Origin of the sequence: Haloarcula sp. CBA1115 (assembly GCF_000827835.1) — an archaeon.
Classification (GTDB): Archaea; Halobacteriota; Halobacteria; order Halobacteriales; family Haloarculaceae; genus Haloarcula; species Haloarcula hispanica.
In genome coordinates, this window is sequence record NZ_CP010529.1 from 1,400,063 (window position 1) to 1,456,246 (window position 56,184).

General features: G+C 65.3%; 55 protein-coding genes, 2 tRNA genes and 1 pseudogene (1 of these 58 running past the window's edge). 31 read left to right on the forward strand and 27 right to left on the reverse strand.

What is annotated here, in order from left to right:
- Window positions 1-262: 262 nt before the first annotated feature.
- The 10 genes from SG26_RS06950 (at window position 263) to SG26_RS06990 (ending at window position 8,291) form a co-directional block, all read left to right on the forward strand.
- Window positions 263-333 (forward strand) — tRNA-Gly (locus tag SG26_RS06950).
- 626 nt (window positions 334-959) lie between these two features.
- The gene (locus SG26_RS06955) at window positions 960-1,967 is read left to right on the forward strand and encodes an AAA family ATPase (RefSeq protein ID WP_050007485.1); all 1,008 of its coding nucleotides are present in this window, start codon (window positions 960-962) and stop codon (window positions 1,965-1,967) included.
- A gap of 195 nt (window positions 1,968-2,162) precedes the next feature.
- On the forward strand, window positions 2,163-2,471 hold the full coding sequence (locus tag SG26_RS06960; protein WP_004516108.1) for a 30S ribosomal protein S24e: 309 nt from the start codon (window positions 2,163-2,165) through the stop codon (window positions 2,469-2,471).
- A complete protein-coding gene (locus SG26_RS06965) occupies window positions 2,472-2,606 on the forward strand; it encodes a 30S ribosomal protein S27ae (protein WP_004590578.1) in 135 nt (44 codons plus the stop codon). It begins immediately after the preceding gene.
- Between the two features lie 9 nt (window positions 2,607-2,615).
- Window positions 2,616-4,277, forward strand: a complete 1,662-nt coding sequence (locus SG26_RS06970; RefSeq protein ID WP_050037186.1) for a bifunctional N(6)-L-threonylcarbamoyladenine synthase/serine/threonine protein kinase — start codon at window positions 2,616-2,618, stop codon at window positions 4,275-4,277.
- Between the two features lie 267 nt (window positions 4,278-4,544).
- Complete coding sequence (locus SG26_RS06975; RefSeq protein WP_004590574.1) at window positions 4,545-4,820, forward strand: DUF5808 domain-containing protein; 276 nt, start codon at window positions 4,545-4,547, stop codon at window positions 4,818-4,820.
- Window positions 4,821-4,885: 65 nt separating this feature from the next.
- The gene (locus SG26_RS06980; protein WP_014041541.1) at window positions 4,886-5,557 is read left to right on the forward strand and encodes a non-canonical purine NTP pyrophosphatase; all 672 of its coding nucleotides are present in this window, start codon (window positions 4,886-4,888) and stop codon (window positions 5,555-5,557) included.
- Complete coding sequence (locus SG26_RS21925) at window positions 5,547-5,669, forward strand: hypothetical protein (RefSeq protein ID WP_255355555.1); 123 nt, start codon at window positions 5,547-5,549, stop codon at window positions 5,667-5,669. The genes SG26_RS06980 and SG26_RS21925 overlap by 11 nt, the downstream gene beginning before the upstream one ends.
- The gene (locus SG26_RS06985; RefSeq protein ID WP_014041542.1) at window positions 5,659-6,456 is read left to right on the forward strand and encodes an SDR family oxidoreductase; all 798 of its coding nucleotides are present in this window, start codon (window positions 5,659-5,661) and stop codon (window positions 6,454-6,456) included. The genes SG26_RS21925 and SG26_RS06985 overlap by 11 nt, the downstream gene beginning before the upstream one ends.
- 131 nt (window positions 6,457-6,587) lie before the next feature.
- Window positions 6,588-8,291: a HAMP domain-containing methyl-accepting chemotaxis protein gene (locus SG26_RS06990; protein ID WP_044952059.1), complete on the forward strand. Its 1,704-nt coding sequence runs from the start codon at window positions 6,588-6,590 to the stop codon at window positions 8,289-8,291.
- Between the two features lie 16 nt (window positions 8,292-8,307).
- Here SG26_RS06990 and SG26_RS06995 read toward each other — a convergent pair whose 3' ends face one another.
- From SG26_RS06995 to SG26_RS07005, 3 genes are all read right to left on the reverse strand, one after another.
- The gene (locus SG26_RS06995; protein WP_014041544.1) at window positions 8,308-8,784 is read right to left on the reverse strand and encodes a hypothetical protein; all 477 of its coding nucleotides are present in this window, start codon (window positions 8,782-8,784) and stop codon (window positions 8,308-8,310) included.
- A gap of 379 nt (window positions 8,785-9,163) precedes the next feature.
- The gene (locus SG26_RS07000; RefSeq protein ID WP_014041546.1) at window positions 9,164-9,829 is read right to left on the reverse strand and encodes a TrkA family potassium uptake protein; all 666 of its coding nucleotides are present in this window, start codon (window positions 9,827-9,829) and stop codon (window positions 9,164-9,166) included.
- Between the two features lie 57 nt (window positions 9,830-9,886).
- Window positions 9,887-11,065, reverse strand: coding sequence for a hypothetical protein (locus SG26_RS07005; protein WP_050037187.1), 1,179 nt, complete (start codon window positions 11,063-11,065; stop codon window positions 9,887-9,889).
- A gap of 369 nt (window positions 11,066-11,434) precedes the next feature.
- On the opposite strand from SG26_RS07005, the gene rnz reads away from it, so the two are divergent.
- Window positions 11,435-12,370: a ribonuclease Z gene (gene rnz / locus SG26_RS07010; RefSeq protein ID WP_050037188.1), complete on the forward strand. Its 936-nt coding sequence runs from the start codon at window positions 11,435-11,437 to the stop codon at window positions 12,368-12,370.
- Window positions 12,371-12,412: 42 nt separating this feature from the next.
- Window positions 12,413-13,486 (forward strand): Gfo/Idh/MocA family protein, encoded by a 1,074-nt coding sequence (locus SG26_RS07015; protein WP_050037189.1) that lies wholly within the window; start codon window positions 12,413-12,415, stop codon window positions 13,484-13,486.
- A gap of 21 nt (window positions 13,487-13,507) precedes the next feature.
- Here SG26_RS07015 and SG26_RS07020 read toward each other — a convergent pair whose 3' ends face one another.
- Complete coding sequence (locus SG26_RS07020) at window positions 13,508-14,236, reverse strand: DJ-1/PfpI family protein (RefSeq protein ID WP_079980810.1); 729 nt, start codon at window positions 14,234-14,236, stop codon at window positions 13,508-13,510.
- Here SG26_RS07020 and SG26_RS07025 point away from each other — a divergent pair.
- The gene (locus tag SG26_RS07025) at window positions 14,228-15,106 is read left to right on the forward strand and encodes a PhzF family phenazine biosynthesis protein (RefSeq protein ID WP_050037191.1); all 879 of its coding nucleotides are present in this window, start codon (window positions 14,228-14,230) and stop codon (window positions 15,104-15,106) included. The two genes, SG26_RS07020 and SG26_RS07025, sit on opposite strands and share 9 nt — an antisense overlap.
- 59 nt (window positions 15,107-15,165) lie before the next feature.
- Window positions 15,166-15,537: a VOC family protein gene (locus SG26_RS07030; RefSeq protein ID WP_050037192.1), complete on the forward strand. Its 372-nt coding sequence runs from the start codon at window positions 15,166-15,168 to the stop codon at window positions 15,535-15,537.
- Between the two features lie 30 nt (window positions 15,538-15,567).
- On the opposite strand, the gene SG26_RS07035 is transcribed toward SG26_RS07030, so the two are convergent.
- The 4 genes from SG26_RS07035 to ilvA form a co-directional block, all read right to left on the reverse strand.
- A complete protein-coding gene (locus SG26_RS07035) occupies window positions 15,568-17,046 on the reverse strand; it encodes a transporter (RefSeq protein WP_050037193.1) in 1,479 nt (492 codons plus the stop codon).
- 343 nt (window positions 17,047-17,389) lie between these two features.
- Window positions 17,390-17,471: transfer RNA gene (locus SG26_RS07040), tRNA-Ser, on the reverse strand.
- Between the two features lie 29 nt (window positions 17,472-17,500).
- On the reverse strand, window positions 17,501-17,704 hold the full coding sequence (locus tag SG26_RS07045; RefSeq protein WP_014041554.1) for a hypothetical protein: 204 nt from the start codon (window positions 17,702-17,704) through the stop codon (window positions 17,501-17,503).
- A gap of 151 nt (window positions 17,705-17,855) precedes the next feature.
- On the reverse strand, window positions 17,856-19,067 hold the full coding sequence (ilvA, locus tag SG26_RS07050) for a threonine ammonia-lyase (protein ID WP_050037194.1): 1,212 nt from the start codon (window positions 19,065-19,067) through the stop codon (window positions 17,856-17,858).
- A 285-nt stretch (window positions 19,068-19,352) separates the two neighbouring features.
- Between ilvA and SG26_RS07055 the strand changes: the two genes are divergently transcribed.
- Window positions 19,353-20,987 carry a TrkA family potassium uptake protein gene (locus SG26_RS07055; protein ID WP_014041556.1) on the forward strand — a complete coding sequence of 545 codons (1,635 nt, stop codon included), beginning with the start codon at window positions 19,353-19,355 and terminating at the stop codon, window positions 20,985-20,987.
- Window positions 20,988-21,354: 367 nt separating this feature from the next.
- On the opposite strand, the gene citZ is transcribed toward SG26_RS07055, so the two are convergent.
- Window positions 21,355-22,500: a citrate synthase gene (citZ, locus tag SG26_RS07060; RefSeq protein ID WP_014041557.1), complete on the reverse strand. Its 1,146-nt coding sequence runs from the start codon at window positions 22,498-22,500 to the stop codon at window positions 21,355-21,357.
- 233 nt (window positions 22,501-22,733) lie between these two features.
- On the opposite strand from citZ, the gene SG26_RS07065 reads away from it, so the two are divergent.
- Window positions 22,734-23,957, forward strand: a complete 1,224-nt coding sequence (locus tag SG26_RS07065; RefSeq protein WP_044952068.1) for a potassium channel family protein — start codon at window positions 22,734-22,736, stop codon at window positions 23,955-23,957.
- 7 nt (window positions 23,958-23,964) lie between these two features.
- Here the strand turns inward: SG26_RS07065 and SG26_RS07070 are convergent, their stop codons facing one another.
- A complete protein-coding gene (locus SG26_RS07070) occupies window positions 23,965-24,180 on the reverse strand; it encodes a hypothetical protein (protein ID WP_044952071.1) in 216 nt (71 codons plus the stop codon).
- A 135-nt stretch (window positions 24,181-24,315) separates the two neighbouring features.
- Between SG26_RS07070 and SG26_RS07075 the strand changes: the two genes are divergently transcribed.
- Both SG26_RS07075 and SG26_RS07080 read left to right on the forward strand, forming a co-directional pair.
- Window positions 24,316-25,272: a succinylglutamate desuccinylase/aspartoacylase family protein gene (locus SG26_RS07075; RefSeq protein ID WP_050037195.1), complete on the forward strand. Its 957-nt coding sequence runs from the start codon at window positions 24,316-24,318 to the stop codon at window positions 25,270-25,272.
- A gap of 283 nt (window positions 25,273-25,555) precedes the next feature.
- Window positions 25,556-26,620, forward strand: a complete 1,065-nt coding sequence (locus SG26_RS07080) for a pyridoxal-phosphate dependent enzyme (protein WP_050037196.1) — start codon at window positions 25,556-25,558, stop codon at window positions 26,618-26,620.
- A 1-nt stretch (window position 26,621) separates the two neighbouring features.
- On the opposite strand, the gene SG26_RS07085 is transcribed toward SG26_RS07080, so the two are convergent.
- The 3 genes from SG26_RS07085 to SG26_RS07095 form a co-directional block, all read right to left on the reverse strand.
- Entirely contained in the window at window positions 26,622-26,849 is a 228-nt protein-coding gene (locus SG26_RS07085) for a hypothetical protein (protein WP_225306728.1), read from the reverse strand.
- Window positions 26,850-26,881: 32 nt separating this feature from the next.
- Window positions 26,882-27,088 carry a hypothetical protein gene (locus tag SG26_RS07090; protein WP_050037197.1) on the reverse strand — a complete coding sequence of 69 codons (207 nt, stop codon included), beginning with the start codon at window positions 27,086-27,088 and terminating at the stop codon, window positions 26,882-26,884.
- Between the two features lie 259 nt (window positions 27,089-27,347).
- Window positions 27,348-28,613, reverse strand: coding sequence for a tRNA(Ile)(2)-agmatinylcytidine synthase (locus tag SG26_RS07095; RefSeq protein WP_050037198.1), 1,266 nt, complete (start codon window positions 28,611-28,613; stop codon window positions 27,348-27,350).
- Window positions 28,614-28,741: 128 nt separating this feature from the next.
- Here SG26_RS07095 and SG26_RS07100 point away from each other — a divergent pair, with 128 nt between their 5' ends.
- Window positions 28,742-29,710: a transcriptional regulator gene (locus tag SG26_RS07100; protein ID WP_050037199.1), complete on the forward strand. Its 969-nt coding sequence runs from the start codon at window positions 28,742-28,744 to the stop codon at window positions 29,708-29,710.
- 58 nt (window positions 29,711-29,768) lie between these two features.
- Here SG26_RS07100 and SG26_RS07105 read toward each other — a convergent pair whose 3' ends face one another.
- Together SG26_RS07105 and pyrE are read right to left on the reverse strand one after the other, a co-directional pair.
- Window positions 29,769-30,017: a glutathione S-transferase N-terminal domain-containing protein gene (locus SG26_RS07105; RefSeq protein WP_014041566.1), complete on the reverse strand. Its 249-nt coding sequence runs from the start codon at window positions 30,015-30,017 to the stop codon at window positions 29,769-29,771.
- 86 nt (window positions 30,018-30,103) lie between these two features.
- Window positions 30,104-30,655 (reverse strand): orotate phosphoribosyltransferase, encoded by a 552-nt coding sequence (gene pyrE, locus SG26_RS07110; protein WP_014041567.1) that lies wholly within the window; start codon window positions 30,653-30,655, stop codon window positions 30,104-30,106.
- Between the two features lie 86 nt (window positions 30,656-30,741).
- Here pyrE and glmM point away from each other — a divergent pair, with 86 nt between their 5' ends.
- On the forward strand, window positions 30,742-32,121 hold the full coding sequence (gene glmM, locus SG26_RS07115) for a phosphoglucosamine mutase (protein ID WP_050037200.1): 1,380 nt from the start codon (window positions 30,742-30,744) through the stop codon (window positions 32,119-32,121).
- Here glmM and SG26_RS07120 read toward each other — a convergent pair.
- The 6 genes and pseudogenes from SG26_RS07120 to SG26_RS07145 all read right to left on the reverse strand — a co-directional run bounded on the left by SG26_RS07120 (window position 32,106) and on the right by SG26_RS07145 (window position 37,507).
- On the reverse strand, window positions 32,106-33,257 hold the full coding sequence (locus SG26_RS07120) for a hypothetical protein (protein ID WP_050037201.1): 1,152 nt from the start codon (window positions 33,255-33,257) through the stop codon (window positions 32,106-32,108). The genes glmM and SG26_RS07120 overlap by 16 nt on opposite strands.
- The gene (hisI, locus tag SG26_RS07125; RefSeq protein WP_050037202.1) at window positions 33,257-33,619 is read right to left on the reverse strand and encodes a phosphoribosyl-AMP cyclohydrolase; all 363 of its coding nucleotides are present in this window, start codon (window positions 33,617-33,619) and stop codon (window positions 33,257-33,259) included. Before hisI ends, SG26_RS07120 begins: the two co-directional genes overlap by 1 nt.
- A 47-nt stretch (window positions 33,620-33,666) precedes the next feature.
- Window positions 33,667-34,692, reverse strand: a complete 1,026-nt coding sequence (locus tag SG26_RS07130) for an A24 family peptidase (RefSeq protein ID WP_050037203.1) — start codon at window positions 34,690-34,692, stop codon at window positions 33,667-33,669.
- 102 nt (window positions 34,693-34,794) lie between these two features.
- Complete coding sequence (gene fer1 / locus SG26_RS07135) at window positions 34,795-35,184, reverse strand: ferredoxin Fer1 (RefSeq protein WP_004590522.1); 390 nt, start codon at window positions 35,182-35,184, stop codon at window positions 34,795-34,797.
- Between the two features lie 125 nt (window positions 35,185-35,309).
- Window positions 35,310-36,517 (reverse strand): annotated as a pseudogene (locus SG26_RS07140) (inorganic phosphate transporter).
- 69 nt (window positions 36,518-36,586) lie between these two features.
- Window positions 36,587-37,507 carry a hypothetical protein gene (locus SG26_RS07145; protein ID WP_050037204.1) on the reverse strand — a complete coding sequence of 307 codons (921 nt, stop codon included), beginning with the start codon at window positions 37,505-37,507 and terminating at the stop codon, window positions 36,587-36,589.
- A 110-nt stretch (window positions 37,508-37,617) separates the two neighbouring features.
- Here SG26_RS07145 and hisA point away from each other — a divergent pair, with 110 nt between their 5' ends.
- The gene (gene hisA / locus SG26_RS07150; RefSeq protein ID WP_014041574.1) at window positions 37,618-38,352 is read left to right on the forward strand and encodes a 1-(5-phosphoribosyl)-5-[(5-phosphoribosylamino)methylideneamino]imidazole-4-carboxamide isomerase; all 735 of its coding nucleotides are present in this window, start codon (window positions 37,618-37,620) and stop codon (window positions 38,350-38,352) included.
- On the opposite strand, the gene SG26_RS07155 is transcribed toward hisA, so the two are convergent.
- Entirely contained in the window at window positions 38,349-42,059 is a 3,711-nt protein-coding gene (locus tag SG26_RS07155) for a glycoside hydrolase family 97 catalytic domain-containing protein (RefSeq protein WP_050037205.1), read from the reverse strand. The genes hisA and SG26_RS07155 overlap by 4 nt on opposite strands.
- Window positions 42,060-42,224: 165 nt before the next feature.
- Here SG26_RS07155 and SG26_RS07160 point away from each other — a divergent pair, with 165 nt between their 5' ends.
- A complete protein-coding gene (locus SG26_RS07160; protein WP_014041576.1) occupies window positions 42,225-42,827 on the forward strand; it encodes a class I SAM-dependent methyltransferase in 603 nt (200 codons plus the stop codon).
- 7 nt (window positions 42,828-42,834) lie between these two features.
- Here the strand turns inward: SG26_RS07160 and SG26_RS07165 are convergent, their stop codons facing one another.
- On the reverse strand, window positions 42,835-43,227 hold the full coding sequence (locus tag SG26_RS07165; RefSeq protein ID WP_014041577.1) for a nuclear transport factor 2 family protein: 393 nt from the start codon (window positions 43,225-43,227) through the stop codon (window positions 42,835-42,837).
- Between the two features lie 105 nt (window positions 43,228-43,332).
- Here SG26_RS07165 and mutS point away from each other — a divergent pair, with 105 nt between their 5' ends.
- The 9 genes from mutS to SG26_RS07210 all read left to right on the forward strand — a co-directional run bounded on the left by mutS (window position 43,333) and on the right by SG26_RS07210 (window position 53,856).
- Window positions 43,333-46,098 carry a DNA mismatch repair protein MutS gene (gene mutS, locus SG26_RS07170; protein WP_050037206.1) on the forward strand — a complete coding sequence of 922 codons (2,766 nt, stop codon included), beginning with the start codon at window positions 43,333-43,335 and terminating at the stop codon, window positions 46,096-46,098.
- A gap of 74 nt (window positions 46,099-46,172) precedes the next feature.
- On the forward strand, window positions 46,173-48,113 hold the full coding sequence (locus SG26_RS07175; RefSeq protein WP_050037207.1) for an ATP-binding protein: 1,941 nt from the start codon (window positions 46,173-46,175) through the stop codon (window positions 48,111-48,113).
- A 99-nt stretch (window positions 48,114-48,212) separates the two neighbouring features.
- Window positions 48,213-49,229, forward strand: a complete 1,017-nt coding sequence (locus tag SG26_RS07180; protein ID WP_050037208.1) for an ABC transporter ATP-binding protein — start codon at window positions 48,213-48,215, stop codon at window positions 49,227-49,229.
- Between the two features lie 19 nt (window positions 49,230-49,248).
- Complete coding sequence (locus SG26_RS07185; RefSeq protein WP_014041581.1) at window positions 49,249-50,094, forward strand: ABC transporter permease; 846 nt, start codon at window positions 49,249-49,251, stop codon at window positions 50,092-50,094.
- 141 nt (window positions 50,095-50,235) lie between these two features.
- Complete coding sequence (locus SG26_RS07190) at window positions 50,236-51,042, forward strand: outer membrane lipoprotein carrier protein LolA (RefSeq protein ID WP_228841575.1); 807 nt, start codon at window positions 50,236-50,238, stop codon at window positions 51,040-51,042.
- A gap of 61 nt (window positions 51,043-51,103) precedes the next feature.
- Window positions 51,104-52,288, forward strand: coding sequence for an outer membrane lipoprotein carrier protein LolA (locus SG26_RS07195; RefSeq protein ID WP_050037210.1), 1,185 nt, complete (start codon window positions 51,104-51,106; stop codon window positions 52,286-52,288).
- Window positions 52,289-52,651: 363 nt separating this feature from the next.
- Window positions 52,652-53,023 carry a helix-turn-helix domain-containing protein gene (locus tag SG26_RS07200; protein WP_044952077.1) on the forward strand — a complete coding sequence of 124 codons (372 nt, stop codon included), beginning with the start codon at window positions 52,652-52,654 and terminating at the stop codon, window positions 53,021-53,023.
- A 1-nt stretch (window position 53,024) separates the two neighbouring features.
- Window positions 53,025-53,336, forward strand: a complete 312-nt coding sequence (locus tag SG26_RS07205; RefSeq protein WP_050037211.1) for a hypothetical protein — start codon at window positions 53,025-53,027, stop codon at window positions 53,334-53,336.
- Window positions 53,337-53,406: 70 nt separating this feature from the next.
- Window positions 53,407-53,856 carry a hypothetical protein gene (locus SG26_RS07210; protein ID WP_050037212.1) on the forward strand — a complete coding sequence of 150 codons (450 nt, stop codon included), beginning with the start codon at window positions 53,407-53,409 and terminating at the stop codon, window positions 53,854-53,856.
- Window positions 53,857-53,870: 14 nt separating this feature from the next.
- Here the strand turns inward: SG26_RS07210 and SG26_RS07215 are convergent, their stop codons facing one another.
- The 4 genes from SG26_RS07215 to SG26_RS21535 all read right to left on the reverse strand — a co-directional run.
- Window positions 53,871-54,071 (reverse strand): hypothetical protein, encoded by a 201-nt coding sequence (locus SG26_RS07215; protein ID WP_050037213.1) that lies wholly within the window; start codon window positions 54,069-54,071, stop codon window positions 53,871-53,873.
- A gap of 64 nt (window positions 54,072-54,135) precedes the next feature.
- Complete coding sequence (locus SG26_RS07220; protein ID WP_050037214.1) at window positions 54,136-54,642, reverse strand: hypothetical protein; 507 nt, start codon at window positions 54,640-54,642, stop codon at window positions 54,136-54,138.
- An 89-nt stretch (window positions 54,643-54,731) separates the two neighbouring features.
- Window positions 54,732-56,000 carry a haloacid dehalogenase gene (locus tag SG26_RS07225; protein ID WP_014041587.1) on the reverse strand — a complete coding sequence of 423 codons (1,269 nt, stop codon included), beginning with the start codon at window positions 55,998-56,000 and terminating at the stop codon, window positions 54,732-54,734.
- A gap of 108 nt (window positions 56,001-56,108) precedes the next feature.
- Window positions 56,109-56,184: the 3' portion of a hypothetical protein gene (locus tag SG26_RS21535; RefSeq protein ID WP_004590504.1), read on the reverse strand. It continues 68 nt past the right edge of the window; only the last 76 of its 144 coding nucleotides appear in the window; the start codon falls outside the window, past its right edge — the gene reads right to left on this strand; its stop codon occupies window positions 56,109-56,111.

The following is a 56,184-nucleotide window of genomic DNA, read 5'->3' on the forward strand; positions in this document are numbered from 1 at the left end:
GCCGGGCGGAACTAATACCCATCCATCGGCGCGATATTTTCGGACGACCGTCCAGTCGAAACGCTACGTTCAAGTGCGGTCGCTGTTGACAGTTCGATACGGGGTTCGCAGGTCCGACCGACCTGCAGTCTACCGAAGTGCGCCGGTGGTGAGCAAATCCGACGGATTTGCGAGCCTCGGCGCGCGAGTGACCGTAGTGAACGATGCGCGCCGGTGTAATGCGGTTCCAAGGGAACCGCAATGCTCGGCGCGAGTGCAACGAGCGCCGGTGGTCCAGTGGTAGGACATTGCCTTCCCAAGGCAATAGCCCGGGTTCAATTCCCGGCCGGCGCATTTTGCTGCGAGCAAGTCGCGAGCAGCAAATGCAGTCCACGGGAATTGAATCACGCGAGGCGAACGGAGTGAGTCTCGCAATCGGGTTCAATTCCCGGCCGGCGCACTCCCTGCGGTCGTTTGCCGCCCGATGTTCGCGAACGCGTCGCGTTCGCTCACTCCCGGCCGGCGGGTTTTGCTGCGAGCAATCCATGAACTCCAACCACAGCCGGAGATCGAGCCACGCAAAAAGCGTGCAGTTCGAACTCCGCAGGTAGTAGCGACACGATTCTAGGTACGTAGAATGAACGGTTATATGAGGATAATATGTAGTATGTTAACGTATGCCTCGACCAGCCACTCGGCCCCACAATCCCCTACTGGAATGTAAGAAATGCCACGAGCCGGTAATCAAAACAGCCGACGAGGAGTTCGAGTGCGTGGAATGCGGTTGGCGGCCAACTGCGGACAGTCTGCTCTCGTAAGCCAGATCGGGGGCGACCGGTGCTATTGGGCCAGTCACTGTTGTATTTCGGCCGAGAGAAGAGGCACCGACCGCGCCGTTACTCACTATTGGTACCAGCGGATAGCGTGAGCCCGCGGACCGCGGGATACTTGTCGGGGCCGGGCATACCCAGTGCCAACAGATGGACGCGCCGCTGTGGACGGAGACACACGCCCCGGAGTTGTCGGATATCCGCCAGCCGAAGGCCCGCGAACACCTGCAAGGAGCCATCGAGGAGCCGATGAACCTCCTAGTCCACGGGCCGAAAGGGAGCGGGAAGACGGCCGCTGTCCGAGCCTTTGCCCGGGAGGTCCACGAGAACCCCGACGCGGACTTCACGGAACTCAACATGGCGGACGTGTTCGACATGACGAAAAAGGAGGTCTCGAACGACCCGCGGTTCGCGTCGTTCATCGACAGCAAGCGCCGCCGCGAATCCTCGAAGGCCGACCTCATCAACCACGTCCTCAAGGAGTCCGCCAGCTACTCGCCGGTGTCGGGCAGCTACAAAACCATCCTGCTCGACAACGCTGAGGGGATGCGCGAGGACTTCCAGCAGGCGCTCCGTCGGGTGATGGAGCAGTACTACGAGGCGACGCAGTTCGTCATCGCGACGCGCCAGCCCTCGGCCGTTATCCCGCCGATCCGCTCGCGGTGTTTCCCGGTCGTGATGCGCGAACCGACTCACGAGGAGACGGCGTCCGTGCTGGAGGACATCGTCACCGCGGAGGGCGTCGACCACGACGACGACGGCATCGAGTACGTCGCCGGCTACGCTGAGGGGGACCTCCGAACAGCAGTGCTGGCCGCCCAGACGACCGCCGAAGCCGAAGGCGAGGTGACGATGGACGCCGCCTTCGAGACGCTGAACGCCGTCGAAGCCGACGACCAGGTCGAGCAGATGATCGACGCGGCCGAAGACGGGCGCTTTACCGACGCGCGGTCGACGCTCGACGACCTGCTCGTCGACGAGGGGTATGGCGCGTCCGACATCCTCGACGACATACTGGCGGTGGCCCGGTCACGCTACTCCGGCGATCGACTGGCCGAAATTCACACCATGGCCGGGGAGACGGATATGGCGCTCGTGGACGCGGCCAACGAGCGAATCCATCTCTCACACCTCCTCGCACAGCTGGGCGAGCGGTAGGGAACAGCTGCCGGCCGATAATGCTCTGGGGCGCTGTACGGGACACAGCCGGCCGCTACTGTACGTTCCCGCGCCTCTTGCCGAACCGCGATACGGCGCGGTGACATGGAATCGCGGACGCTCAGCCGCCGAGGCGGCGTCAACCGCTTCGAAATCCTTTTACGCGCTTCGGCGGGTAGATACGGACAACGAACCATGGATATCGACATCATCGAAGAAGACGAGAATCCCATGTTGCACCGCACGGACGTCCGGTTCGAGGTCGTCCACGACGAAGCCACCCCCTCCCGTCTCTCTGTCCGCGACTCTCTTGCGGCCACGCTGAACAAGGATGCCGAAGAAGTCGTCATCCACAAGCTCGACACCAAGTTCGGCATGCGGAAGACGGTCGGCTACGCGAAGGTCTACGACAACCCCGAGTACGCTCGCGACGTCGAGCAGGACCACATGCTCGAACGCAACAAGATCGTCGCCGACGGCGAAGAGGAAGCGGAGGAAGCATAGATGCCACACAACGAGTACTACAGCGACGACGGCGAACTCGACCGCGAGACCTGTCCCCGGTGCGGTGACACCGTCCTCGCCGAGCACGAGGACCGCCAGCACTGCGGCAAGTGCGGCTACACCGAGTGGAAGTAAGGCCGCCCGATGCGTATTCTGGGTATCGAAGGTACCGCCTGGGCAGCCAGTGCTTCGGTGTTCGAGACGCCGGACCCAGCGCAGGTAACTGACGACGACCACGTTTTCATCGAGACGGACGCATACGCGCCAGACAGCGGCGGCATCCACCCGCGCGAGGCCGCCGAGCACATGGGCGAAGCCATCCCGACCGTCGTCGAGACGGTCATCGGACATGCACACGAGCGGGCGGCCGCTGGCGGTACGAACGGGGACGGAGACGACAGCGCGCCGATTGACGCCGTCGCCTTCGCTCGTGGCCCGGGACTCGGCCCCTGTCTTCGCATCGTCGCCACAGCCGCTCGGGCGGTCGCCCAACGGTTCGACGTGCCGCTGGTGGGCGTGAACCACATGGTCGCCCACCTCGAAGTGGGCCGCCATCGCTCGGGCTTCGATTCGCCGGTGTGTCTGAACGCCTCCGGCGCGAACGCCCACATCCTGGGCTACCGCAACGGCCGGTACCGCGTGCTGGGCGAGACGATGGACACCGGCGTCGGTAACGCTATCGACAAGTTCACCCGCCACATCGGCTGGTCCCATCCCGGCGGACCGAAGGTCGAACAGCACGCCCGCGACGGCGAGTACCACGAACTGCCCTACGTCGTCAAGGGGATGGACTTCTCGTTCTCGGGCATCATGAGCGCCGCCAAGCAGGCCGTCGACGACGGCGTTCCGGTCGACGATGTCTGCTGCGGGATGGAGGAGACCATCTTCGCGATGCTGACGGAAGTCTCCGAGCGGGCGCTGTCGCTGACCGGCGCTGACGAGCTGGTGCTTGGCGGCGGCGTCGGCCAGAACGACCGTCTCCAGCGGATGCTCGGCGAGATGTGCGAGCAACGCGGCGCAACGTTTTACGCCCCCGAAAATCGCTTCCTGCGGGACAACGCGGGGATGATAGCCATACTCGGCGCGAAGATGTACGCGGCCGGCGACACCATCGCTATCGAAGACTCACAGATTGACTCGAACTTCCGGCCCGACGAGGTGGCCGTCACCTGGCGCGGGACCGAAGAGTCGGTGGACAGCTATCGGGCGGCAGACGACGAAGTCCAGGGCGCTGAGGCGACCGTCCGCTTCGACGGGGACCGCGTCGTCAAGGAGCGCGTGCCCCGGAGCTACCGCCATCCGACGCTCGACGAGCGCCTGCGAATCGAACGCACCAGACAGGAGGCCCGACTCACCAGCGAAGCCCGGCGCAACGGCGTCCCGACGCCGCTTGTCCGTGACGTGGACCCGCAGGAATCTCGTATCGTTTTCCAGCGCGTGGGCGATGCTGACCTGCGCGAGGGGCTGTCCGAGTCACGCGTTACAGACGTGGGCCGATGGCTCGCTCGCATCCACGACGCCGGCTTCGTCCACGGAGACCCGACGACGCGAAACGTCCGGGTCGGTGGTCGTGACGAACAGGCGGACCAGACGTTCCTGATCGACTTCGGCCTCGGCTACTACACGCAGGAGGCCGAGGACCACGCGATGGACCTCCACGTCCTCGCCCAGTCGCTCGCCGGGACCGCGGACGATCCCGAGACGCTGCTGTCGGCTGCCGAGGACGCCTACCGGACCGAGAGCGACCACGCCGACACGGTGTTCGCCAGCCTCGACGACATCGAGGGTCGGGGCCGGTATCAGTAGGATAGGAACCAAGGGCGGTGCTGAGTTGCGGTCGGCGGAGCAAGCATACCGCGGCCTTCGGCCGCGGTTTCACGCGAATCGCTCCGCGATTCGCGCCTTTTTCGCCCACGTTCACAAGAGCGAAGCTCTTGTGCAGCCCATCAGAAGTCTCCGACTTCTGAGGACGTTTTTGGACCGGGGTTGAGCGCTCGCCGGGAGCGAGCGCGATGCCCCCGTCGAAAAAGGTGGTGGACAAATGGTTTAACCTCGGCCCGAATAGGAATCGGTATGGCAGAAAAACCCCAGTCGGGAACGTTGTTCGGCGTGCCGTACAACTTCGAACGACCGAGCCTCAAGCGGTTGGTGTCGGCCTATTGGAAGCCGGGCGATGACATGCTGGTGGAGAAGCCGTTCGGCATCGGCTACACGCTGAACCTGGCGAACTGGCGCTCGTGGGTCGTGCTGGCGGTCGCCGGCGTGATGCTGTATCTCGAACGCGGCGGCAGCAGCGAGGAGTTCGAATCCGAGAGCGAGGACGAACCGGTCGAAGTCGTCGTCGACTGAGACGGATTGGTTGGGCGGTTGCGGAGTTTCGACGGCTCTTTTATCGCCGGTCGCTGTGTGCCGGTATGCTCAATTTTGTCACGACCAACCCCGGGAAGGTCCGGGAGGCGACCGAGTATCTCGACGACGAGGTCGAACAGTTCGACTTCGATTACCCGGAAGTCCAGGCAGACGACCTGAAAACGGTCGCGGCCGAGGGGGCGCGGGCGGCCTACCGAGCGGCTGACGGACCGGTCATCGTCGACGACGCAGGACTGTTCATCGACGCCTTCGACGGGTTCCCCGGGCCGTACTCCTCCTACGTCGAGGACACCGTCGGCGTAGAGCGCGTCTGGCGCATGACCGAGCCGGAGGACGACCGCGGCGCGGCGTTCAAGACGGTCATCGCCTACTGCGACGGCGAAGGGTTCGAGGCGACGCCTGATCCGGGCGGGATCGACCGCGAGGACCGGCGCGGACAGGACCTAGCGGCCGACGACCGCGGCGCGGCGACGACGGACGAACAGGTCCACGACGGGAGCGCGGGGAGGAGCAGCGAGACAGTCCCGGTAAAGCTGTTCGAGGGGCGCGTGAACGGTGAAATCGTCGCGCCGCGCGGCGAGGGCGGGTTCGGCTTCGACCCGATCTTCGAGCACGACGGAACGACGTTCGCGGAGATGAGCACCGAGCAGAAGAACGCGATCTCCCACCGCGGGCGGGCGTTGTCGAAGTTCGCGGAGTGGTACGGTGAGCGGTAGCGAACCGTCCGTCGAGGGATGGGGCCCATCCCTCGGAAGTTCCAGCGACGAGGGACCGACGGCGCTGGAACCCGAAGCGACACCGGTCGCGGAGTGGTACGGTGAGCGGTAGCGACGTGCCGGTCGTCGGGACCGGCGGCACCGCCCTGATAACCGGTGCGTCGGCGGGCATCGGCAAATCGCTGGCACAGGAGTTCGCCGCACGCGGGCACGACGTGGTGCTGGTCGCCCGGAGCGAGCGGAAACTGGAGCGGCTGGCCGCGGCCCTCGAAACGAGGGGCGTCACGGCGACACCGATTGTAATGGACCTCGACCACGCGGCGGCCGCCGAAGCCCTGTACGAGGAGGTGCTGGACCGCGAGCTGGACATCGGTGTCCTCGTCAACAACGTCGGCGTGGGGACCTACGGCCCGTTCGCGGAAAGCGATCTCGACGCCGAGCGGACGCAGTTGCGGCTGAACGTCATGCTCCCGGTCGAACTGACGCGGCTATTCCTCGACGAGTTCGACGACGGCGGCGCGGTTATCAACGTGGGTTCAGTCGCCGGGTTCCAGCCGGGACCGAATCTCGCTGGCTACTACGCGAGCAAAGCGTACATCAACAGCTTCAGCGAGGCGTTGGCCGAGGAACTCCGTGAGACTCCGGTCGATGTGACGGTCGTCTGTCCCGGCCCGGTCGACACAGAGTTTCAGGAACGAGCCGGGATGGCGGACTCGATGGTTGGGTCTGTCGCCTCGAATACGCCCGAAGCAGTCGCGACGGCGGCCTACGAAGGAGCCGCCGCTGGCGAGACTGTCGTCATTCCGCGGCGGTCGATGCGGCTTATCGACCGGCTGGTCAGGGTGACGCCGCGCTGTGTCGTCCGGCGCGTTGCAGCGCTGGTCAATCGAGGCCGGTAGAGAATCAAGTACGAGAACGCTATCGGCCCTGGGCTTGTGTCGCTTATTACCGGGCCTACGTCCACTGATTTCTTTTCAATATCCGAGAATTAGACTGGAACATTATTAAACACTGTAAGAAAAGGGTGCGTATGCTCACAGACCCCGTCGGACAGTACAAAGCGGTGATACGCGAATCACTGGACCTCTTCGGCGTCTCCGGCTCCGTCGAGCGGAAGGTGCTCGCGGCCGTCGGTCTACAGTTTGCCGCCTCGGTCGCGCTGGCAGTCGTCTCTCTCGTCGCCAGCGGGACCGTCCGGTTCGTCGTCACCGGTGTATTGCTCGCTGGCGCTATCGTCGCGTTCGCCAACACGGTGTTCATCACCCGCGAGGACTTCGTCGAGCCAATCACAGCCATGGCCGCGGGTGCGGACCACATCGCGTCCGGCGAGCTCGACGTGGAACTGCCCGAGAGCGAGCGGGACGACGAGGTCGCCGAACTGCTCTCGTCGTTTCGGTCGATGCAATCCTACCTTCTGACGGTGTCCCGACAGGCCGACGCGCTCTCCCGACAGGAGTTCGACGCCGACGTCCTCGACGAGGATGTCCCCGGAGCTTTCGGAGAGTCGCTGGAGAAGATGGCCGCCAGTATGGACGACTACACCACCGAACTCAAGACGATGACCAGCGACCTCGAACGGCGCTCCCAGGCGTTGAACGACCTCGTCGTCGCCTTCGGTGACGCCGCCGAACGGGCGAAAGACGGGGACCTGACGGCCACTATCGACGAGGACTTCGAGGCCGACGACGAACAGTTCGACGCCGTTGTCCAGAACTACAACGACCTCGTGACGACGCTGGGGGAGACGGTTGCCACCGTCGCCGCGTTCGCAGAGGACGTCGACGAGACGAGCGATCACGTCACCCGGAGCGTCGAAGAGATCGACGATGCGAGCGACGAGATTTCCCGGTCGGTTCAGGAGATCTCGGCGGGAGCCAGTCAGCAGGCGTCGCGCCACGACGACGTCGCCTCGGAGATGAACAGGCTGTCTGCCACCGTCGAAGAGATCGCCGCGACCGCCGAAAGCGCCGCCGGGACCGCCGAGCAGGCGACACAGCGAGGCCGAGAGGGGCGCGCGGACGCCGAGCAAGCTATCGATGAACTCGACGAAATGGAGGCCCGTATCGACGACATCGCCGTTGCGGTCGAGAGTCTGGTCGACCAGATCAGCGAGATTGACGACATCGTCGAGGTCATCACGGACATCGCCGAGCAGACCAATATGCTCGCGCTGAACGCCTCCATCGAGGCGGCCCGCGCGGACGGAAGCGGTGACGGGTTCGCCGTCGTCGCCGACGAGGTGAAGACGCTCGCCGAAGAGACCCGTGACGCTGCAACGGACGTATCGGACCGCATCGAGGCGGTCCAGCACGAGGCCAGCGAAACCGTCAGCGACGTGGAAGCGACGAACCAGCAGGTGACCGACAGCGCCGCAACCATCGAGTCGGCGCTCCGGGACTTCGAGGACATCGTCGACGTGCTCGGCGAGGTCAACGATTCGATTCAGGAGATATCAGGAGCTACCTCCGAACAGGCAGAGACCACGCAGGAGGTCGTCGATATGGTCGACGAAGTCGCGACAGTGAGCGAGCAGACCAACGAGGAGTCCGAGGCTGTCGCCGCCGCGACCGAGGAACAGACCGCGACGATTACCGAAGTGACCACCGAGGTACAGGAGATGGCGGCCCAGACCGACGAGTTGCGTGAGGTGCTTGCAGAATTCGACGTTGCCGAGGACGCAGCCGGGCCGTCGGGAGCAGGCGCCACAACCACCGTAACGACGGCTGACGACTAAGCAGCGAAATTACCGGCTACGCGCGTGGGTCACGGTCCGGACCGGGATACTCGCCGTCCTCGACGACTGGGTATAGTGACTCCGGGTCGAACAGGCGCGCGAAGGCGTCCGGTGGTCTGACACTCAGGGACAGATGACGGTTGAGCGACGCGCTGGTCCGGGCGCTCCGCAGGTCGTCATCGTAGGAGAGGAGGTGCTGTGCGCCGCCCCGATAGGCCGATGCCAGCGCGGGCTGGTCGCCGACCGGGTGCTCGACGATGTCACAGTCGGGTTCGATCCGCGCCCGCCAATCGGCCGCCAGGTCGTCGTCGGCGAGGTCGGCGATAACGGCAGCGGCATCGTCTAGCAGGTGGTCACTCGCGACGAGCGTGACCCACGAGTGCCGGCGGATGTGGTCGATAGCGGCACGGGCATCGCTGTCTGGTCCACACAGCAGATCGGCGGCGAGGACGTCGGCGTCGGCGACGACACGCGCCGGCGACGGCTCACGCATCGTCGTCCTCCGCCCGGTGCTCGTCGAGGGCCACACGGACAGCGTCGACCGTGGTCTGGTGGTCCGCCGCACGTTCGAACAACGTCGCCCAGGTCATAGCAGGAAGCAGTAGCTGAACGGGCAAAAAGCCGTGCCGTCTGTCGTCCGTCGGCCGCCTGTCTGACGGGCATTTATGTCTACCGGTAGCATTCCACCCGGTACGGGCGCGCTTCCACGGCTCCAGTGGATGTCGGTGCCACTGTGTGCCATCCTATCCTCCCCAGGCGCGCCCGGACACCGCGATCCTCCCTTTCATATTCTACTCCCCCCGGCTTTCGCCGAAGACGGCGATCACTATTGACCTGAAAAGATACGACAAAGCGGGATGGGGTCCGGAATCTCAGGCTGACGCGTCGCCCCGGAGCGTTGCTCGAATGTCGTCCAGCCCGCCGGGATCAGCCATGATCGCGACACTGTCGCCGGGTTCGATTTCCGTCTGTGGGAGCGGAATCGTCATCGGTTCGTGGTCTTTGCCGTGTGCGTAGATGTGTGCGTCTCCTGGTAGTTCCACCTCGACGACCCGTTTCCCGACGAACGGCGAGTCGTCGGGAATGCGGATACTCGCGACCGAGAGCTGTTCGGTCAGGTCTGCGAGGACGTTGAAGTCACCGCCCAGCAGTGCCGTCTTCGCGCCGGCCGCGCCCAGTCGCTCGGGGTAGATTATCTCATCCACGTCAGCAGCGTACTTTTCGTAGATCTCCTCGCGGTAGTCGGCGTCGATCCGCAGAACGGTCCGACAGCCGAACTCCTTGCCGATCATACAGGCGGTGAAGTTCGTGTTCAGGTCGCCCGTGAGGCCGCCGATAGCGTCCGCGGTTTCGATGCCGGCATCGATGAGGACGCTCTCCTCGTTGCCGTCACCCTGAATCGTCTCGAACCCGGTCTCCGAGGCCCGTTCGACTTTCACAGGGTCGTTGTCGACGATAACAACCTCGTGACCCTCGCTCTGCAGAATCCGTGCGGTCCGGATGCCGACGCGGCCATAGCCAACGATAACGAACTTCATGGACTACGGTACGACGGCCACCATTAAAAATGTGAACGGGTGACAGGGTGGCGCGCGTTAGCCTTCTGTCGTCGCGGCTTCTTCGGTCGCGTTGTCCGTTTCGTCGGTCTCAGTACCTTCGTCAGTTGCTTCAGTTTCGTCTTCGGTCTCGTCTGCTGGCGGCTCTTCAGTCTCGTCTACTGGCGGCTCTTCAGTCTCGTCTACTGGCGGCTCTTCCGTTTCGCCTTCGGTCGGCTCCTCAGTCTCGTTCGCGGGCGGCTCTTCCGTTTCGCCTTCGGTCGGTTCTTCAGTTTCGTCCGCTGGTGGTTCTTCGGTTTCGTTCGCGGGCGGCTCCTCGGTTTCGTCCGCTGGTGGTTCTTCGGTTTCGTTCTCAGCCGGTTCTTCAGTTTCGTTCGCTGGCGGCTCTTCAGTTTCGTTCGCGGGCGGCTCCTCGGTCTCGTTCACGGGCGGCTCTTCAGTTTCGTTCGCCGGCGGCTCTTCAGTCTCGTTCGCCGGCGGCTCTTCAGTCTCGTCTTCAGTCGGCTCTTCGGGCACATCGACGGCCGAGTCGATAGTGATCTCGGCGAACGCACCGTCGTCGCGCGTGAAGACGCTATGAGTGTACGTATCCGGCTCGACGCCGGTCGTGTCAACGGTGAACGTCACGTCAGTGGATTCGTTCGCGTCGAGGGTCACAGACTCGGAGGCCAGCGGCTGGCCACCCAGTCGGAACTCGACGGCCTGTGTCGTGTTGAAGTCGTTCGGGTTGGCGACGGACGCGTCGACAGTGATGTTGTCACCGGCGGTAGCGGTCGTCGGTGCGTCGAGGCTCTCCAGGGTGAACGATTCAGAGACGGTAACTGGAGCGACCTGCCCGTCGTCGCTGGTGAAGACACCGTGGCGGTAGTCACCGGGCGCGACGCCGGTTGTGTCCGCGGAGAACTGGACTGTGGTGGTCTCGTTGGGCTCAAGCGTGACGAGCGTCCGGTCGACGACAGCCCCGTCGAACCGGAACGCCACGGATTCAGTCACTGTAGTGTTCTCGTTGTTCGTGACCGTCGCGGCCACGTCAGCAGTCGAGTTCGGTGCGACGCTCTCCGGGGCAGTCAGGGAATCGACTGCGACACCTGTGTTCCCGGCTTGTTCTGACGGCGATGCCTGTTGCGCTGTCACGCCCGGTACAGCCCCGACCTGTGCGGTGAGGCCGCCGACGACGAGTAGCGCAGCGAAAACGGCGAGTGTGCGTGTGCGTATCATGATGCGGTTCTGCGGTGATCGGAAGGCAATGCGAACGATGCAACGGGTGAGGGACACATAAACTGGCGAGACAGTTCAATAGGACATAATAACCTGCTAAGCCGTCATCTGTTACTGCCGGCTCGGGAAAGTGAGACTGAGCGACACTTACTCAGTGTTAAATTGTTTTGCTGGTGGTTAAGGTCTCGACGGAGAAGCGCGCGAGACAGTGTGTGACGCCGGAAAGCAGCCGCCATTACCGGTCAGTAGAAACAGCCATGTCACATCCCGACACACAAACGAGCGGCGCAGTGACAAGACGAAGAGTGCTACCGCTCCTGTGACGACACCCTTTCGACACCGGTTTACCCGTCGACAGTAGAGGATTCGATGACTATGCGCGTGACGTTTCTCGGGACGAGTGGGGCCGTGCCGACGACCCAGCGCAACACGAGCAGCATCTTCGTCAATCGCGACGGCGACTACCTGCTCTTCGACTGCGGCGAGGGCACACAGCGGCAGATGATGCGCTACGGCACCGGCTTCGCTATCGACCACCTGTTCGTCACGCATCTCCACGGCGACCACGTCCTCGGGATTCCGGGGCTGCTCCAGACGTGGGACTTCAACGAACGCGAGCGCGCCATCGCCATCCACACGCCGGCGGGCACGCGCGGGAACATCAAACAGCTCATCCAGGCCAACGGGACGACACCCTCGTTTCCCGTCCGCATCAACGAGGTGTCGGCCGGAGACGTAGTCCTCGACCGGTCGGAGTACGAGATTCGGGCAATCGAGACAGCCCACCGCTGTGCTAGCGTCGGCTACGTCCTCGATGAGGACGACCGGAAGGGGAAGTTCGACCGGGAGAAAGCCGAAGCGGAGTTCGGTATCCCGCCAGGGCCGAAGTACTCCAAGCTCCACCGCGGCGAACCCGTCGAACACGAGGGCGAGACCATCCAGCCGGAGGCCGTCGTCGGGCCGCCCCGTCCCGGTCGTCGGTTCGTCTACACCGGCGACACGCTCCCCACCGAGAGCGTCATCGAGGCGAGCGAGGGCGCGGACCTGCTCGTCCACGACGCCACCTTCGCGGAGGACCGGAAAGAACGGGCGAAGGCGACGGCCCACTCCACTGCCCGGGAAGCCGCCGACGTGGCGCGACAGGCTGGGGCGTCGACGCTGGCGCTGACGCACATCTCGACGCGCTACGCCGCGAGCACCGACCAGTTAGTCGACGAAGCCCGCGACGCGTTCGACGGTGAGGTCGTGCTCGCGGAAGACGGGATGGAGCGACGTGTCGAGTTCCCGGACGCGGACGAGTACTGATGAGATAGTGCAGCATTTATTCGTTGAAGCAATAACGGAGCCATGACACACCGATTAGTCCACGTCGGTCTGGGCGGCCAGGGCTCTACCTGGGCGACAGACGCGATTCCGCCGAACGTTCACGACGACCGAATCGAGGTCGTCGCCGCGGTCGACACCGACCCGGAACGGCACAAGGTAGCCGAACGGGAACTCGGGCTGTCGCCCGAGGAGTGTTACACCGACCTCGAAACCGCGCTCTCGGAGCGGCCGGCCGACATCTGTTCTATCGTGACGCCGCCGTCGACCCACGAGGCCGTAGTGGAGACGGCGCTCGCCCACGACCTGCACATCATCTCGGAAAAACCGATCGCCCACACGCTAGAGGCGTCGGTTCGGGTCGCCGAGAAGGTCGATAAGGCCGGCAAGAAGATGGGGATCACGATGAGCCACCGGTTCGACCGGGACAAGACGACGTTCCGCCGGGCCGTTGAGGAGGCCGGCGACATCGATTATCTGACGGCTCGGTACACGGGCAACGTCCGCGAGCGAGGTTTCTACGCCGACTACGTCTACGAAATGGAGAACATGCTCCTGCTCGACGGCGCAATCCACCACCTCGACATCCTCGCGTCGCTGGCCGATTCGCCCTGCGAGCGGGTGTACGCCGAGACGTGGACGCCCGAGGAGGCCGACTACGACGGTGACTGCAGCGGCCTCGTGACGCTGCATTTCGCCGACGGGACCCGTGCACAGTACGAGGGCAGTTACGCCAACGCGACGACGCTGAACGGCTGGGGGCACGAGCAGTTCCGCGCCGAATGTTCGGACCAGACGGTCCTCCTCGACCGCCGCGATGTCGAGCGGTTCCACGCCGACGCGTACGACACCGGGAACTTCGAGAGCATCGGCAAGGGCGACGGCGAGGCGGTGCCGCTGGCCGAACGGCCCCACTGGAAGAACGCCTGGCTCATCGAGCAGTTCTGTGACTGGGTCGATGGCGGCGAGCCGATGCCGACGAACGTCGACAGCGTCCTCCAGTCGATGGCTATCGTCTTCGCCGCCATCGAGAGCAGCGCGACCGGCGAGGCCGTCGACGTGCAGGCGCTGCTCGACGACGCCCGCTCAAACGCCTGAGACGCCCGTCCACCGGCGCTCTTAGGCCGATTCGCCCCTGAAGATGTCGCCACGGGGTTCGTACTCCATCTCTTCACAGACAGCGGCGGCCACGTCCGCGCCCCACTCGCGTTCGACGAGGTGGACAGCGAGGTCCAGCCCGGACGTGACGCCGCCACAGGTCAGAACGTCGTCGTCGTCGACGACCCGGGCGTCGACAACCGTCGCGTCGGTCGCCCGCAGGTCCTCGATTGCGCCGCCATGTGTCACCGCTGGCCGGCCATCGAGCAGGCCGGCCCGGGAGAGGACCATCCCGCCGGTACAGACGCCGGCAACAGTCGCGCCGCGGTCGTGTGCCGCCGCGACGGCGTCGGGCAGGTCGCCGCGTTCGGTCTCCGTCCAGACGCCGGCCTCGCTTCGGTCGTTCCACCCGCCGCCAGCGACGACGAGCAGGTCCGGGGTCACGTCGGCGAGCAATCCGTCCGGTTCGACTCGAAGCCCGTGGCTCGCAGTGACCGTGTCCGAGTCGCGCACCGAGCGAAGCGTCACGTCCCACGACGCGCCAGAGCGCGCCGCGTTCTCGAACACCTCGTAGGGCCCGATGGCGTCCAGTTCGTCGAACCCGTCGAAGCAGGCGATTGCAACAGTGTCCATGCCCTCGATACGGCTGACGGCGAGAAATAGCCCGGTGGCTTCAAGCGACTCGGTACCATCCGACAGGCATCCGGAGTGTTCTTTGGGAGCGACGCCGAGCGAACAGGTATGTCCCATCCGTTTCACATCGTCGACGTGTTCGCCCGGGAGCGATACGCCGGGAACCAACTCGCCGTCGTGACCGATGCCGGCGACCTCCACGAGGACGAAATGCAGGCCATCGCCGCCGAGATGGATTACTCCGAGACGACGTTCGTCACCGGCGAACCGACCGACGGCGCGTGGCCGGTCCGCATCTTCACTCCGGCGGCCGAGATACCCTTCGCCGGCCACCCGACGCTCGGTACGGTCCAGGTCATCCGGGATCATCTGGCCGACGGAAATCCCGAAACGGTGACGCTGGACTTGCCTGTTGGCGAGGTCCCGGTCGAAGTGCGAGAGCGCGACGGCCGCGAGATCCTGTGGATGACACAGCAGGCCCCCGAGTTCGGCGAGCAGTTGGCCCACGAGGACCTCGCCGCCGTTCTCGGCCTGCCGGCTGACCGACTGGACCACGACTGGCCGGTCGAAATCGTCTCCACGGGGCTGGCGACGATTGTCGTCCCGGTGGCCGACCGCGACGCGCTGGAAGCCATCGACCTGGACCGCGACGCCTACGACGCCGTGACCGGCGACCGGGACGCGAAGAACGTCCTGGCGGTCTGTCGAGAGCCGCGAAGCGCCGATAACGACCTCGCCGTCCGCGTGTTCGCGCCGTTCTACAACGTGCCGGAGGACCCCGCGACCGGCTCCTCGAACGGCTGCCTGGCCGCGTATCTCGCCCGCCACGAGATGCTCGGGAGCCCTGCCGTCGAGGCCCGTGTCGAGCAGGGCTACGAGATGGGGCGACCGTCGCTGTTGCATCTCTCAACTGACGGCAGCGGCGAGGACATCAGCGTCCGAGTCGGCGGCAGCGTCGTCGCCGTCGCTCGCGGCGACCTGCTCTAAGTGGCCGTGACAGCCGGGTTTCCGGCACACTCATTTCGCCCCGTCCACAACGCCGCGGCATGGACCTCGCACACACCGCTATCTGCGTCTCAGACCTCGACCGCGCGATGGAGTTCTACGACGCGCTGGGCTTCGAGGAGACGAATCGGTTCACGTTAGACGGCGTCGAGAACGTCTACCTCGGTCGGGACGGCGACGGCGACCTGCAACTGCGCTACGATCCAGACCGCACCACCCCGGTCGCGCCGAACCGCGCCGACGTGGACCACATCGCGTTCACCGTCGACGATGTCGAGGCGACCTTCGAGGCAGCTATCGACGCCGGCGCTGCGCCGGTGCTGGAACCGACTGAAGTCGACGCTGCAGAGGCCTTCGCCGCCTTCGTCGAGGACCCCGAAGGGTACACACTGGAGTTCTACCGCTGGCTCTGAGCGGCGACGTCCGCAGCGAACGAGCAGTGCTCACCCAAGCAGGGAGCGAACCCGACCGCGCCATAGCGCTGCCGTCCGGGTGGCGACGAGTCGAGCCGGTTCGGACACCGCAGCGAGGAAGCCGCCGAAGCCGACGAGGCACGTCACAGCGGCCGCGCTGGCAACGATTACCGGGGAGAGGCCAGCGCGCGTGAGGCCGGCGACCGCACCGGTCGTGAGTGCGAACGAGACTCCGAGGCCGACAGCGAGGTACGCCGCAACCCTGGAATCCAGCGGAATCCGGCCGAAGACAGCCCGAGAATAGTAGATGACGTACCCGAAGACGACCAGATTCATGACGCCGTACCCGGCGGCCCCGGCGACCGCCCCGAACTCCGCCCCGAAGATCGTGGGCACTGGAACGCTGAACGCCAGTCCGTAGAGCTTCGTGCGGAAGCTCACGCTCGGTTTCCCGATACCCTCCATGGCGTGTGACGTGAGCGTCCAGAAGCCACGGAGGATGTTCACGCCGCCGACGAGCAGGACGGTCGTCGAGAAGACACCCTCCGAGCCGGCGAAAGCGATCCGCGCAACCACGTCGTGTGCGGCCAACAGGTAGCCGAAAACGACGAAGGTGACGCCCGTCCCGCCGGTGACCGCCCCGTCGAGGTACGCGAGTTGCGTGTCACCGGCGGAGGAGTCCCCGCTGACCTTCGTGAGCAGCGGGGAGGAGAGCCGCCAGGAGATCGTCGCCCCGAAGTCAGCGAACCGGTCGGCGGCCTCGTAGATCCCAACAGCCGCCGGCGTCGCGACGACGCCCAGCACGTACACCGGCATATTGTACGACAGACGGTCCAGCACCTGGTCCGGGACGCTCCACCTGGCAAAGTTCCACGCGCGCTCGACGGCGTGTCGGTCCGGCAGCGTCGGGACGACGCCCAGCGCGACGGTCACGGGAACGAGCACCGCCAGCCGAACCCCGGCCACGACGAGCAGCAGGTCGCCAGCGGTCGTCAGTGTCGGGGCCAGCGCCAGCAGGATAATGAGCTGGATGGCGCTCTGGACGCCGTTAAGCCACGTCTGTACGCCCGGGTAGCCGATGGCACCGACCAGACTCGTCGCGACCATCGACAGTGCAACCGCAAGGGCGTACAGACCGACAGGCGCGAGCAGTCCCGGAGACACCACGGTATTGCGGACGATGACGCCGGCCAGCGCGGCCACAGCCACACCGGCGACGAGGAGATAGCCGAGGGCGAATAGCACTGCCAGGCCGAAATACGGGCCGACAGCTTCGCCCCGTTCGCTGCCGACTTTCTGCAGCGTCTGGCTGATGCCCCGGATCGGACGAAGGACGAGCGAGACCGAGATACTGACGAAGAAATACGTCCCAGTCGCTCCAGGCGATGTGACGAACGCGTAGACGATACCGCTGAGAACGAACAGCGTCGTCGAGAACAGCGCCCCGCTGGTCGTCCGAATAGAGGAGTCCAGCAGGTCTATCTCGTCGCCGTCACGCTGTTCGACCATCGACCGAGTATCAGGGCTGTGGGCGGGAAAACGGTGCGGTGGTTGCACTGGCAGTCGGAACAGCAATGTGACAGGCGCTGTCGCTCCTCACTCGCAGTCAGTCACAGAAAACATCCGCTCACGGCTCACTCCGTTCGCCGTTTGCGTTTCCGGAGGTTCTCACTTCGTTCGAACTTCCCTACGCCAGGACTGGATTTGAACCGATGGCGAGACGTTCCGGGGTGCTCGCTTCGCTGTGCTCCCGGGGCTGCGACTCGCGTGCTCAAATTCCAGTCAGTGTACGTTTCGTGACTGCTGGCTCGCTCGTCGCTGTCGCTCCTCACTCGCAGTCAGTCACAGAAAACGCCAGGACTGGGATTTGAACCCAGAATCCCGAAAGGGAACACGCTTTCCAGGCGTGCGCCTTACCGTTCGGCCATCCTGGCACGTATTTCGAGAGTGCGAGGGCGGGCGATTAAGGGCTTTCGTTTCCGAACAGCCGGGGCTGCATGCGGTAAGAGGCCAGCGTCGCCCCGATACCGACGGCTACGGCGACGCCGGCTTTGGCTGATATCGACACCGGCGTCCCGGCCAGCAGTTCGTAACCCTGAACGAGAACCAGAAACGCGAGGCCCCCGACGACGCCCCACAGGAGGCTGGCCTTCGTTCGCGGGTCCATCAGCGCCCTCCGTTCCGTGCTGTTGTATCGGCAGGTACTGTCCGTGCGAGCCGTCGCATACACGAAGCGGTGGCCGCCGCGGCTAAAACCCCGCCGAAATCAGTCGAGAACAGTTCTCTCGGCGCGCTCTGGCTCGGGGGGCGAGACCCAGTCAGACGAGCACGTCGACCTCGTACCCCTCGTCGGTGAGCGCGTCGATGAGTTCGTCGACGTGGTCGTGGCCGCGGGTCTCCAGATCCAGTTCGACCTCGGCCGAACTCATCGCCACGTCGCGACTGGTCCGGTCGTGCTCGATGCCATAGATGTTGACCTGCTCGCGCGAGAGGACCTCGACGAGTTCCTCTAGTGCGCCGGGGCGGTCCTGAAGGACAGTCCGGATCTTGAGATAGCGGCCGGTCTCGACGAGGCCGCGCATGATGACGTTAGTCAACATGTTCAGGTCGATGTTCCCGCCACACAGCGCGGGGACAATCGTCTCGTCGTCCTCGAAACCGAACTTCTCCTCCATGACGGCGGCCAGCGCGACGGCACCCGCGCCCTCGGCGAGTGTTTTTGAGCGCTCTAACAGCGTCGTCAGGGCGACAGCGATTTCGGAGTCCGACACCGTCACGACCTCGTCGACGCGTTCGCTGATGACCTCGAACGTCTTTTCGCCGGTGGTACGAGTGGCAATGCCGTCGGCAATGGTCTCGACGCTGTCACGTTCGATACGGTGCCCCTTCTCCAGGGATTCGGCCACGCTGGACGCTCCCTCGGCCTGGACGCCGATGACGCGGATGCTTTCGTCCTTACCTTTGAGCGCCGTGGCGATGCCGCTGATGAGCCCGCCGCCGCCGATTGGAACGACGACCGTGTCCACACCGGGGAGGTCCTCGTAGATTTCCAGTCCGATGGTCCCCTGCCCCGCCATCACTTTCTCGTCGTCGAAAGCGTGGACGTAGGTCCGGCCCTCCTCGCGCTCGAGTTCGTGGGCGTGTTCGGCGGCCGCGTCGTAGTCCCGGCCGTGGAGGACCACGTTGCCGCCGTAGCTCCGGGTCGCCTTCACCTTCGAGACTGGTGCTCGTTCCGGCATCACGATTTTCGAGTCGACGCCGATTCGCGTGGCGGCCAGTGCAACTCCCTGAGCGTGGTTGCCGGCGCTCGCCGTGACGACACCGGCTTCCCGTTCAGCGTCCGAGAGCGACGCGATGCGGTTGGTCGCACCCCGTATCTTGAACGACCCCGTGCGCTGGAACAGTTCGAGCTTGAGATGGATATCCGCGCCTGTCATCGCCGAAAACGTGTGCGAGTAATCGAGCGGTGTGTGCCTGGCCGTTTCAGAGACGGTGTCCTGTGCCGCGAGGACGTCCTCAAATGAGAGCATGGGAGTGGCTATTCACCGGACCATGTTATACTGTCGGCCGACCATGCGGCATCGACGGCCGCCATAGCCACGACTGCTCGGGTAGTGTCCTGAAACGGAAAGGGGGAGCGTGTGACTGCACGCGGGAGAAGGAACGCGATTAACTTAAATCCCGTCGTAGCGCGGTGAAAGTGAAAGTGCGGGACAACGGCCGGGTGAGAAACTCTCCCTGGCGCTCGTTTCCTGAGAGGGCCGTCGACTAGCCGGACAGAACTGTTTTACACTCGGTATCCCAGAACGTAGTAGATGGATACCTGGCAGCGACGAACAGCGCTGTACGTTCTCGGCCTCGTTGGCATCATCCTAGCCTATGCGCTGGCCTACGACTACGGGATGTCGGCCTTCGAGAACGAGCCGCGCACGTTCCTGAAATCGCTGCAAATCGTCGTAGAGACGTTTACTACGACTGGCTACGGCTCGGATGGGGACTGGCAGAGCACGGAGATGTTACTACTCATCATCGTGATGGACATCACCGGCGTCGTGCTCATCTTCCTCGCATTACCGGTGTTGCTGTTTCCGCTGTTCGAGGAGGCAATGGAGACGAAAGCCCCGAATACGGTCGAAAACGGACTCAGCGACCACGTCGTCATCTGTCAGTTCTCTCCCCGCGGTGAGACACTCGTCACCGAACTCGACACCTGGGACGTCGACTACGTCATCGTCGAGCCGGACCGGAACCGGGCCAACGACCTCTACGAAGACGGGTACTACGTCATCCACGCCGACCCGCAGTCCGTCGACGGGCTCGAGCGAGCCCATCTGTCGTCCGCCCGCGCGGTCGTGGCCGACGCGTCCGACCAGGTGAACACCAGTATCATCCTCACCGCCCGTGAAGTCGACGAGTCCGTCCAGACCGTCAGTGTCGTCAAGGAGCCCGACCGGGCGAAGTACCACGACCTCGCCGGCGCCGACGCCGTCCTGTCGCCGCGTGGACTGCTCGGTGAGAGCCTCGCGAGCAAAGTCACGACCGGCGTCTCGACGACGCTCGGGGATTCGATAGAGATCGGTGAGGACTTCGACATCGCCGAACTGCCGATCCACCGTGGGAGCGACCTCGTCGGAACGACGCTGGCCGACAGCGGCATCCGCGAGGAGACCGGCGTCAACGTCATCGGCGCGTGGTTCCGTGGCCAGTTCGTGAGTCCGCCCGACCCCGACGCCGAACTCGACGGCAGTACTGTCCTGCTGGTCTCGGGGACCGAACGTCAGCTGGAACAGCTCAAGGAGATGACGCTTTCTAGCGTACACGGCTTCCGCCGCGGGGAGACTGTCATCATCGGTGCCGGCGAGGTCGGCCAGACGATCACGGCGGCGCTCACGAACGCCGGGGTGCCGCACACAGTGCTCGATCAGACCGACGAGCCCGGCGTCGATGTCGTCGGCGACGCCACGGAGCCAGACGACCTGCGACACGCTGGCGTCGGCGCAGCCAGAACGGTTATTCTCGCCCTATCGGAGGACACCGACACCGAGTTCGCGACGCTGGTCATCCGTGACCTCAACCCGGACGTCGAAATCATTGCCCGCGCCGAGGAAAGCGAGAACGTCCAGAAGATGTACCGGGCGGGCGCTGACTACGTCCTCGCGCTGTCGACGGTCAGCGGCCGGATGCTCGCCTCCACGATCCTCGAAGACGAGGACGTCATCTCGATGGACCAGCAAGTCGAGGTCATCCGCGTCGCCGCTAACGGTCTCGGGAATACGACGATCGGCGAGGCCGATGTCCGCTCACGGACGGGCTGTACGGTCGTCGCCATCGAACGCGACGGTGCAGTCATCACTGACCTCGGTCCTGGCGTGACTATCGAACCGACTGACAAGCTCGTCATCGCCGGCACCGACGACGGCGTGACGCGGTTCAAATCGACGTTTGGCTAACCACCTTTTTCCGCCTCGGGTGCGCTTCACGCACCGCTCGGCGCAAAAACGTGGTCTTGCTGAGCGGAGCAAAGCAAGGCTCGAAAGACGAGCCTCGCGAGTCTTTCGGTGGCGAAAAAGGCCGAACGCTCGCTATGCTCGCGTTCGGTGAACCGCTCACTTCGTTCGCGGACAGTCGCTACGCGTCCGTTACCGCAGAGTTCGATATTGGAGAGACTCGACAGGAGATGCATCTTGGGCCGATTCCGAGAACCGGCGGCGTCGCCGCTGGACGCTGGCCGCCCTGCCCTTCCCCGGTTCGCGCGATGAAACGCGCTCACGGCCACACGGTAGTGACAGGCTACGGACGACTGACAGCGGGAGCGCCTTACCGCTCGTCCAGCGGCACGAACTCCGTCTCGTCGGGGTTCTTGCCGACGTAGCGGGCACGCGGTCGGATCAGACGGTTATCCTCGATGTACTCGAAGACGTGGGCGACCCAGCCGCCGACGCGGGACATCGCGAAGATGGGGGTGTAGATGTCGATGGGGATGCCCATCTGGTAGTACGTCGACGCCGAGTAGAAGTCGACGTTCGGGGCCAGCCCCTTCTCTTCCATGAGGTAGTCCTCGATAGTGGTGGACATCTCGTACCACTTGAGCGTCCCGGCGGCCTCGCCGAGTTCCTTCGAGCGCTCGCCGAGAATCTTCGCGCGCGGGTCCTTGACGTTGTAGACGCGGTGGCCGAAGCCGGAGACGCGGCGGCCCTCGTCGAGGGCGTTCTTGACCCAGTCCAGCGGGTCGGATTCGGCGTCGTCGACCTCCTTTAGCATCTCCATAACGTCCTGATTCGCCCCACCGTGGAGCGGCCCCTTCAGGGTCCCGATGGCGGAAGTGACCGCGCTGTGAACGTCCGACAGCGTCGACGCCGTCGTGATAGCCGAGAACGTCGAGGCGTTGAGGCCGTGGTCGGCGTGGAGGACGAGCGCCTGGTCGAACACGTCGGCGAGCACGTCGTCGGGCTCCTCGCCGTTGAGCATGTACAGGAAGTTCGCGGCGTGGTCGAGGTCGTCGCGAGGTGCGACGGGTTCCTTGCCGTCGCGGATACGGGTGAACGCCGCGATGATGGTCGGGATCTTGGCCGTGATTCGCCGTCCAGTTTCAAGATTGACCGTCTCGTCGGTCGGTTCGGCGTCCTCGGGCGCAGGGTCGAACGCCGAGAGCATCGACACCGCAGTCCGGAGCGCTGCCATCGGGTTCTCGTCCGCTTCGGCGAGTTGTCGCACGGTCGAGATGACGTCGTCGTCCACGCCGCGCGCGTCCACCATCGCCTGCTTGAACTCGGAGAGTTCGTCCCGGTTCGGCAGGTGGCCGTGCCAGAGCAGGTACAGCACCTCTTCGTAGCTGGCACCCTTCGCAAGGTCCTCGATGGTGTACCCCCGATACACGAGTTTGCCAGCGTCGCCGTCGATAACGCTGAGTTCGGACTCGGCGACGATGACACCCTCGAGTCCCTTCTTGAGGTCGTCGGACATACGCAATCAGTTCCCTACCTTCCGGGAAAAACATTTTCTTTCCGAGCGTGTGTGGCACAATGTCAGGAACAGTTATTGGACGACTGTCCATCTGATTACCGGTCTATTTGGGTCGATACCCCAACGTAGCACCCACACTGGTATGCAAACGGCCAGTCGTGGCTGACAGCGGGGCGCGCTATCTCTCCACACAGTGAGGAACGTTTTTGCTCGGGGCCATCGAATCGACGGCCATGGACCCGACAGGGACGGTCGAGTACGAACCGGTCAGCGTCAAGCAGGTGCTGGCCGAGATGAAAGACACCGCCGAGTTGCTCATCGACCTCTCGTACTCGGCTGTCCTGCTGGGTAGCGACGACGTGGCCGCGGAGGTGCTGGAGTTAGAGGAAAAGATGGACGTGCTCCAGTTGCGCGCACGCATGAGCCTCCTGATGGCCTGCCGGTCGACGGCGGACGCGGAGTCGCTGGCCCCCGTCCTGGGGATGGTCGGGGCCGCCGAGAAGATCAGCGACGCGGCCGGCGACATCGCCAAAATAGTGCTAGAGGATATCGGCCTGCCAGACACGATGCGGGCGGCCCTGCCCGAAGCCGTCGAGACGCTCGTGCGGGCGACAATCGGTTCGGACTCTCGGCTAGCCAATGAGACGCTGGGGAGCCTGAACCTCGAAACCGAGACCGGCGTCCGCGCGCTGGCGATCCGCCGGCAGGGGAACTGGCTGCTCAACCCCGACCGGGAGACGCGCCTCGAAGCGGACGACGTGGTGCTGTTCCGGGGGCCAGAGGCCGGCATCGCCGAGGTGTATCAGGACGCGACCGGCGACGTGTACGAGCCGCCGGAACCGCCGGAGGGAGGCGTCCGGGACCTCGAACGCGCCGTCGACTCCATCGTCCTGATGAAAGACATGGGCGAGCTGGCCGTCGATCTGGCCTACGGCGCGGTGCTGTTCGACAGTACGGAAGTCGCCGAGGAAGTCGTCGAACTCGAAGCCGAGGTCGACGCGCTGCAGTCCCGGTTCGAGGCCTGGACGCTCCGGGCCGCCGCCGACATCGACGACCCCGTGTCGCTGCGAGGCCTCGTCCACCTGGCCCGTTCGACGGAGGTTATCTCCGACGCCGCGCTGGAGATGAGCGAGGGGGTTCTGCGGGGACTGTCGACCCATCCGGTCGTCGCCGAGGCCGTGCAGGAGTCCGACGAGGTCATCGTCCGGACGGCGGTGTACCCCGACAGCGACCTCGCTGGGACGACCATCGGCGACGCGGCGGTCAAGACGGCGACGGGTATGCGGATCATCGCGATACGTCGCGGGGCCGGGGAGAGTGAACGGACCGGGCGCGAGGGCGGCGACTGGGTCGTTTCGCCGGGCCCGGAAACGCAGATTCAGACGGGCGACGTGCTCATCGCGAAGGGGACTCGAACCGGCGGCGGTCGGCTTACAGAACTGGCCGAGGGAAAATAGCGTTCTGCTACTGTCTTGCGAGTCGCACAGCAGACACGGCCGTAAACAGCGCCGTCAGCAGACCGCCCAGCGACGTCGCGAGAACGAACCCCAGCGCCACGTAGAACCCCATCGGGCGCTGGGTCCCCGGCAGGACGAACAGGGCGAACAGCCCCGCCGTGAACAGGCCGGCGAGTACGAAGCCGATTTTCGCGTTCCGTGGCACGTTCAGCGCCGCGACCATCGCCGCTTTCCCGCTCTGTGGCTCGGACTGGGACACACCTGTCGATAGGGGTGGCGGCCCCAAGATGCCGTCGGTCCGGCGCAACTGCTGGCGAAATCCGAACCAGTAAAGGCTCCCAAGGCAAACGTGGGAACAATGGTTACTTTCGGTACGGCGACCGCCGCCCCCGGTGAGAAAGACACGGGGCGGCTGGAGGTCGGTGAGACCCGCGACGGGTCGACGTTCGGGCTACCGGTCGCCGTCGTCAACGGTGTCGACGACGGGCGGACCCTCTACATACAGGCGGCCAGCGACGGCGACGAGTTGAACGGCGTCGGCGTCATCCAGCGAACACTCCCGCAGCTCGACCCAGCAGAGCTGTCCGGAACGATTCTAGTCTGTGGCGTCGTCAACTACCACGCGTTCCAGGTCGCCGAGCACCGCAACCCGATCGACGACACGAAGATGAATCGGGCGTATCCGGGCGACAAAACGGGGACGTCGAGCGAGCGCATCGCCGCGGCGACGTTCAACGCCGCCATCAGCGCCGACTACGTGCTCGACCTACACCAGGGGTCGACCTCGCGGATGATCGACGAGGTACGGGTCCGGTGTGGCACCCGCCACCGCCTCCACGAGGAGTGTCTCGAACTCGCGAAAGTGTTCGGCTGTGGCTACATCCTCGACCAGAAAGGCCCCGACGGGCAGTTGGCTCGCGCCGCCCCCGACGAGGGCGTGCCGACAATCGACCCCGAACTCGGCGGCTGTGTCGGCTGGGACGAACAGTCCATCCAGCGGGGCGTCGACGGTGTCTTCAACGTCCTGCACTACTACGGCTTCCTCGATGGCCACCATGACACGCGCCCCCAGACCCGCGCCTCCGGATTCGAACAGTACGGCTCCCCCGTCGGCGGCCTCATCGACCTCAAGCCCGACCTCGGCGACCGCGTCGCCCGCGGCGAGACGCTGTTCGAGGTGACCGACGTGTTCGGCGAGCCGAAGGCCGAAATCACCGCCGACTCCAGCGGCGTGTTCTGGCGCGCCCGCCGGCTCCCGCAGGTCGCGACCGGCGAGTACGTCTGCTCGGTCGGGACGAACGTCGACACCTACTAACAACCACTTTTTACTTTGGAGGGTGTCCTCGGCCGCGGTGCGGCCTGTGGGCACCCCCCCTCGCAAAAACGTGGGGAAAACGCGGGACCTCGCTACGCTCGGTCCCGTGAAACGCGGCGCTTCGCGCCGCGTATGCTCGCTTGCTGACCTGCCTTTCCCCGGGGCGGCCGACGGCGCGGCCGCCCGGCCATCGCTCCGTGCGCTCCGCCAGCCCAGCCGCAGGCACCGACTACCGCGCCACAGACGCCGCCAGCTTTTGGACGGTTCGCCACGGAGCAAGCCCATGCGCACCTGTAGCGTCTGCGACCGGGAGTACCCCCGTGAGGAACCCTGGCGGTGTTCCTGCGGGGCTCCGCTTGATTACGCCAGCCAGCCCCTGCCCGACAGCCGACCGGCGCAGTTCTCGCGGGCCAGCGGCGTCTGGGACTTCGCTGACTTCCTCCCGATGGGTGAGCGGGTCAGTTTAGGCGAAGGCTGGACGCCGCTGGTCGACGCGCCCGAGTGGGACGCCACGTTCAAACTGGAGTATCTCCACCCGACGGGGAGTTTCAAGGACCGCGGCGCGGCGACGGTCATCGCCGAAGCGCTCGGAGTCGGAGCCGACCGCGTGCTCGAAGACTCCTCGGGCAACGCCGGGCTGGCAGTCGCGTCCTACGCGGCACGGGCGGGCCTGGACGCGGAGATATACGTCCCGGCGAGCGCAAAGGAAGCGAAGGTTCGCCGCATCGAACGGACCGGAGCCGACGTGGTCCCGGTCGAGGGGAGTAGAGAGTCCGTAACCGCGGCCTGTATCGACGCCGTCGAGAGTGGGGCGGGCTGGTACGCCAGTCACGCCTGGAACCCCGCGTTCTTCGCCGGGACGGCGACGGCCGCCTACGAAATCGCCGCCCAGAGAAACTGGAGCGTGCCGGACGCCGTCGTCACACCGCTCGGTCACGGGACGCTGTTTCTCGGCCTCTACCGCGGGTTCCGGGCACTGGAGCAAGCTGGATGGACGGACGCTATCCCGCGTATACTGGGGACGCAAGCGGTCGGGTACAGTCCCATCGCCGACGAGGAGGGCAGTACACCGGACGACGCTGCTGCCAACGACCTCGCTGACGGGATCCACATCCGGGACCCACCACGCGGCCGGCAGATACGGCACGCTATCGACGAGACCGATGGTGCCGCCGTCGCCGTCTCCGCGGCGGCAACCGAGCGAGAGCGCGACCGACTCAGTGGGGCAGGGTTTCACGTCGAGCCGACGTGTGCGACGGCGACGGCCGCGCTCCCTCAGTTCAGAGAGCGGGGAGAACTCCAGGACGGTGACGACGTGGTTGTTGCGTTGACCGGACGGAACGACTAACCTACCGCATCAGCAGTGTCGAGACCGGAAAGTCGGCATCGACGGAGAGCCACTGGTCCTCTACGTCTGTCGTGTCGACATCCGGCGCGTAGCAGATGAGTCGCTCACTGCCGTCGGGACGGGAGCGTACCACGGCAGGTAGCGTTCCCTCGTCAGCGTCAGCCGCTGCCGTCACCGCACTCGTCGACCGGGTATCGGAGTCCATGTCTCGGTTCACGACAGGTATCATTATTGTTACCTGTCGGTTATCGGGCGTAAGGGCTACTGAACGTCGTCAAGCGGAACGAGAAGGTCCGACGAAACGGCCAGCCAGTTCGCTTCCAGTTCGGAGGGCGTGCTGCCGGGCGGATACAGGATCGAGCGCTGGCCGCCGCCCGCAGCCGGCTCGTGTTCGACAGTCAATAGCTTCTCGGCGGCCATGCCGTCCGTCGTATTTCGCCGGTGGGTGTCTGCCCCTTCGGTGCTCATGGCCGCACATAACGGTATATCAATATTGTTATCCGTAGTCTAAATCGAGGTATATCCCCGTATTACCGGAATATTCGTGGTGCTTACTCGACGGTAGCCGGTTCGAACCAGATAGAAGACAGGACCAGGGCCACGATTGATTGTCGGGTGGGATGTTTACGCGACGATGTCACACCGCATTCGAATTGTCGGATCTGATTTCCGGATAATGTCGTCCCCGAGGTCGAGAGAGACCGGTACACCGCGACGCTAATCGGTCTCAGCGGGACGGGTGAGTGGGCGCGTCGAACCCGCCACGGACCAGCGGCTTCGCGATGTGGCGGCGTGCAACCGGCGGCACTTCGTACCAGCCGCGTTCCAGTCCCCGCTCGATTGACTGCTCGACCTTGCCGTCGGCGCTGGTCCCGCAGTCCCGACACCGATAGCCCTGGTTCCGGCCGGCGGATTTCATCGACCGCCCACAGTCCGGGCAGTCCGGCGTGACGGGTTCCGTCCGAACGAGTTCCCGGACCGCGAACTTCTCCAGTTTGAGCGTGCCGTCAGTCACTTCGCCACAGGCGGTGATTCGGTCGCCCACCCTGAGCGAGCGGACCCGGTCGCGAAAGCCCTTTGTCGGCTCGAAGGCCGCACAGTCGAGGGTCGTATCGTCGCCCTCGAGCGTAACGAACACATGCCCGCCCTCCCGCGTTTCGGGGGCGTCGACCACGTCGCCGGTGACGCGGTAGGCGCTGTCAGCCGTGACCGCGTCGACAGCGGCGTCCTGTAGATGGACGTCCGTCCCCTGGTTCGTCACGAACGTCGCTCGCCGGGCGATGGGTTCGCTGTCGATCGCGTCGGCAACGGCGCGGCAGGCGTCGGGGTCGTCGCCGCGGATCCCGTAGAGAATCGGACACGGCGTCCGGGGAACGCAGACCGGATAGCCCGATGCACGGTCGACAGTGTCCCACACGTCGGGGTAGTACTCGGCCGCTACGTCGCGGACGCTCTCGCCGTCGACCGCCCGCTCAGTGCCCCACCGGTCTCGCTCCCGGTAGGCGATGTGTTCGTAGGTCCAGTCCGACAGCGCGGCCCAGGCCCCGACCGCCGCGAGCGCGCCGACGAGCCCGCGGCCGTTGCCCCGCTGACAGCGGGCGAACCCGACCACGTCAGCTAGCGTCGTCGCGGCCATCGGGTCCTGTATCGACTGGATTGTCTCGCAGGCGAACGTTGCGACCTGCGGTGGGACGTCTTCGGGGTCGCAGTCCGCGACGATAGCGCCGGGGTTGGTCCGGGGGTCGTCGGTCTCGGCCATGTCGAGCACGTCCCCGGCCAGTTCAAGCGCCGTGTCGGCGTCGAGGTCCGTATGCACTGCCAGCGCCGCGTTCCCGCGGGTCTTGTGCTCAACGGCGGGGTTCAGTCGGACGAGGAGCAGTCGCTCGACGGTCCCCCCGGCGTCGTGTATCGACTCCGCGAGGCTGGCGGCGGCGTAGGTCGTACACATCCCCCGCTCGCGCGAGTCCGTATCATCGAGGCCGACGACAGTCACAAGCGCCTGTAGCCCCGAAACGGTCAAACCCCTTTCGTCACGCTGTCGGTAGGAGCCTGAGAGGTCAACGAACGGCGCAATGCATATAATGGGTGAGCGGGCTAGACTCAGTAGAGGTACAGAGTACTATGTCACGGTCGGCGCTGGTGGAAAACGTCATGGCGATGCTCGAAGACGCTGGCTTCCTCGTCAGCGACCGCTGTGCGATTCGTCCGAAGAGTTTCGACATCGCTGCCCGTCGCGGTGAGGACGTGTTGCTCCTGAAGATACTGGGCAACATCGACGCCTTCGACGCACAGACCGGGGGCGAGATGCGGCGACTGGGCACGTACCTGAATGCTACACCGATCGTAGTCGGACTCCGGACCCGTGACGAGGAACTGAAACCCGGCGTCGTCTACTTCCGGCACGGCGTCCCCGTGCTGTCGCCCGACACCGCGATGGACCTGTTCGTCGAGGAGGTCCCACCGCTCATCTACGCCGCTCCGGGCGGACTCTACGTCAACATCGATTCCGAGATTCTCGCCGACGTGCGCGAGGACCGCGACTGGTCGCTCGGCCGTCTGGCGAAGGAACTTGGCGTCTCCCGACGGACGGTCTCGAAATACGAGGACGGGATGGACGCCTCCGTCGAGGTGGCCGCCGAACTGGAGGACCTGTTCGACGCGCCGCTGACCTCGCCGGTGAGCGTCCTCGACGGCGCCGAGGAAGTCCGGGACGACGAGCCGACACCGGACGACCCCGCCGTCGCACCGGAAGACGAGCCGATTGTGACGGTATTCACTCGTATCGGCTTCGAAGTCCACCCGACGGACCGCGCGCCGTTCAAGAGCGTCAACGAGAGCGACGACGAGCACGGGCAGGTCCTTGCCGGTCACTCGGCGTTCACCGAGACGGCCGAGAAGCGGGCCCGTATCATGTCCTCGGTCGGCGAGGTGACCCGGACCCGTTCGGTGTACGTCGTCGACGAACTCCGACGGGAGTCCGTCGAGGGGACCGCGCTCATCGAGAAAGAGGAGATGGAAAACATCGAGGACGCCATCGACCTGCGCGACCTCATTATGGAGCGCGGCGAGGAACCCGAGGAAGTGGCCTGAGCGGGCGCTCTCAGTCTTCGCTGTCACGTAAAAACGAGAACTACCGTAAGCGCCGAGTCTACTGCCCGTACGTTTCTTCGAGGTACTCGACGATGTCGTCGGATTCAGGCATCCCGTCGACGCCGTTGTCCTCGTCGACGAGGACGGGAACGCCCGTCTGGCCCGAAACCTCCTTCACTTCGGTCCGATCGCCGTGGGACCGCGGGACCATGTGGGATTCGTAGTCGAGGCCCAGCTCGTCGAGTTTCTTGATTACCTTCGCACAGTACGGACAGCCTTCGAGTTCGTAGAGTTCGAGATTAGCCATTTGCACTCGTGGGTAGGCGAGCCAGCGTCAAGAACACATCGGTGGTGTGCTCGTCTCGTGCAGGGCCGAGAGCGTTCCGACCAGCGCTATACGTCGATATCGTCGGGTGCGTCGGCGAGCAGGTCAGAGGCAGTCACGAGCGAGGACAGTTCGAGGTCGTGGTCGGCGAGGTTCTCGCTGGCCCCCTCCTCGCGGTCGACGACGACGAGCACGCGGTTGACGATAGCGCCGGCCTCGCGGAGCGCCTCGGCGGCGTCGACCGCACTCTGGCCGGTCGTCGCGATGTCTTCGAGGATGATGACCTCCTCGCCGTCGGCCAGATCCCCTTCGATTCGGTTGCCCGTGCCGTACTCCTTTGCCTGCTTGCGGGCGATGACGTAGGGAATGCCCGTCTCGACACTGGTGACCGCGACCAGCGGGACTGCGCCGAGGGCGACGCCGGCGAGCGTGGCGTCCGTGTCCCACTCGGCGATGCGCTCGGCGAAGGCCTCGGCGATGCGGTCCAGACAGTCGGGGTTGGTCTCGAAGACGTACTTGTCGACGTAGTAGTTCGACGTGCCGCCGTGGGAGAGCTCGAACTCCCCGAACTTGACGGCGTCGGCGTCCCGCAGCGCCGCGATGAGGTCGTCGTTTGCCATACGCTCACTGCACGGTCACGGGGCTAATGACTGTTGAATTCGGACAGCGACATTCCTAAGCCCCTCCGCATCAGACACTCGCTCGAATGCAAGTGTTCGGGTCGAGTGGCGTCCGAGGTGTCGCGGGCGATGAGCTGACACCGCGGTACGTCCTTCGGGTTGCACAGGCCGCCGGGGACGTCTGGCGTGACGACCACGACCGCGTCGCGATCGCCCGGGATACGCGGACGACCGGGCGGACGTTTATCAACGCCGCGACAAGCGGGCTGACGGCCGTCGGGTTCGACGTCGACCGCCTCGGCGTCGTGCCGACACCGGGGTTGCAGGCCTACTGCGAGCGTGAGTCGGTCCCGGGCGTGATGATTACCGCGAGTCACAATCCGGCCGCGTACAACGGCGTGAAGCTCATCGGCGCGGACGGCGTCGAACTGACGCGGGACACGCTCGACCACGTCGAGCAGTCCCTCCGGGACGACACCCCGACCTACGCGGACTGGGAGACAGTCGGGTCCGACACCGCCATCGCCAGCGCTCGCCGCCGCTACCGCGAGCAGGTGCTGTCTGCCGTCGACCGCGACCGCATCGCCGACGCCGACCTCACTATCGTCGTCGACTCCGGCCACGGCGCTGGCTCCCTCACCAGCCCCGACCTGTTCCGCGAACTCGGCTGTGAGGTCCACACCGTCAACACCCAGCCCGACGGCCACTTCCCCGGCCGCGACCCCGAACCCGTCGCCGAGAACCTCGGAGACCTCCGGGCGTTCGTCCGGGCGACCGACGCCGACCTCGGCTTTGCCCACGACGGCGACGCCGACCGCGGGATGTTCGTCGACGAGACCGGAACCCATATCGAAGGTGACGCCGCACTGGCCGCGCTCGCGGCGGCGAAAATCGAGTCGGGCGACGGCGTCGTCTCGGCGGTCAACGCCTCCCAGCGGCTGGTCGACGTCGTCGAGGACGCCGGCGCGACCCTCTCGCTCACCCCCATCGGCTCGACGTACATCGTCAGCCGCATCCGCAAACTGCAGGACGAGGGGACCCACGTCGCGATTGCCGGCGAAGGCAACGGCGGCATCCTCTTCCCCGACTACCGCATCGCCAGAGACGGGGCGTTCACCGCCGCGAAGTTCCTCGAACTCGTCGCCGAGCGGCCCGCGAGCGAGGTGGCCGCGGACTACGACGACTACTACAACGTCCGGCGAAACCTCGAATACGAGACCGAAGACGAGCGCGAAGCAATGCTCGAAGGCATCGAGGCCCACGCGAACGACGCGACGGCCGACCTCGACACGACGGACGGCTATCGCCTCGACTACGGCGACGGTTGGGTGCTCGCCCGACCGTCCGGCACGGAGCCCGTCGTCCGTGTCTACGCCGAAGCGCGCACGCTCGACCGCGCCGAAGAGCTGGCCGAAACGATGGTGAGGCGAGCAACCCAGCAGGCTGACACTTACAGCGGCGAATAAGTCTCCAGCGCGTCGTCGATAGCTGCCCTGGCCTCGCGGGCGGTCGATAGTTCCTGCTCGACAGCACCGCTTGCCAGCCGTTCGCGCTCGGATTCTGTGAGTTCTGCCCGAGCGACGGCGCTCTCCCGGAGCCGCTCGTAGTCGTCCCGCTCCGCGAGTCCACGCACCTCCCGTAGCCCCGCGACCACGGACTCGTCGGCGAAGCGGGCGACAACCGAGCGGTACTCACGGCAGAACCACGGCAGAGCGTCGGCCGACGGCGGCGGCCAGTCGATCCGCACCGGCTCGGCGTCGAGTCGCCGGAGGTACGTCTGCCGGGTGGCGACGGCGCTACGGAGCGCCGCGGCGTCGTCGACGTAGTGGTCCAGCTTCGAGGCGGAGTAGTCAGCGTACTCCAGTAGTTTCGGAATCGGCTCCCGGCCGGCGTCGTGCTCGCGGACGTAGGTCAGCAGTTCCGCGGGTGGGGACCGGAACTCGACCAGCGGGTACGCGTCCGACCGATCGATAACTGCCAGCGCGTCCTTAGCCGGCGTATTGCGGCGAAACTCGGTGAACGCCTCGGTGACGGCGTCGTTGTAGCGCTCGATGGGGTCACGGAGATGCTCGACCGGAGCATCGAGATCGGCGTCGCCGAGACGCTGGAGGCGTTCCAGGTCGTCGATGCGGTCGCTCAGTTCGTCGCGTCGACGGTTCGCCTCGGTCCGGGCTTTCTTGTACTGCTCGCGTGCGTCGTCGAGTTCGTCGAGTCGCCCGACGAGGTCGCCGATGGGCGACAACATCTCGCGGGCCTGCTCGAAATCGCCCTCGGTGAGTCGCCGCTGCTGGAGGAAATCGTCGATTTCTTCGAAGGTATCGCGCTCGGGCAGATCCTCGGGGAGATCGTCGGTCAGCGTCCCGACCCGGCCCTGAAACTCCATGAACGCCTCGAAGTCGCCGCCGCCGGTCGCCCGGCCGTCGTAGCTGTCTAGCAGGTTCCACAGCTCGCTGTAGATGTCACGGCAGTCACGCAACGCGTCGGCACCGACCTCCTCGACACGCGTCTGCGCTCGGTCGTGCGCATCGGCGGCCTGTTCGAGGTTCTCGACGGCGTCGGGGGTTCCTGCACTGCTTTCGATCTCAGTATCGGATCGCGCCATCAGTAGACGTCGTCCGGGTCAAACACTTGCTCACCGACCGTCTCGCCGTCGACAGTCCGGTGGAAACAGGACTCGTAGCCGGTGTGGCACGCCCCGCCGGTCTGGTCGACGACGTACAGCAGCGCGTCCCCGTCGCAGTCGACCCGCACCTCCTCGACGGTCTGGGTGTGGCCGCTCGTGGCCCCCTTGTGCCAGAGTTCGTCGCGGCTCCGCGAGTAGTAGTGGGCCTCCCCCGTCTCTCGGGTCTTCCGCAGCGCTTCCTCGGTGACGTAGGCGAGCATGAGTACCTCGCCGGTGTCGGCGTCCTGTGCGACAGCGGGGATGTACTCCTGCTCGTCGAACGCGAGGTCGACCTCGGTCATACTCGGGCGGAGGCGTGTCCGAAAAATAGGTCTTCTGCTACCGGGGGTCACGCGAGCCCAACAGCCTGCAACAGCGAGAACAGCACGTCGCCGTAGGTGAGCGAGACGACAAGCCCGGCGAACATCGGGACGAGGAACGGAATCCCGGGCGAAATCCACACCTCGTCCTGTTCGGCGAGCACGTCCAGTCCGTCACGGAGCTGGGCCGGCGACGTGCCGTAGGCGGAGTGGTCGATGTCGTCTAAGAACTGCTCTGCACCCCACGGATCGTCGATGTGGTCGGGACGGTCGGTCTCATCGGCCCCGGCGTCACGGTTTGCCGGCTCGTCCACGTCGTCGGCCACCGGGTCGCCGCCGTCGGTCGCCAGCGAGCCGTCGCCGGGGTCGTTCGGGACCGCCGGGATGGAGGTCGGCAGCCGATGCTGCTCGGGATCGGCACGGATGTCAGCAAGCGAGCAGCCGCGCCACTGGAGGTACATCCGGAGGGCGTCGAGGTCGAGGCCGCCGCGGTCGAAGCCGTCGGGGGATTCGAGCAGGCGGCCGTACTCCTCGGTGACGTTGGCGGCGGCGACGGGCCGCCCGATGAACATCGCCAGCGAAAAACGACCACGGGCGAGGTTCCCGGCAGCGACGGCAAGCGGGTAGACGATGCCAGCAAGCACAGTGTTCGAGAGGATCGTCAGCGAGAACACGCCGATAGCGCTCTGCTGGAGCGGGAGCGCGACGCTTGGCATTGGCAGGTAGTACACCGGATAGACGGGAAAGAGGACGGCGACGAGCATGAACGCCTTCGCGTCGGCCCCGCCGAACCCGCCGATGAGCCAGAAACCGTACGACAGCGGAACGACGAAGCCGAGACTGATCGCGACTCTGATGAAGAACAGCCGCTGGCCGACCGCTGTCGGGCCGGCCCAGACGGTGTAGGCGTCCCACAGCAGGAGCACGACCGCCAGCACGGCAAGCGGGGTCCAGGTCCGGTTGGGCACCCGGCGGGTTTTCACGTCGCGGTAGGCCGCCCACCCGAACACCGGGACGGCGACCAGCCGAAGCAGGTCCGGTATCGACCCAAGCACGGCTGTACGCAATACAGGGGTACCCCTAATGGTTCCGATACGACGGCTGTCGAAGGCAGTCGCTGCTGGAAGAAGAAAGTGTAGTGCGCTGCAGGAGCCGCGTTAGATGACGCGGTTCTGCAGGTAGTCGAGGTGCTTGGCGTTGTAGACGATCTTGACCTCGTCGGCGTCCGGGCTGCCGATACAGGTCAGGCGAACGTTTTTGTCTTCGACTTCCTCGTCGCTGAGGATCTGCTGCATGTCCATGTCGATGTCGCCTTCGAGAACGATGGCGGCACAGTTCGCACAGGCACCGGCGCGACACGAGAAGGGCCAGTCGTAGCCCTGCGCCTCGGCGGCTTCCAGGATGTACTCGCCTTCGTTCACCTCGAGGGACCCGTAGTCCTCACCGTCGAGGTCCATATCTGACGCCTCTGCGAAGACGTCGTCGTCGTACATGTCCCAGCCGTTATCGTCCACTACTTCGTAGTTAAGGTACTCTACCGTGGGCATCACCTGATTGGTTCGAACCCCGCCCTGTTAGACTTTGCCCTTCGGTTTTAGGCCGTGCAAAATAATGAGGGACAACGCGGGGATTCGTCGGAAACCGACGACAGCTGTTCGGGACCGATCACCGCTCAGGCAATCGGCAAAAACTTGAATACCAGATACGCCGCGAGCGTCGCGATCGAGGGGACGATGTTCTGAAGGAAAATCACTCTGGCGGTGGTCCCGGGTTCGAACAGGTCCGACGCCGACGGGATGTCCTCCCGCGATTCCTCGCCGATGGGTTCGGTCTCGGCCGGCTTCGGCGTCCCCTTTTTCCCGCCGACAGTCGGCGCATCCGCGGCTTCCGCGTCGGTGGTCAGCGCACCGACAGACGCGACGGGCGTCTCACCCTGCACAGTGTCGGAGAGGCTCGTCGTTCGCGTTGCACGGCCCCAGCCGAGCCCGACGATGCTCATCGTGGCGATGATGACGAAACTCGCCGGAATACCCAGCGCGGAGAGGAAGGTGACGATGGTGGAGGCAACTGCCGCAACCACGATGGCGGCGACCAGCGGGAGGTCGGTCAGGTCGTTGCCGACCGTGTCCATCGTTCGACGGGCGATGGTAAAGGCACCGAGGCCGATAGCGCCACCGCCGAGCAGGATAGCCGGGTACATATCTAGCGAGCCGTTCCCCACGAGGGGGCGACGGCGTTGGCGACGTTCGACGCGCCCGCCGAGAAGGCCATGTAACAGCCGATACCGATGACGACGACGGTCCCGACGAACTCACGCGGTGTCGTGTTCTCCCCAAGTGACGGCCGTGGAATCGAACCGGACCGGTCGAAATCCAGTAGCGACCCCTCGCTCTGGGAGACAGCGAACCACTCGACGAGGCGCGGGTAGAAGTACCGGCCGATGACCCCGCTGACCCAGAAGGCGATGATCGGGGAGACGAGCCACCACGAGACGATTTCGAGCATCAGGGCGGCGTTTAGCGTCCCGCGAGCGAGGCCGAGACCGGCGATAGCGCCGACAGCCGTCATCGAGGTCGACGCCGGGACGCCGACCACGTTCGAGAGAAACAGCGCGACACCGATGAAAAACAGCACGACGATGCTGATGAGCGGGGAGAAGGCGGTCTCGACGAGGTCACTCCCGAGGCTTTCGACGACTTCCGGGCCGACGATGAGTCCCCCAGCCAGCGCGAAGATGGTCATCAGGGCCGCCGCGGACAGTTTCGAAAGCGTATCTGACCCGACTGCAGGCCCGAACGCGACACCCGTCGAAGAGCCCCCGATATTGAACCCGACGAAGATAGCCACCAGAACACCGAGGGCAAAGAGAACTTCGACCATACAGGTGCCAGTCCCTCACTGGGTTAAAACGTACCGAACGGGTAATGTGCCAAGCGACGGCGACCGCCGCTACGACGACCGCTCGTCCGAGCCACCGTCGTCGGTGTCAGACTTGCCACCCTCGTCAGCGAGGTGCTCGTCGTCGGCCGGCATCGTCTCCTCGACCTCCGCCGCGGTCTCCTCGACTTCGTTCGCCGTTTCCTTGGCCGCTTCGACCTCGTCGGTGACCGATTCGGCGGTCTGCTTCGCATCGCTGGTCTTGTCTTTGACCTCCGTGGTCTTGTCTTTCACTTCGGTCGTCCTGTCTTTCGCTTCCGTCGCCTTGTCCTTGACTTGGGTCGTCTTGTCTTTCACTTCGGTCGTCTTGTCCTTGACTTGGGTCGTCTTGTCCTTGACCTCGGTCACCTTCTCGGCGGCGTCCTCGTCGCCGGTCTCGGTCGCAGTCTGTTCGACTTCGTCGGCCGTCCGCTCGACTTCGTCCGCGGTCTCCTCGACCTCGTCGACGGTCTCCTCCACTTCGTCCGCTGTCTGCTCGACCTCGCCGGCCGTCTGCTCGACTTCGTCCGCGGTCTGTTCGACATCTTCGGCGGCCTCGTCGACAGTCTCGGCCGCGTTTTCGACCTCGTCGGCGGTCGTCTCCAGTTCCTCGGCTGTCGTTTCCAGTTGCTCGGCGGCCTCTTCGAGTTCAGCGGCCTTCGTGGCGACGTCCTCGTTCGTCCGTTCGAGGACGTTCGCGAGGACGAGGAACTGTAGCAAGCCGACGACGACGAACGCCGAGATGGCGACACTGGCGGCGGTCGCAAGCACCGACACCGTGCCGGCACCGAGCGGGAGAACACCGAACGCGGCCAGCCCCCAGGCCAGCGCCAGGCCGACGGCGACGACCATCACGGCCTGTTCGAAGAGCTGGTACTCGCGCTCGTACGGCCCGAACATGATCGCTTCGAGCCGACGGGCGAGCGGTGTGAGGACGAGTGTAGCAGTAACCATGTCGGACCTTTCCCATCACGCCGTAAAAGGATGGGGGTGAATTTGTGCAGACAGCCGTCCGTACACGGTGGACCGACACGCTTTCGACGGCCGCCGCCGGACCACCGGCCATGTACCCCGAATTCGAGGTCGTCCCCGCGGTCGACATGCAGGACGGACAGGTGGTCCAGCTGGTCGGCGGCGAACGCGGCACCGAAAAAACCTACGGCGATCCGGTCGAGGCCGCACAGCGGTGGGTCGACGCCGGCGCGCGGACGCTCCATCTCGTCGACCTCGACGGCGCGTTCGAGGGCGAGCGACGGAACGCGGCGGCCATCGACGCCGTCCTCGACGCGGTGGGAGCCGACGTGGACGTGCAACTCGGCGGCGGCATCCGAACCGCCGAGGACGCCGTCTCGCTGCTCGACCGCGGGCTTGACCGCGTCATCCTCGGCACGGCGGCCGTCGAAACGCCGGAGATCGTCCGCGAAATCAGCGACGAACACCCCGGTAGTGTGCTCGTGAGCCTCGACGCGAAGGACGGCGAGGTGGTCGTCTCCGGATGGACCGAAGGCACTGGTCTGGACCCCGCCGACGCCGCCGAGCGGTACGCCGACCTCGGGGCCGGCGGCATCCTCTTCACCGACGTGGATGTCGAGGGGCAGCTCGAGGGGGTTCGGACCGACCCGGTTCGCCGACTGGTCGACAGCGTCGACATCCCCGTCGTCGCCAGCGGCGGCGTGGCAACCATCGACGACGTGCTCGCGCTTCGGTCGGCCGGGGCCGCCGCCGTCGTCGTCGGCAGCGCGCTCTACGAGGGGCAGTTCACGCTCGACGCGGCGATTGACGCGCTCGCCGAGGATTAATCGAGCGGGACGAACGGCAGCGTCGCCCGCGAGTCGGCACTGTAGGCCAGCGCGTCGGCCTGACTGACGCTCTCCGGTGTCGTCAGGTCCATAATTCGCGGTGCGTTCTCGACTGCACCGGGCTTGGCACCGCCGAAGACGTAGCCCCCGGCTTCTTCGGCGACTGGCCGGAGCGACCCGCGGTCCTCCGACTGCACCATCGCGACGACTTCGAGGTCCGCCGCGTCCGCGCCGCCGACGGCCTCGCGGTCGAGGCTGAGCGTGACTGTCCCCGCGTCCACGTCGACGGTCTCGCCGAGGGAGACCGCGTCCCCGTCGGCGTCGGTCAGCGTCGCACCGCTGGCGTCGACCGCGCTCTTTGAGAAGCCGCTGATTTCGATGCGGTACTGCCACGGGGCCTCGAAGTCGACGGTCGCGCCGAGGTCGTCGAGGCTGGTCGTCGACCCGCTGTCAGCGCTCGGGTCGCGCAGCCAGAGGACGAACCACTGCGGCGAGAAGCCGCGGCTACTGCCGAAAGCGTTGTAGAGAGTCGCCACCTTGAAGGTGAAGCGATGGAGGCTCGGTGTCTGTTCGACCGTCAGCGACTCCAGGTCGAACGCGCCGTCCTCGAAGTCACCACTGGTCGGATACGTGTACGCACCTGGACCGGTGTCGTCGCCGGACGGGTCGGCGAGTTCGGCCACCGTCGCCGGCGGCTTGACCGTCACCGTTCCGCTGGCGAGCGTCGTGCCGTCCGGGAGCGCGACTGACACGTCGTAGTCGCCGGCCGCGTCGATGCTGTAGCCGAACTCGTAGGTGGCGTCGCTTGTGTTGGGCGGGAAGCGGACGTTCGCTGTCCTGACAGTCTCGCCGTCGACGCGGAGCGTCACCGTGGTCCCGCCGATGAACGCCCCGTCGTTGCGCCCAGTGGCCCGGATGAACGGTTCTTGGATGAACACCTCGTCGCCGATGGTGACGTCGAAGTCCTGTGCTGGCCGCTCGTACGCCGGCAGGTCGTTGATATCCTGACCTGTTGCGCGCCGGAAGCGGACAGCCGTCCCGCCGCTGCCGACCATCGACGCGAGCAGGGTCGTCCCCGGTGTGACGACGGCCTCGTCGACGCGAACGTCGGTCAGGTTCTCGTCGTAGGCCGCGTCGATGCCGTCGGAATAGATTTCGGCGACGTACTTCGGGCCGTTAGGGCCGGTACCGTTGCCGCTGGCTTCGTTCGTCCCGTTCTTCTCGCCGTTGTCGTTCCCCGGCCCCTGTCCGTTGCTATCCGAAGCGGGCGAGAGGAACGACAGGGGTACGTCGATGGCGCGGCCGCCCCCGTCAGTCATCGCGCCGAGATACCATTCCTCGCCTTTCTGCCGTGCCGTGACCATGTAATCGCCGATCTCGGCGTCGATGACGCGCGTGTCGTCCCAGCCCGCGGCGGGCACGTCCTCGATAAACTGGAACGCCTCGACGGTCTCGCCGCGGATGGGAGCTGTCTCGGGGTCGGGCATCGGCGCGCCGGTGTCGGTGACGGCGACGGCGTCGAGGTTGAGGCCCCCGGTGTCCTCGGCGGTCAGCGAGAGGGCGATTTCGTCCTCGTCGCCGGACAGCGAGACGGTCGTCGAGACGCTCTCCCAGACGTCCCAGTACTCCGTGGGCGGGAACGTGACCTGGCCGGCCGCGGAGCCGTTGACAAGCACCGACGCAGTCCGGTCGGTGTCCGCGCCGATGGCGTTCTCCTCGGCGTCGCTGGCGTACCGGAAGTGAACGTCGTACTCGCCCTCGTCGGCGTCCTCGACGGTCCAGGAGACGGTCGCACCGGGCGCGGCGCTGTTGGGGTCGATGGCGACGTACTGCTCGCCCTGAGCGTTGGCCCAGCGGGCGGCCGTCGAGAAGCCCTCGATGTCGCCCCACTCGGCCTGGGCGACTTCGCCGACGGCGGCCGTCGGCGGCTGGTCGGCCAGATAGGAACTGGGTAGGTCGGCGGCCATCTGGAGGCCGCTGAAGTACGTCGGGTACATCGCCAGTTGCTTGGCGCGCGTGGTCTCGATGCCGCCCGACCCCGAGTCCATGTCGAAGATGCCCGGCGTGTACTCGACCGGCCCGCCCAGCATCCGCGTGAACGGGAAGGTGACGTGGTGTTCGGGGCTCACGTCGCCGAAGGAGTCGTACTCCTGGCCTTTGACCCCCTCGCGGGTCATCAGGTTCGGGTAGGTCCGCCGGCGGCCGGTCGGGTGAATCGGCTCGTGTATATCGAGCATCTGTCGATTGGCCGCCGCCGTCTCGGCGACCAGCGTGTGGTGGTTGACCAGTATCTGGTTGTGGTGGCTGTAACGCTCGCCCGCAAGGTCACCGCTGTCGGAGACGTAGCCGTTCTTGATGGTCCGGATTCCGAGGTCATCGTACAACGAAAATGCCTCGTCGAGCTGTGATTCGTAGTTCCGGAAGTCCCCGGCCGTCTCGTTGTGCATCGTCATCTGGGTCGGCGGGTCGAGGCTCGCGCCGTAGTCGGTCACTTCCGCCAGATCGAAGTCCGGATACGGTGTGGAGAAATCGAAACTGCTGCCATCGCCCGGATAGCTCGACCAGCCCTCGTTCCAGCCCTCGACGAGGACGCCGGGGATGTCGTGCTCGCTGGCGAAGTCCATGTACTGCGTGGCGCGGCCGGTCTGTGCGCCGTGGTTGCCGGAGGTCTCCCCGGTGTACTCCCAGTCGGCGCGGCCGGTTATCATCAGCCACCAGACGCCGATGAACTTCTGGGGCTCTATCCAGTCGATGCCCTGCGTGAACACCTCCTCGTCGTAGTCTTCGTTGAGGTTCACCACCAGATTCGACTCGACGAGGTCGCCGGCGCTGGTCCCCACCTGAACTGTTCGCCATGGGGTGACGTGCGGGGCCGACGCCGACACCTTGGTCCCGTCGGGTAGCGGTGCGAGCGTCGACTCGAAGGTCGTGTCGCCGGCGTCCGATGGCGTGAGCGCGAGCGAGGCGTAGTCCGTGAGGTCGGCCTCGTGGACGGCGAGGTGACGGCCGTCGTCGGTTCGCATCGTCATCGGCGTGTGGACGCCGTCGAAGCCAGTGCCGTCGAGTTCGCCGGCCACCTCGCTCAGCGGCGTCTCCTCGTACTCCACCTCGAAGTTGTTGTAGTCGTTGGGAATCCACCACGAGGTGTAGTCCCCGGCGAAATTGTACTCGGTCCGCTCGGATGTGACGACGAACTGGTCGCCGAAGGGCTCCCCGAAGATGAATCGGAAGCCGACGCCGTCGTCGAACACCCGGAAGACGAGCGTCCCGAACCGCTCCGCCCCGGTCGACTCCGCGACCCCCAGCCGGAGTTCCGTGTACCGCTCGGTGATTTCGTCGTAACGGTCCCAGACTGGCGTCCAGGACGTATCGACCTCGGTTCGCTCGCTCCCGGTGACGGCCAGACCCGAACGGAACGGGTCCTGATTCCGGAACTCGAAGCCCAGTTCGGACTCCCCAATGAGCGTCGTCCCGTCGTGTGCGACCTCGTATGTTGCCACACCGTCGCTGACATCGACAGTGAGTGTTACTGCCCCGTTAGGTGACGAGATAGTCTGTGTGGCCGAGTCGTCGCCGTCTGTCACCTGTGCGGCAGCGTCGTCGGAGACGGAGACCGAGAACGCCGACGCGGCCAGCAGCGAACCGACCCCACCGAGGAACTGTCTTCGGCTCGGGTTAGATTTGGGCTGTGATTCTTCTTCAAACATCGAGTCGTTCCTCCCGCGGATAAGTAATAAAAGTTCACCTAGATTGCATACCAGTTGGTCAATGAATCAGTGAACACCATCGGAATATCGTGTTGGAGTCGAAATAGGGAGGTGACTGTGGAGAGGTAGCTGAACGCCTATCCGGCTTGCACACATAGTGTAGACATGGACCGCAACGAGGTGCGCCACGCGTGGGACAGTGTCTCCGAGACCTACGCCGAGCGGCGCGACCCGACCGGGTCGGACGCAGCCCTGCTCGACGACCTGCTCGAACGGCTCCCCGGAGCGCCGACAGTTCTCGACGTAGGCTGTGGTGACGGCGCGCGGACGCTTGCGAACCTCCCGCCGAACAGCGTCGGTCTGGACTTCTCGCGTGCGGGTCTGAACCTCGCCGCCGAGACAGTACCGGACAGCCGGCTCGTGCAGGGTGACATGACGGCGCTCCCGGTTGCGACCGACGGCGTTGACGCAGTCACGGCCTACCACGCCGTCTTCCACGTCCCGCAGGACCAGCACCCGACGGTCTACCGTGAGTTCGCTCGCGTGCTCCGACCGGGCGGTACCGTGTTGATGACACTGCCGAGCGGCCAGTTCGAAACCGTCCGGCGCGGCTGGATGGGCGGGTCGATGTTCTTCTCGGCACCGGGTCGGCGGGCGACGCTCGACCAGTTGGCCGACGCCGGCTTCACCGACACGGAGACCGTCACTGCGACGGACCCCCTCGGGAGCGATAGCGAGTTCGTCTTCGCCACGCTTGACGGCGATTAGCGACCGCCTACTCCCCTAGGTCGTCGGCCGTGCTGACGTGCATGCCGACGAACTGCCACTCGCGCGCCTCGCCGGTAGCTTCGAGGGTCCCGCTCCAGCGCGTGTCGTACTCGTGGCGGACCGTGCCCTCGGTGTCGGTCCAGCACAGGTCGACGGCGTCGCTGAACCACGCGTAGCCCTCGCGTTCTGTCACCCGGAGCGCATGGCTCTCGACAGTCCAGTCGGCCGTCGTCTCGGTCTGTTCCCGTAGTCCTGTTCCGATAGCGCCGGTTCCGACCAGTTGTTCAGAGATGCCGAACTTGACCACCGAGCGGTCTGCGTCATCGGCGAAAAAGGGGCCGAGCGGCTCGCCGGCCCGGAGCGCGGCGTAGTAGGCCGCGATAGTCTCTGCTGCGTTCATACTCGGCCCTACGGCCTGTGGCCCCTTCACTGGCCACGCCCGGCGGCCGCGAACACGCTCTCCCGACCCGCAATCCTTACGCCCGGGACGGCCACACGGACGTGTATGACAGAGGCGACGGGAATCGTCGGGGAGTTCCTCACGCTCAAGGAGGGGACCGACGCGGACCTGCTGGCGATGCAGTGTGGCGACTTCTACGAGTTTTTCGACGAGGACGCCGAAATCGTCGCCGACGAACTCGACCTGAAGGTGAGCCAGAAGTCCTCGCATGGCTCGTCGTATCCGATGGCAGGGGTTCCGGTCGACGACCTGACGCCGTACGTCTCCGCGCTGGTCGAGCGGGGCTACCGGGTCGCCATCGCCGACCAGCACGAGACCGAGAACGGCCACGCTCGCGAAATAACGCGGGTCGTTACGCCCGGAACGCATCTAGAGACCGGCGACGAGTCGGCGCAGTACCTCGCCGCGGTGGTTCGGGAGGCCAGCCGGGACGGCGGTGACACCTACGGTATCGCGGCGACGGACGTGACCACGGGCCAGTTTCAGGTCACACAGCTCGACGACGCCGACGCGGGCGAGGCGCTGACAGAGCTGTACACGTTCGGGCCGGCCGAGATTCTTCCCGGCCCGGAGCTCCGGAACGACGACGCGTTTCTGGACCGCCTGCGCGAGCGGACGGACGCGGCGCTGACGCTGCACGACTCGGCGTCGTTCGAGCCGGGCCGGGCGCGCCACACCGTCCGCGAGCAGCTCGGGAGCGAGACGGTCGATAGCGTCGGTATCGGCGAGCAGAGCGTGGCGGTCCAGGCCGCCGGCGCGGTGCTGTCCTACGTCGAGGACACCGGGGTCGGCACGCTGGCGGCCGTCACGCGGCTGCAGGCCTACGGCGAGCGCGACCACGTCGACCTCGACGCGACGACCCAGCGGAACCTCGAACTCACAGAGACCATGCAGGGCGACAGTTCGGGGTCGCTGTTCGACACTATCGACCACACGGTCACGGCCGCCGGCGGGCGACTGCTCCAGCAGTGGCTCCAGCGGCCCCGGCGAAACCGGACCGAACTCCAGCGCCGGCAGTCCTGCGTGGCGGCGCTGTCGGAGGCGGCGATGGCCCGCGAGCGGATTCGAGAGACGCTGTCGGACGCCTACGACCTCGAACGGCTGGCGGCGCGGGCCACGTCGGGGAGCGCCGACGCGCGGGACCTGCGAGCAGTTCAGGAAACCCTGGCGCTGCTGGGGCAGGTCGCCGACGCCGTCACCGAGACCGAGCGGCTGGCCGAGTCGCCGCTCGCCGACGCGCTCGACGGGGCCGACCGCGAGGCGGCCGACGCGCTGGCCGCGGACCTCGACAGCGCACTGGTCGCTGACCCGCCGGGAACGATCCGGCAGGGCGGACTGTTCAAACGGGGGTACGACGACGACCTCGACGAGATTATCGACGAGCACGAGGCCGCTCTGGAGTGGCTGGAGACGCTGCCGGACCGCGAGAAGGAGCGGACCGGCATCACCCACCTCTCTGTCGACCGGAACAAGACCGACGGCTACTACATCCAGGTCGGCAAGAGCGAGACCGACGCCGTCCCCGAGGAGTACCAGCACATCAAGACGCTGAAAAACTCGAAGCGGTACACGACACCCGAACTCGACGAGAAAGAGCGGGACGTGCTGCGCTTGGAGGAGCGCCGCCACGACATGGAGTACGAGCACTTCCAGCGGCTCCGGGCGCGCGTGGCTGAGCACGCGACGCTACTGCAGGACGTGGGCCGGACGCTGGCGGAACTGGACGCATTCGCGTCACTGGCGGTCCATGCCGTCGAGAACGACTGGACCCGGCCGGCGGTCGTCGACGGCAACGAACTATCCATCGAGGCCGGCCGTCATCCGGTCGTCGAACAGACCACCGAGTTCGTCCCGAACGATCTCTACATGGACGACGACCGACAGTTCCTCATCGTCACCGGGCCGAACATGAGCGGGAAGTCGACGTACATGCGCCAGGCGGCGCTCATCACGCTGCTTGCCCAGGTGGGCAGTTTCGTGCCAGCGCGGTCGGCGACAGTCGGTCTGGTGGACGGCATCTTCACCCGCGTCGGCGCGCTGGACGAACTCGCACAGGGCCGCTCGACGTTCATGGTCGAGATGCAGGAGCTATCCAATATTCTCCACTCGGCCACCGACGAGTCGCTGGTGATTCTGGACGAGGTGGGTCGCGGAACCGCTACCTTCGACGGCATCTCTATCGCCTGGGCGGCGACGGAGTACATCGTCAATTCCATTCAGTCCAAGACGCTGTTTGCGACCCACTACCACGAACTGACGGCGCTGGGCGAGGAACTGCCGACTGTCGAGAACGTCCACGTCGCGGTCGACGGCGAGCCGCGGTCCGCGGAGGGCGACGGCGACGTGACGTTCCTCCGAACGGTCCGAGACGGGCCGACCGACCGCTCCTACGGCGTCCACGTCGCCGACCTCGCTGGCGTCCCCGAGCCGGTCGTCGGTCGCTCACAGGAGGTGCTCGACCGCCTGCGCGACGACAAGGCCATCGAGATTCGGGGGAGCGAGCGGGACGACGGTGGGACGACGCAGGCCGTGTTCGACCTGGATTCGGGGCAGTTCAGGGACGGCACGGCCGGGTCGGCGGGCACGTCGGCCGATTCGGGGACTAAGCCGGTTGCGACCGACGGCGATCCCGAACACGCGCCCGGCGAGTCCGCAGCCGAGAGTCCTGCAGGCGACGCGGCTGCGACGTCGCTCGACCCGGAAACCGAGGCCGTCCTGTCGGAACTGACGGAACTGGACGTCAACGAGACGCCGCCGGTCGAGCTGATGGCGAAGGTACAGGAGTGGCAGGCTGAACTGGACGACGAGTAGCAGACGCCACCCGATTTTCAACGGAGATACTCACGCCCGAAAGGGTATAGGGGAGTTGTCACTGCTAGAAGGCAATGACCGACCGGATCCGCGTTCTCCACGTCGACGACGACCCGGCTGTCGTCGAAGCGGCCACGAGCGCTCTGGAACAGGAGCACTGTGGCATCACGGTCGAGACAGCGACGAGCGTTGCCGACGGCATCGAACGGCTCGACAGCGACGCGTTCGACTGTGTCGTCGCCGGCTACGACCTGCCGGAGCAAACCGGCGTCGAGTTCCTCGACGCGGTCCGCAAGCGAGCGCCGGACCTGCCGTTCGTCCTGTTCACCAGCGAGGGGAGCGAAGCAGCCGCCAGCGACGCGATTTCCGCCGGTGTCACCGAATATATCCGGGTCGACGGCGGCGCCGAGCCGTACGCACGGCTCGCACACACCGTCGTCGACGCCGTCGAACGGACAGCCGACGACATCGAACACGCACAGAGCACGCGACGCGAGCGTGCTATCGAGGAGTTACACTCCACCGCCAGGGCGTTCATGCGAGCCACGACTGAGGATGCGGTTGCCCAAGTCACAGTGGACACCGCCAGAACCATCCTCAATATGCCAGCCAATGGCGTCCACTTCGCCGACGGCGACAGCCTGTATCCGGTCGCCTGGACCGAACAGGTCGAGGAACTCATCGGCACGCCCCCGGTGTTCGAAGCCGGAGAAGCGCTCGCGTGGCAGGCTTTCGAAACCGGCGAGGCCCGGGTCCACGACGATATCACGTCGAGCCCGGACCGGTACAACCCGGAGACGGATATCCGCAGCGAGCTCATCCTTCCGCTCGGGGACCACGGCGTCCTCCTCATCGGGTCGAGCGAGGTCAGTGCGTTCGACGACACGGACGTCACACTCGCACGGACGCTCTCGGTCCACGCGACGGCGGCGCTTAACCGTCTCGACCGTGATCGCCAGCTCCGCGAGGAACGCGAGTTCATCGACCAGGCGCTGGATACGCTCGACGACCTGTTCTACGTCATCGGCACGGACGGCAGCCTTCGGCGGTGGAACGAGCGCATCCCCGAAGTCACGGGATACAGCGACGACGAAATCGGCGATATGGCTGTCGCTGACTTCTTCCCCGATGACGAGCACGGGGCAGTCGAAGCAGCGATAGACGAGACGCGAACCACCGGCCGAGTAACTCTCGAAGCCGAGATTCTGACTGCCGATGGAGAGCGGATTCCGTACGAGTTTGCCGGCACCCGGTTGACAGACGCTGATGGAGCGGTCGCCGGGACCGTGGGTATCGGGCGGGACATCTCCCAGCGCAGGGCGTACGAACGGCAACTGGAGCGAAAGAACGAGCGCCTCGACGAGTTCACCAGTATCGTCAGCCACGACCTCCGAAACCCGCTGACAGTCGCGGAGGGGAATCTGGAACTGGCCAGAACAGAACGCGACAGCGACTATCTCGACGAGGTGTCGCGTGCCCACGAGCGAATGCGAGCGCTGATAGACGACCTCCTCACCTTCGCACGCGCCGGCGAAACGGCGACCGACCTCGAATCCGTCACGCTCGCAAACATCGCCGAGGAGTGCTGGCAGACCGTCGAGGGGGACCGGGCGACGCTCGTCGTCGAGGCCGACCGTCAGATCCGGGCTGATACGGCGAAACTCCGCCGGCTGGTGTCGAACCTCCTCCGGAACAGCGTGGAACACGGATCCACGCGCGCTCAGGCACCGTCCGACCGCACCGCGGAACACGACGAGGAGAACCTAACTGTGCGGGTCGGGACAGTCGAAGACACGGATCGGCACGGTTTCTACGTCGCCGACGACGGGCCGGGCATTCCATCGGAGGACCGCGAACAGGTGTTCGAGGGGGGCTACTCGACCGGCGAGAACGGGACCGGGTTCGGGCTCAAAATCGTCCAGCGGATCGCCGAGGTTCACGGGTGGACGGTCACAGCCACCGAGAGCGAGGCCGGCGGCGCGCGGTTCGAGGTGACAGGGCTCGAACCTGCCTGAGCAGACAGGCCAGTCGCCGAGTGCGGGCCAGCGACATCTGCGGCAGGCCCACTGCGGGACGTGACTGACCTTTTGGTTCTGAAGCCCTCAGTATGGGTAATGTCATCCCAGCGCCCTTCCCAGCGGGACTCGCAGACCGCCGAGCAGTCGGCTGCGCCGCGGGACGGAGCGACGCCTGCACTCGCCGTGGAGGGGTTGTCAAAGCAGTTCGGCAGCGGTGCAGACGCGGTGACGGCCGTCGACGACGTGTCGTTTCGCATCGAGCAAGGCACCGTTGTCGGCCTGCTGGGACCCAACGGGGCGGGCAAGACAACGACGATAAAATCGATTCTCGGGCTGGTGTTGCCTGATTCCGGAAGTGTTCGGATACAGGGTATCGACATGAGCGAGAAACCGCGGGCAGCCTACCGCCACGTCGACGGGATGCTCGAAGGGGCGCGAAACGACTACTGGCGGCTGACTGTCCGGGAGAACCTGCGCTATTTCTCGACCATCAAGGGCGTCAAGCCGGATGCCGTCGCCGACCGTCACGAGCGGCTACTGGAGAAACTCGACCTCCTGGAGAAGGCCGACGAGTCGGTCCGGGACCTCTCCCGCGGGATGAAACAGAAGGTGTCGCTGGCGAGTGTGCTGGCCAGCGAGTCCGATCTGGTGTTTCTCGACGAACCGACGCTGGGACTCGACGTCGAAAGCTCGCTGACGCTGCGTCGGGAACTGCGCCGCATCGTCGACGAGCGCGACCTCACGGCTGTCGTCAGCAGCCACGACATGGACGTCATCGAGGACGTCTGCGACCGGGTCATCATCATGAACGAGGGAGAGATCATCGCAGACGACAGCGTGGCGGCCGTCCTCGACCAGTTCACCGCGAACGCGTTCGCCGTCACCAGTCCGGACATCACCGACGACCTGCTTGCGACCGTCCGGGAGCGCTTCGAGGTGGTCGACGTGACGAGCGTCGAACGGGGCCGGCGCGTCGAGGTAGCGACCGATAGCGACGGGTTCTACCGCCTGCTTGCGCTGTGTCGCGACCACGATGTGACGCTTGCCACCGTCGGCACGGTCGAACCGGGTCTGGAGGACGTGTTCGTCGAAATCACGGGGCAGAAACGATGAGAGTGGCGGAGACGAGACGATGACCGCGAGCGCCGACACGCGCACAGAGGACAGTGATGGGACCAGTGCCCAGGCTGTCAGAGCCGCCATGCAGGCGGGCTATCTCGACCTCGCGCGGGCGGTGCTGTACCGCGAGTACCTCATCTTCGTCCGCTATCCGGCCAACGCCGTCGGCGGTATCGTCATCTCGGTGTTTTTCTTCGGCCTACTGTTCTACGGCGGCCGGATGCTCGCGGGACAGGCGATAACCGACTCCATCGAGGGCATCATCGTCGGCTACTTCCTGTGGTCGCTTTCCGTCGGCGCGTACCAGTCCATCTCGAACGACATCGGGAGCGAGGCCCAGTGGGGCACGCTCGAACGGCACGTCATGACGCCGTTTGGCTTCGCGCCGGTCGCGTTCTGCAAGGGTGTCGCGAAAGTCGTCCGGACGTTCATCACCTCGACAGTGGTGCTGGCGGTGATGCTTGCGATTACCGGGACGACGCTCCAGTTGAACGTCCTTACCGTCGTCGTCGTCGCGTCGTTGACCATCGCCTCGGTGCTTGGTCTGGGATTCGCTGCCGGCGGCGTCGCGGTGCTGTACAAGCGCATCGGGAACTGGCTCAATCTGCTCCAGTTCGGGTTCATTATCCTCATCTCCGCGCCCGTGTTCGAACTCGGCTGGACGCGGGTGCTGCCGCTGGCCCACGGGAGCGCGCTCCTCCAGCGGGCGATGGTCGACGGGACCCGACTCTGGCAGTTCTCGGCCATCGACTTGGGGCTCCTCGTCGGCGTCCCGGTCGGCTACGTCCTGCTGGGGTACGTCGTGTTCCAGTACACGACCCGTCGGGCCAGACGACTCGGCGTACTCGGCGACTACTGACTTCGGTAGACAGGAGGTTTTACTTGAGGTGCCGGTTATGTGATAGGTAACACTCTCGCTCGGGCTACGCACACAGCGTCGGGCGGTCCTCTGCCCTGCACCCCACAAATGGTCACTCGATATCTCTCATCGGAACGGCTGGTGCCCACCATTGCGACAGTGGTCGTCGTTGGTGTGCTGGCTGTTGCGACGTGGTCGCTCGTGTTCGCGAGTGACGGCGCCGCCGACCAACCCCAGATCGACAGGGACGTACAGCAACGCTACGAGTCGATAGACGGTGTCAGCGCGACCCAGACGACGATAGTCTCACAGAACGGGACAGTTACGAGCAGAACAACCTACGACGCGACGCTCCAACCGGGGACCCAGAAGAAACGGCTCGTACTCGTCAACAGTACGTCACAGGCGAATGACGTGCGTCTCTCGGACGGGTCGACGCTGTGGCTGTACAACGACAGTCGTGGAAGGGCAACACGAATACCCCTCTCCGAGACTGAGTCCGACAGAGGTGAGCGGCTACAGCGCCTCTTCACAAAACTCGACGAGTCGACAGCGGACCCCCGGTCAGTTGAACCACTCCCCGTTGTCCCTCGAGGCGAGCGACGGCCGGTCAACTCAACCGAGGGGATGACCGTCAGCTACCGGGGCACGGAGCCAGTTGACGGCCGCGAAGCGTACGTCGTCCATGTGACGCCGAGAAACGGGACAAAAGCATACGAGCAAACCGTCTGGGTCGACACACAGCGGTTTTTCCCGGCCAAGCAGCGGACTGCCTGGACGGCAGACGAGAAGCACACAGTCGTGACGACGAGGTATGCGAACGTCACGTACGACACCGGAGTTCCCCATGACGAGTTTGCCCCCGACTTCCCGGACGACACAGCAGTCAGCGTTCCGGTACCATCAGATAGGAGGTTTTACCTGCGCTGCCAGTTATGTGCTACATAATATTGTCGTTCAGACAGACCGAACGCAGTCGGGCAGTTCCCCACACCCGGTAACCTGATATATGGCCACTCGACACCTCACATCGGAACGACTGGTCCTCACCGTCGCGACGGTCGTCGTCGTTGGTGTACTGGCTGTTGCGATCTGGTCGCTTGCGTTCGCGAGTACCGGAACCGCTGATCAGCCCCAGATCGACGCGGACGTGCAACAACGCTACCAGTCGATAGACGGTGTGAACGCGACACAGACGACGACGATCACCCGGAACGGGACAGTTGCGAGCCGGACGACCTACGACGCCGCGCTCCGGCCGGGGACCCAGAAGAAACGGCTGGTGGTCGTCAACAGCACCGTCGAGCGATACGACCGCCGAGTGTCGAACGGGTCGATGCTGTGGCTGTACGACCAGCGCCGCGCGAAGGCGACACGCATCTCTCTCAGCAGAACCGATTCAGACCAGGGTGAGCGGCTGCAGCGTCTGTTTGCGAATCTCAACATGGAGACGACAACCGACACGACGACCGACTCACCGTCGGTTGAGCCGTTGCCCGTCGTTCCCCGCGGCGAGCAGCGGCCGACCGTCTCTGCTGGCTCGATGAGCGTCAGTTATCGCGGTACTGAATCAATCGACGGGCGTGACGCCTACGTCATTCATGTGGCACCGAAAGACGACACAGCGGCCTACGAGCAGACGGTCTGGGTGGACACAGAGCAGTTCTTCCCGGTGAAAAAGCGCACTGCGTGGACAGCCGACGGTGAGCGAACAGTCGTGACGACGACGCACACGAGCGTCACCTACGACACCGGTGTGTCCGAGGACGTGTTTACCCCCAACTTCCCCGACAACACGACTGTCACTGTCCCAGAGACGCCCGAAAGACAGACCTACGAGTCGGTCGGTGCGCTCGAAGCCGACACCGAGATCCAGGTTCCGGAGCCCGACATCCCGCCGGGGTACGAACTGACCTACGCGACGCAGACGCGGGGGCGGATCCACAGCGTCGGCCTCCGCTACATGAACCGGACCAGTCTCATCACTGTCGGCAAATACGACCGGCCCGCTAACAGGGACAGCGCCAGCGGAGCGGTGACAATCGACGGGCAACCGGCACAGGTCAGCTACGGACTGACAACCTCAGTTTCGTGGAGCTGTGAGCGCTACCGATACACCGTTCGCGGTGAGGGCGTGTCCGCGGACCGACTCGTCACGGTCGGCCAGTCAATCGGCTGTCCCGGCGGCGAGTGAGCACCCTCGCTGGCATATCAAGCCGCCGTTTTCTGGGCCAGAAGTTCGACTGCACGTTATATTATGGAACCGCTCCTCAATTCGAGTGCAGCGGCCCTGACAACACCGTGCCACCAGCGCCCTCCGGCAATAGCCGCTGTCTGTCCACCATACTGCCCTATGGTTCCCCAGGGCCGCCACCCTGGGGGGAATGTGGGCCAGGCCGCCCGCGAACTGGTCCCCTACCTCGCCCCACCTTCGCCCAAGGGCGGTGCCCTGACCCCACCGGTCTCCGCTGACACTGCGCCCTTCTCCGACGCGGCTGACTTCTGACTCGGAAACTGACGGGACCTTTTATTCGGGGACGGGACGTTGGTCCAGTACGTGAGTGAGGACCCGGCCGTGGGCGACATCCTCGACCTGCTCAGTGACGAGTACGCCCGGGACATCCTCGCAGCAACGAGTGTCAAACCCATGTCCGCGAAACAGCTCGCCGACCAGTGTGAGATGTCACAACCGACCGTGTACAGACGGGTCGAGTGGCTTCAGGAGTACGGCCTCATAGAGGAACAGACCCAGATAGAAACGGGCGGCAACGACTACAGCGTGTTCGCTGCCACGCTCTCGGAGTTCTCGCTGGCGCTTGCTGACGGTGACTTCGAAACCGAGATCGAGCGGACCGAACCGCCGGCGTTCCCGGGACAGGATGAACAGGACACCGCGGACCGATTCACAAAAATGTGGGAGAATCTCTGATATGGTCGCCATCGAGACGCTGATGGACTGGCTCATCACCGCCCTGGCGTTCGGCTCGACAGTACTGGGTGGATACGTCGGCTACCAGGCCTACCGGGGGTATCGCCGGCACAACAGCCGCGCGATGCAGTACCTCTCAGTCGGGCTGTTCTGCCTCACGGCGGTGGCCTTCGTCGTCGCGTTCACCGGGTCGGTCCTCCTTCGCCAGGGCCTGCTCGACAGCCAGTTCCAGCAACCGCTGACACTCGTCACTCGCGCCTTCCAGTTCGTCGGCGTCCTCTTTATCGCGTACTCGCTCCACTCCCGGGAGTGAGAGTCGGAATGTGTGTGGCGAATCACGGCCGTCCCGAACCGCTGAAGGGTCTCAGGGGGAAAGGATACGTATGGCGCAAACTGCGGGGGGACGGCCGACGGTCCGCATCGACGGGGCTGACCCGGTATTGCTCCCCTGGGACGTTGCACCCGAAACGCTCCCCTTCGATGTCGTCCGCGGCCCAGTCGCGTTCGAGTGTGCCTCCGGCGACCGGATCGAACGGGAGTACACCGGCATCGATGTGTTCGAGCTGTTAGATGCGGCGGCGATGCCCGGCGACACGACCCACGTCCAGTTCGAATCGGCGAACGGCGACCTGGCGTGTATCCCGCTCGCCGACCTCAACGGCGCGGTGCTCGCGCTGGGCGACGGCCCCGGAACTGAGCCGGGGCGACCGCGGTTCGTCTCGCCCCGCGTGCTCGGCCCACGAACCGTCAAGAACGTCTGCCGGCTGCGGCCGCGGGCGCTCGCCGCCGGCGCTGACCGTGAGGCCTACGAGCGGCTGCCGCTGGACGAGTGACGCCGGACGACTGACTACTCCAGCAGGCCGATGTCCTTCGCGAGTCGGTCGGCGAGTTCCTCCAGTACGTCGGGGTCGACTTCGGCGACTGGCTCACCGTCGTGGAGCTGCTCGTTGTGGCGCGCGACGGCGTCCTCGACGTCCTCGAACGCGACCGATGTCCGCGTCCCGCACTCCTCGCATACGACCGGAATCTCGGGCTGATCGGTTGTCATTGGCGGCAGTTTACTTCGCTCCCCGATAAACGGACCGGAGCGTCCGCCGGGCGTACGCTGGCAGTCACTCGAGAACGCTTTTCGGCCGCTTGAGGTAGAACGCCTGCTCGGTGACGCGTTCGTACACGGCATACAGCGTCTCGACGGCGGCCGGGTCGGGGTCGAACTGCAGGTGCGGAGCCATGTGGTACGCTTTGCAACTTGTCAGGAAGAAGTACAGCGTCCGGTGGTGGGCCGGCGTCGCGTCGACGACGCCCATCGACTGCCCGCCCAGGTCGTCCGAAAAGTCGTTGAGCAAGGCAGCGATATCGTCGTTCAGTTGCTCGTCAGGCCGGGTGAGCGGCGCACCGAGCGTCTGCTGGAGGAACTCGCTGGTGGCCCGCAGGAAGGGGTTCGAGTCCATGCCCGTCGGGTCCACAGCGCTGAACGCGTCGTACAGGTCAAGCAACGCCGCCAGTTCGTCGTCGGTCAGCGCGATGGGTTTGACGGGGTCGCCCTGCGGGAGCGAGTAATCCGGGAAGGAGTACGACTGCGGGTCCGGCACCTGCCCGAACACGGTATCGAGACTCATGGTAGCAGTTCGGTCGGCCGACGCCTAACTGTTGGGTGGGACGCACGTCCGAATCGGGAACGAACCACAGCAACAGATGGGGCGTCGGCTCACTCGCCCTGCTCGTCCAGTTGCTCAACGAGGCTAATACCGTAGATAGTCCGCAACACCGTGCTAGCGTCGCCGGCCTCGTACACCAGGTCGTCCCTCGAACTGACGTGGTCGAGCACGTCGGGCGAGGAATGCGCGGGCGCGGCGGCGATGCCGGCGTCGTTCTCGTCGACCCAGCGCATCACTCGCAGGTCGCTCTTGCTGTCGCCCATCACGAGCGCGAACGGGTCGTCGATGCCGAGCACGTCGAAGGCCTCCTCGACGCCGGCGGACTTGTCCAGTTCGAGGCTCACGAGTTCGGCCGCGTCGCCCTCGTAGTAGCCCAGGTCGACGCGTTCGAGGATGTCGCGGAACGCCTCGGGCGCGTCGTCGATGTCGGCGTCGGTCGACAGGTCGCTCGCCGCCAGCACGTCCAGAATCTCCGGGTCGCGGCTGAAGTAGGCCCGCGCGTAGCCTGCGGGGTCGTCGACTTCGGCGTCGACCTGTGTGGCGATAGCGTCGCCAACGAGGCCACAGAGGTACCGCAGCGACTCGTCGATGATTTCGACGGCGTTGTCGCTGCCGACCTCGGCGTTGGGTTTCAGCGTGACGTTGAACTCGTTGCCCTGGAGGTGACAGCGCTTGCCGACGGCGTCGGGGGCCTCCGAGAGGACTCGCCGCCGGACGGTCTCGAACACGTCCACGACCGCTCCGTCGAGGCGTTCGTAGAGCAGTCGCTTGGTGTCCTCGCCGTGTTTGGGCGTGAACACGCCGTTACCGGACTCGTAGACGATGCTCATCTGGCCGGAGGAGACGAGATCGTTGCCAAGCCCCTGTATCATGAACCCCTTGACGTTCTCCAGCGTCTGGCCGGTACAGACGACGATAGGGACGCCCGCTTCGTGGAACTGCGTCAGGAGATACAGCGTGTCACGGGGGATTTCGTTGTCGGTGTCACCGGCCGACCGGAGCGTCTCGTCGACGTCCAGCACGAGCACGTTCACCGACCGGTCGTACTTCGAGTAGAGGTCGAGCGCGGTAAAGGCCTCGTCGCGGGTCAGCCGGGCCGCGATTTCCGCATAGGTCTCGCCGGTCCCGGGAAACTCGTCAGTGATGTCGGATTTGAGAGCGTCAAGGCGGTCACTGGCGGTTTCCCACTGTTCCAGGGCGACAGTCGAGCTGAGCGGAGGAAACAGGTCGACGAACTCCTGATAGCCACGCAGCGTCGTCGTGTCTACGCTCTTATACAGACGGTAGAGTTGGTCGTATTGTTCCATGTCGATATCCACAGGATAGTGGCGACTAACGGCGAGCGTACTTTAGCTATCGGGTTTGCGATACTCACACACGACAAAAAATGGCTGGTTTGCCAACACCGCATCGAAGGTGTGCCGCTGCTACGCCTCGTCGCCGCCGTCGGTCAGCACCTCGGTTTCGGTCGCCTCCTCGTTGAGGAAGGATGGGAGTTCCTCC

Bases quoted from the DNA above. Each gene is read 5' to 3' on its own strand.
- SG26_RS06955 (WP_050007485.1), top strand. From the start codon at position 960: ATGGACGCGCCGCTGTGGACGGAGACACACGCCCCGGAGTTGTCGGAT.
- SG26_RS06960 (WP_004516108.1), top strand. From the start codon at position 2,163: ATGGATATCGACATCATCGAAGAAGACGAGAATCCCATGTTGCACCGC.
- SG26_RS06965 (WP_004590578.1), top strand. From the start codon at position 2,472: ATGCCACACAACGAGTACTACAGCGACGACGGCGAACTCGACCGCGAG.
- SG26_RS06970 (WP_050037186.1), top strand. From the start codon at position 2,616: ATGCGTATTCTGGGTATCGAAGGTACCGCCTGGGCAGCCAGTGCTTCG.
- SG26_RS06975 (WP_004590574.1), top strand. From the start codon at position 4,545: ATGGCAGAAAAACCCCAGTCGGGAACGTTGTTCGGCGTGCCGTACAAC.
- SG26_RS06980 (WP_014041541.1), top strand. From the start codon at position 4,886: ATGCTCAATTTTGTCACGACCAACCCCGGGAAGGTCCGGGAGGCGACC.
- SG26_RS06990 (WP_044952059.1), top strand. From the start codon at position 6,588: ATGCTCACAGACCCCGTCGGACAGTACAAAGCGGTGATACGCGAATCA.
- SG26_RS06995 (WP_014041544.1), bottom strand. From the start codon at position 8,784: ATGCGTGAGCCGTCGCCGGCGCGTGTCGTCGCCGACGCCGACGTCCTC.
- SG26_RS07000 (WP_014041546.1), bottom strand. From the start codon at position 9,829: ATGAAGTTCGTTATCGTTGGCTATGGCCGCGTCGGCATCCGGACCGCA.
- SG26_RS07005 (WP_050037187.1), bottom strand. From the start codon at position 11,065: ATGATACGCACACGCACACTCGCCGTTTTCGCTGCGCTACTCGTCGTC.
- rnz (WP_050037188.1), top strand. From the start codon at position 11,435: ATGACTATGCGCGTGACGTTTCTCGGGACGAGTGGGGCCGTGCCGACG.
- SG26_RS07015 (WP_050037189.1), top strand. From the start codon at position 12,413: ATGACACACCGATTAGTCCACGTCGGTCTGGGCGGCCAGGGCTCTACC.
- SG26_RS07025 (WP_050037191.1), top strand. From the start codon at position 14,228: ATGTCCCATCCGTTTCACATCGTCGACGTGTTCGCCCGGGAGCGATAC.
- SG26_RS07020 (WP_079980810.1), bottom strand. From the start codon at position 14,236: ATGGGACATACCTGTTCGCTCGGCGTCGCTCCCAAAGAACACTCCGGA.
- SG26_RS07030 (WP_050037192.1), top strand. From the start codon at position 15,166: ATGGACCTCGCACACACCGCTATCTGCGTCTCAGACCTCGACCGCGCG.
- SG26_RS07035 (WP_050037193.1), bottom strand. From the start codon at position 17,046: ATGGTCGAACAGCGTGACGGCGACGAGATAGACCTGCTGGACTCCTCT.
- SG26_RS07045 (WP_014041554.1), bottom strand. From the start codon at position 17,704: ATGGACCCGCGAACGAAGGCCAGCCTCCTGTGGGGCGTCGTCGGGGGC.
- ilvA (WP_050037194.1), bottom strand. From the start codon at position 19,067: ATGCTCTCATTTGAGGACGTCCTCGCGGCACAGGACACCGTCTCTGAA.
- SG26_RS07055 (WP_014041556.1), top strand. From the start codon at position 19,353: ATGGATACCTGGCAGCGACGAACAGCGCTGTACGTTCTCGGCCTCGTT.
- citZ (WP_014041557.1), bottom strand. From the start codon at position 22,500: ATGTCCGACGACCTCAAGAAGGGACTCGAGGGTGTCATCGTCGCCGAG.
- SG26_RS07065 (WP_044952068.1), top strand. From the start codon at position 22,734: ATGGACCCGACAGGGACGGTCGAGTACGAACCGGTCAGCGTCAAGCAG.
- SG26_RS07070 (WP_044952071.1), bottom strand. From the start codon at position 24,180: ATGGTCGCGGCGCTGAACGTGCCACGGAACGCGAAAATCGGCTTCGTA.
- SG26_RS07075 (WP_050037195.1), top strand. From the start codon at position 24,316: ATGGTTACTTTCGGTACGGCGACCGCCGCCCCCGGTGAGAAAGACACG.
- SG26_RS07080 (WP_050037196.1), top strand. From the start codon at position 25,556: ATGCGCACCTGTAGCGTCTGCGACCGGGAGTACCCCCGTGAGGAACCC.
- SG26_RS07085 (WP_225306728.1), bottom strand. From the start codon at position 26,849: ATGATACCTGTCGTGAACCGAGACATGGACTCCGATACCCGGTCGACG.
- SG26_RS07090 (WP_050037197.1), bottom strand. From the start codon at position 27,088: ATGAGCACCGAAGGGGCAGACACCCACCGGCGAAATACGACGGACGGC.
- SG26_RS07100 (WP_050037199.1), top strand. From the start codon at position 28,742: ATGTCACGGTCGGCGCTGGTGGAAAACGTCATGGCGATGCTCGAAGAC.
- SG26_RS07105 (WP_014041566.1), bottom strand. From the start codon at position 30,017: ATGGCTAATCTCGAACTCTACGAACTCGAAGGCTGTCCGTACTGTGCG.
- pyrE (WP_014041567.1), bottom strand. From the start codon at position 30,655: ATGGCAAACGACGACCTCATCGCGGCGCTGCGGGACGCCGACGCCGTC.
- glmM (WP_050037200.1), top strand. From the start codon at position 30,742: ATGCAAGTGTTCGGGTCGAGTGGCGTCCGAGGTGTCGCGGGCGATGAG.
- SG26_RS07120 (WP_050037201.1), bottom strand. From the start codon at position 33,257: ATGGCGCGATCCGATACTGAGATCGAAAGCAGTGCAGGAACCCCCGAC.
- hisI (WP_050037202.1), bottom strand. From the start codon at position 33,619: ATGACCGAGGTCGACCTCGCGTTCGACGAGCAGGAGTACATCCCCGCT.
- fer1 (WP_004590522.1), bottom strand. From the start codon at position 35,184: ATGCCCACGGTAGAGTACCTTAACTACGAAGTAGTGGACGATAACGGC.
- SG26_RS07145 (WP_050037204.1), bottom strand. From the start codon at position 37,507: ATGGTTACTGCTACACTCGTCCTCACACCGCTCGCCCGTCGGCTCGAA.
- hisA (WP_014041574.1), top strand. From the start codon at position 37,618: ATGTACCCCGAATTCGAGGTCGTCCCCGCGGTCGACATGCAGGACGGA.
- SG26_RS07155 (WP_050037205.1), bottom strand. From the start codon at position 42,059: ATGTTTGAAGAAGAATCACAGCCCAAATCTAACCCGAGCCGAAGACAG.
- SG26_RS07160 (WP_014041576.1), top strand. From the start codon at position 42,225: ATGGACCGCAACGAGGTGCGCCACGCGTGGGACAGTGTCTCCGAGACC.
- SG26_RS07165 (WP_014041577.1), bottom strand. From the start codon at position 43,227: ATGAACGCAGCAGAGACTATCGCGGCCTACTACGCCGCGCTCCGGGCC.
- mutS (WP_050037206.1), top strand. From the start codon at position 43,333: ATGACAGAGGCGACGGGAATCGTCGGGGAGTTCCTCACGCTCAAGGAG.
- SG26_RS07175 (WP_050037207.1), top strand. From the start codon at position 46,173: ATGACCGACCGGATCCGCGTTCTCCACGTCGACGACGACCCGGCTGTC.
- SG26_RS07180 (WP_050037208.1), top strand. From the start codon at position 48,213: ATGTCATCCCAGCGCCCTTCCCAGCGGGACTCGCAGACCGCCGAGCAG.
- SG26_RS07185 (WP_014041581.1), top strand. From the start codon at position 49,249: ATGACCGCGAGCGCCGACACGCGCACAGAGGACAGTGATGGGACCAGT.
- SG26_RS07195 (WP_050037210.1), top strand. From the start codon at position 51,104: ATGGCCACTCGACACCTCACATCGGAACGACTGGTCCTCACCGTCGCG.
- SG26_RS07205 (WP_050037211.1), top strand. From the start codon at position 53,025: ATGGTCGCCATCGAGACGCTGATGGACTGGCTCATCACCGCCCTGGCG.
- SG26_RS07210 (WP_050037212.1), top strand. From the start codon at position 53,407: ATGGCGCAAACTGCGGGGGGACGGCCGACGGTCCGCATCGACGGGGCT.
- SG26_RS07215 (WP_050037213.1), bottom strand. From the start codon at position 54,071: ATGACAACCGATCAGCCCGAGATTCCGGTCGTATGCGAGGAGTGCGGG.
- SG26_RS07220 (WP_050037214.1), bottom strand. From the start codon at position 54,642: ATGAGTCTCGATACCGTGTTCGGGCAGGTGCCGGACCCGCAGTCGTAC.